At 70.5% G+C, this 54,358-nt stretch carries 58 protein-coding genes and 2 pseudogenes; 29 read left to right on the plus strand and 31 right to left on the minus strand.

What is annotated here, in order from left to right; translation table 11 throughout:
- Positions 1 to 124: 124 nt before the first annotated feature.
- The 3 genes from ACZ4SA_RS30045 to ACZ4SA_RS30055 all read right to left on the minus strand — a co-directional run bounded on the left by ACZ4SA_RS30045 (position 125) and on the right by ACZ4SA_RS30055 (position 2,500).
- Positions 125 to 277 carry a hypothetical protein gene (locus ACZ4SA_RS30045; RefSeq protein WP_468280764.1) on the minus strand — a complete coding sequence of 51 codons (153 nt, stop codon included), beginning with the start codon at positions 275 to 277 and terminating at the stop codon, positions 125 to 127.
- A 1,045-nt stretch (positions 278 to 1,322) separates the two neighbouring features.
- Positions 1,323 to 1,637: a DUF397 domain-containing protein gene (locus tag ACZ4SA_RS30050; RefSeq protein WP_468280766.1), complete on the minus strand. Its 315-nt coding sequence runs from the start codon at positions 1,635 to 1,637 to the stop codon at positions 1,323 to 1,325.
- 11 nt (positions 1,638 to 1,648) lie between these two features.
- Positions 1,649 to 2,500 carry a helix-turn-helix domain-containing protein gene (locus ACZ4SA_RS30055; RefSeq protein ID WP_468280768.1) on the minus strand — a complete coding sequence of 284 codons (852 nt, stop codon included), beginning with the start codon at positions 2,498 to 2,500 and terminating at the stop codon, positions 1,649 to 1,651.
- 202 nt (positions 2,501 to 2,702) lie between these two features.
- Between ACZ4SA_RS30055 and ACZ4SA_RS30060 the strand changes: the two genes are divergently transcribed.
- From ACZ4SA_RS30060 to ACZ4SA_RS30070, 3 genes are all read left to right on the plus strand, one after another.
- A complete protein-coding gene (locus ACZ4SA_RS30060) occupies positions 2,703 to 3,116 on the plus strand; it encodes an ATP-binding protein (protein WP_468280770.1) in 414 nt (137 codons plus the stop codon).
- A gap of 62 nt (positions 3,117 to 3,178) precedes the next feature.
- A complete protein-coding gene (locus ACZ4SA_RS30065) occupies positions 3,179 to 3,733 on the plus strand; it encodes a Uma2 family endonuclease (protein WP_468280772.1) in 555 nt (184 codons plus the stop codon).
- A 246-nt stretch (positions 3,734 to 3,979) separates the two neighbouring features.
- Complete coding sequence (locus tag ACZ4SA_RS30070) at positions 3,980 to 5,608, plus strand: MFS transporter (RefSeq protein ID WP_468280774.1); 1,629 nt, start codon at positions 3,980 to 3,982, stop codon at positions 5,606 to 5,608.
- A 28-nt stretch (positions 5,609 to 5,636) separates the two neighbouring features.
- On the opposite strand, the gene ACZ4SA_RS30075 is transcribed toward ACZ4SA_RS30070, so the two are convergent.
- The 5 genes from ACZ4SA_RS30075 to ACZ4SA_RS30095 form a co-directional block, all read right to left on the minus strand.
- A complete protein-coding gene (locus ACZ4SA_RS30075) occupies positions 5,637 to 7,055 on the minus strand; it encodes a DUF6177 family protein (RefSeq protein ID WP_468280776.1) in 1,419 nt (472 codons plus the stop codon).
- Between the two features lie 63 nt (positions 7,056 to 7,118).
- Positions 7,119 to 8,021 carry a hypothetical protein gene (locus ACZ4SA_RS30080; RefSeq protein ID WP_468280778.1) on the minus strand — a complete coding sequence of 301 codons (903 nt, stop codon included), beginning with the start codon at positions 8,019 to 8,021 and terminating at the stop codon, positions 7,119 to 7,121.
- An 88-nt stretch (positions 8,022 to 8,109) separates the two neighbouring features.
- Positions 8,110 to 8,397: a hypothetical protein gene (locus ACZ4SA_RS30085; protein WP_468280780.1), complete on the minus strand. Its 288-nt coding sequence runs from the start codon at positions 8,395 to 8,397 to the stop codon at positions 8,110 to 8,112.
- Positions 8,398 to 8,410: 13 nt separating this feature from the next.
- A complete protein-coding gene (locus tag ACZ4SA_RS30090; protein WP_468280782.1) occupies positions 8,411 to 10,729 on the minus strand; it encodes a hypothetical protein in 2,319 nt (772 codons plus the stop codon).
- A complete protein-coding gene (locus ACZ4SA_RS30095; protein ID WP_468280784.1) occupies positions 10,726 to 11,151 on the minus strand; it encodes a DUF6507 family protein in 426 nt (141 codons plus the stop codon). The genes ACZ4SA_RS30090 and ACZ4SA_RS30095 overlap by 4 nt, the downstream gene beginning before the upstream one ends.
- Before the next feature lie 248 nt (positions 11,152 to 11,399).
- Between ACZ4SA_RS30095 and ACZ4SA_RS30100 the strand changes: the two genes are divergently transcribed.
- Positions 11,400 to 12,206 carry an SAM-dependent methyltransferase gene (locus ACZ4SA_RS30100; RefSeq protein WP_468280786.1) on the plus strand — a complete coding sequence of 269 codons (807 nt, stop codon included), beginning with the start codon at positions 11,400 to 11,402 and terminating at the stop codon, positions 12,204 to 12,206.
- Positions 12,207 to 12,305: 99 nt separating this feature from the next.
- On the opposite strand, the gene ACZ4SA_RS30105 is transcribed toward ACZ4SA_RS30100, so the two are convergent.
- The gene (locus ACZ4SA_RS30105; protein ID WP_468280875.1) at positions 12,306 to 12,518 is read right to left on the minus strand and encodes a hypothetical protein; all 213 of its coding nucleotides are present in this window, start codon (positions 12,516 to 12,518) and stop codon (positions 12,306 to 12,308) included.
- On the opposite strand from ACZ4SA_RS30105, the gene ACZ4SA_RS30110 reads away from it, so the two are divergent.
- From ACZ4SA_RS30110 to ACZ4SA_RS30130, 5 genes are all read left to right on the plus strand, one after another.
- Complete coding sequence (locus ACZ4SA_RS30110; RefSeq protein ID WP_468280869.1) at positions 12,435 to 13,013, plus strand: ATP-binding protein; 579 nt, start codon at positions 12,435 to 12,437, stop codon at positions 13,011 to 13,013. The two genes, ACZ4SA_RS30105 and ACZ4SA_RS30110, sit on opposite strands and share 84 nt — an antisense overlap.
- A 2-nt stretch (positions 13,014 to 13,015) precedes the next feature.
- Entirely contained in the window at positions 13,016 to 14,038 is a 1,023-nt protein-coding gene (locus ACZ4SA_RS30115) for a C40 family peptidase (RefSeq protein ID WP_468280789.1), read from the plus strand.
- A 245-nt stretch (positions 14,039 to 14,283) separates the two neighbouring features.
- Positions 14,284 to 15,000, plus strand: coding sequence for a phosphatase PAP2 family protein (locus tag ACZ4SA_RS30120; protein WP_468280791.1), 717 nt, complete (start codon positions 14,284 to 14,286; stop codon positions 14,998 to 15,000).
- Positions 15,001 to 15,120: 120 nt separating this feature from the next.
- Positions 15,121 to 15,303: a hypothetical protein gene (locus tag ACZ4SA_RS30125; RefSeq protein ID WP_468280793.1), complete on the plus strand. Its 183-nt coding sequence runs from the start codon at positions 15,121 to 15,123 to the stop codon at positions 15,301 to 15,303.
- 49 nt (positions 15,304 to 15,352) lie between these two features.
- On the plus strand, positions 15,353 to 16,099 hold the full coding sequence (locus ACZ4SA_RS30130; RefSeq protein WP_468280795.1) for an SDR family oxidoreductase: 747 nt from the start codon (positions 15,353 to 15,355) through the stop codon (positions 16,097 to 16,099).
- A gap of 75 nt (positions 16,100 to 16,174) precedes the next feature.
- On the opposite strand, the gene ACZ4SA_RS30135 is transcribed toward ACZ4SA_RS30130, so the two are convergent.
- The gene (locus tag ACZ4SA_RS30135) at positions 16,175 to 17,740 is read right to left on the minus strand and encodes an FAD-binding oxidoreductase (RefSeq protein ID WP_468280797.1); all 1,566 of its coding nucleotides are present in this window, start codon (positions 17,738 to 17,740) and stop codon (positions 16,175 to 16,177) included.
- Positions 17,741 to 18,292: 552 nt separating this feature from the next.
- Here ACZ4SA_RS30135 and ACZ4SA_RS30140 point away from each other — a divergent pair.
- Together ACZ4SA_RS30140 and ACZ4SA_RS30145 are read left to right on the plus strand one after the other, a co-directional pair.
- A complete protein-coding gene (locus ACZ4SA_RS30140; protein ID WP_468280799.1) occupies positions 18,293 to 19,120 on the plus strand; it encodes an SCO4651 family lipoprotein in 828 nt (275 codons plus the stop codon).
- Positions 19,121 to 19,268: 148 nt separating this feature from the next.
- Positions 19,269 to 19,439 (plus strand): hypothetical protein, encoded by a 171-nt coding sequence (locus tag ACZ4SA_RS30145; RefSeq protein ID WP_468280877.1) that lies wholly within the window; start codon positions 19,269 to 19,271, stop codon positions 19,437 to 19,439.
- A gap of 193 nt (positions 19,440 to 19,632) precedes the next feature.
- Here ACZ4SA_RS30145 and ACZ4SA_RS30150 read toward each other — a convergent pair whose 3' ends face one another.
- Complete coding sequence (locus ACZ4SA_RS30150; protein WP_468280801.1) at positions 19,633 to 19,977, minus strand: metal-sensitive transcriptional regulator; 345 nt, start codon at positions 19,975 to 19,977, stop codon at positions 19,633 to 19,635.
- Between the two features lie 192 nt (positions 19,978 to 20,169).
- Here ACZ4SA_RS30150 and ACZ4SA_RS30155 point away from each other — a divergent pair, with 192 nt between their 5' ends.
- Both ACZ4SA_RS30155 and ACZ4SA_RS30160 read left to right on the plus strand, forming a co-directional pair.
- Positions 20,170 to 20,790, plus strand: coding sequence for a DUF47 domain-containing protein (locus ACZ4SA_RS30155; RefSeq protein WP_468280803.1), 621 nt, complete (start codon positions 20,170 to 20,172; stop codon positions 20,788 to 20,790).
- 5 nt (positions 20,791 to 20,795) lie between these two features.
- Positions 20,796 to 21,794, plus strand: a complete 999-nt coding sequence (locus tag ACZ4SA_RS30160) for an inorganic phosphate transporter (RefSeq protein ID WP_468280805.1) — start codon at positions 20,796 to 20,798, stop codon at positions 21,792 to 21,794.
- A gap of 489 nt (positions 21,795 to 22,283) precedes the next feature.
- On the opposite strand, the gene pstB is transcribed toward ACZ4SA_RS30160, so the two are convergent.
- The 11 genes and pseudogenes from pstB to mshD form a co-directional block, all read right to left on the minus strand.
- A complete protein-coding gene (gene pstB / locus ACZ4SA_RS30165; protein ID WP_468280807.1) occupies positions 22,284 to 23,060 on the minus strand; it encodes a phosphate ABC transporter ATP-binding protein PstB in 777 nt (258 codons plus the stop codon).
- Between the two features lie 7 nt (positions 23,061 to 23,067).
- The gene (gene pstA / locus ACZ4SA_RS30170) at positions 23,068 to 24,138 is read right to left on the minus strand and encodes a phosphate ABC transporter permease PstA (protein WP_468280809.1); all 1,071 of its coding nucleotides are present in this window, start codon (positions 24,136 to 24,138) and stop codon (positions 23,068 to 23,070) included.
- Complete coding sequence (gene pstC, locus ACZ4SA_RS30175; protein WP_468280811.1) at positions 24,135 to 25,127, minus strand: phosphate ABC transporter permease subunit PstC; 993 nt, start codon at positions 25,125 to 25,127, stop codon at positions 24,135 to 24,137. The genes pstA and pstC overlap by 4 nt, the downstream gene beginning before the upstream one ends.
- Before the next feature lie 94 nt (positions 25,128 to 25,221).
- A complete protein-coding gene (gene pstS, locus ACZ4SA_RS30180) occupies positions 25,222 to 26,358 on the minus strand; it encodes a phosphate ABC transporter substrate-binding protein PstS (RefSeq protein WP_468280813.1) in 1,137 nt (378 codons plus the stop codon).
- Between the two features lie 232 nt (positions 26,359 to 26,590).
- Positions 26,591 to 27,010 (minus strand): NUDIX hydrolase, encoded by a 420-nt coding sequence (locus ACZ4SA_RS30185; protein WP_468280815.1) that lies wholly within the window; start codon positions 27,008 to 27,010, stop codon positions 26,591 to 26,593.
- Positions 27,007 to 27,996 (minus strand): CHAD domain-containing protein, encoded by a 990-nt coding sequence (locus tag ACZ4SA_RS30190; RefSeq protein WP_468280871.1) that lies wholly within the window; start codon positions 27,994 to 27,996, stop codon positions 27,007 to 27,009. The genes ACZ4SA_RS30185 and ACZ4SA_RS30190 overlap by 4 nt, the downstream gene beginning before the upstream one ends.
- A gap of 249 nt (positions 27,997 to 28,245) precedes the next feature.
- Positions 28,246 to 28,581, minus strand: a pseudogene (locus ACZ4SA_RS30195) (CHAD domain-containing protein); the annotation flags it as partial.
- A complete protein-coding gene (locus ACZ4SA_RS30200) occupies positions 28,568 to 30,799 on the minus strand; it encodes an RNA degradosome polyphosphate kinase (protein WP_468280817.1) in 2,232 nt (743 codons plus the stop codon). The pseudogene ACZ4SA_RS30195 and the gene ACZ4SA_RS30200, both read right to left, overlap by 14 nt.
- 459 nt (positions 30,800 to 31,258) lie before the next feature.
- Positions 31,259 to 31,507 (minus strand): hypothetical protein, encoded by a 249-nt coding sequence (locus tag ACZ4SA_RS30205; protein ID WP_468280819.1) that lies wholly within the window; start codon positions 31,505 to 31,507, stop codon positions 31,259 to 31,261.
- Positions 31,508 to 31,553: 46 nt separating this feature from the next.
- A pseudogene (locus ACZ4SA_RS30210) lies at positions 31,554 to 31,883 on the minus strand (ABC transporter ATP-binding protein); the annotation flags it as partial.
- A gap of 52 nt (positions 31,884 to 31,935) precedes the next feature.
- Positions 31,936 to 32,859, minus strand: a complete 924-nt coding sequence (gene mshD / locus ACZ4SA_RS30215) for a mycothiol synthase (protein WP_468280821.1) — start codon at positions 32,857 to 32,859, stop codon at positions 31,936 to 31,938.
- A 569-nt stretch (positions 32,860 to 33,428) separates the two neighbouring features.
- On the opposite strand from mshD, the gene ACZ4SA_RS30220 reads away from it, so the two are divergent.
- Positions 33,429 to 35,249, plus strand: coding sequence for a bifunctional metallophosphatase/5'-nucleotidase (locus ACZ4SA_RS30220; RefSeq protein WP_468280823.1), 1,821 nt, complete (start codon positions 33,429 to 33,431; stop codon positions 35,247 to 35,249).
- A 108-nt stretch (positions 35,250 to 35,357) separates the two neighbouring features.
- The gene (locus tag ACZ4SA_RS30225; protein ID WP_468280825.1) at positions 35,358 to 36,233 is read left to right on the plus strand and encodes a phosphatidylinositol-specific phospholipase C; all 876 of its coding nucleotides are present in this window, start codon (positions 35,358 to 35,360) and stop codon (positions 36,231 to 36,233) included.
- A gap of 18 nt (positions 36,234 to 36,251) precedes the next feature.
- Here the strand turns inward: ACZ4SA_RS30225 and ACZ4SA_RS30230 are convergent, their stop codons facing one another.
- From ACZ4SA_RS30230 to ACZ4SA_RS30255, 6 genes are all read right to left on the minus strand, one after another.
- On the minus strand, positions 36,252 to 36,683 hold the full coding sequence (locus tag ACZ4SA_RS30230) for a hypothetical protein (protein WP_468280826.1): 432 nt from the start codon (positions 36,681 to 36,683) through the stop codon (positions 36,252 to 36,254).
- A gap of 87 nt (positions 36,684 to 36,770) precedes the next feature.
- Positions 36,771 to 38,174, minus strand: a complete 1,404-nt coding sequence (locus ACZ4SA_RS30235) for a sensor histidine kinase (RefSeq protein ID WP_468280828.1) — start codon at positions 38,172 to 38,174, stop codon at positions 36,771 to 36,773.
- Positions 38,171 to 38,884 carry a response regulator transcription factor gene (locus ACZ4SA_RS30240; protein WP_468280830.1) on the minus strand — a complete coding sequence of 238 codons (714 nt, stop codon included), beginning with the start codon at positions 38,882 to 38,884 and terminating at the stop codon, positions 38,171 to 38,173. Before ACZ4SA_RS30240 ends, ACZ4SA_RS30235 begins: the two co-directional genes overlap by 4 nt.
- Before the next feature lie 20 nt (positions 38,885 to 38,904).
- Positions 38,905 to 39,930 carry a S1C family serine protease gene (locus tag ACZ4SA_RS30245; protein WP_468280832.1) on the minus strand — a complete coding sequence of 342 codons (1,026 nt, stop codon included), beginning with the start codon at positions 39,928 to 39,930 and terminating at the stop codon, positions 38,905 to 38,907.
- A gap of 129 nt (positions 39,931 to 40,059) precedes the next feature.
- The gene (locus ACZ4SA_RS30250; protein WP_468280834.1) at positions 40,060 to 41,085 is read right to left on the minus strand and encodes a LacI family DNA-binding transcriptional regulator; all 1,026 of its coding nucleotides are present in this window, start codon (positions 41,083 to 41,085) and stop codon (positions 40,060 to 40,062) included.
- A 23-nt stretch (positions 41,086 to 41,108) separates the two neighbouring features.
- Positions 41,109 to 41,888, minus strand: a complete 780-nt coding sequence (locus ACZ4SA_RS30255; RefSeq protein WP_468280836.1) for a response regulator transcription factor — start codon at positions 41,886 to 41,888, stop codon at positions 41,109 to 41,111.
- A 258-nt stretch (positions 41,889 to 42,146) separates the two neighbouring features.
- On the opposite strand from ACZ4SA_RS30255, the gene ACZ4SA_RS30260 reads away from it, so the two are divergent.
- From ACZ4SA_RS30260 to ACZ4SA_RS30295, 8 genes are all read left to right on the plus strand, one after another.
- Positions 42,147 to 42,989 carry an alpha/beta hydrolase family protein gene (locus ACZ4SA_RS30260; RefSeq protein WP_468280837.1) on the plus strand — a complete coding sequence of 281 codons (843 nt, stop codon included), beginning with the start codon at positions 42,147 to 42,149 and terminating at the stop codon, positions 42,987 to 42,989.
- 45 nt (positions 42,990 to 43,034) lie between these two features.
- Complete coding sequence (locus ACZ4SA_RS30265) at positions 43,035 to 43,289, plus strand: MoaD/ThiS family protein (protein WP_468280839.1); 255 nt, start codon at positions 43,035 to 43,037, stop codon at positions 43,287 to 43,289.
- Between the two features lie 10 nt (positions 43,290 to 43,299).
- On the plus strand, positions 43,300 to 44,601 hold the full coding sequence (locus ACZ4SA_RS30270; protein WP_468280840.1) for a hypothetical protein: 1,302 nt from the start codon (positions 43,300 to 43,302) through the stop codon (positions 44,599 to 44,601).
- Positions 44,602 to 44,730: 129 nt separating this feature from the next.
- Positions 44,731 to 45,423 carry an LmeA family phospholipid-binding protein gene (locus tag ACZ4SA_RS30275; RefSeq protein WP_468280841.1) on the plus strand — a complete coding sequence of 231 codons (693 nt, stop codon included), beginning with the start codon at positions 44,731 to 44,733 and terminating at the stop codon, positions 45,421 to 45,423.
- A gap of 187 nt (positions 45,424 to 45,610) precedes the next feature.
- Complete coding sequence (locus ACZ4SA_RS30280; RefSeq protein ID WP_468280873.1) at positions 45,611 to 45,694, plus strand: putative leader peptide; 84 nt, start codon at positions 45,611 to 45,613, stop codon at positions 45,692 to 45,694.
- Positions 45,695 to 45,843: 149 nt separating this feature from the next.
- Positions 45,844 to 46,683, plus strand: coding sequence for a sulfurtransferase (locus ACZ4SA_RS30285; protein ID WP_468280842.1), 840 nt, complete (start codon positions 45,844 to 45,846; stop codon positions 46,681 to 46,683).
- Positions 46,684 to 46,714: 31 nt separating this feature from the next.
- On the plus strand, positions 46,715 to 47,002 hold the full coding sequence (locus ACZ4SA_RS30290) for a DUF1416 domain-containing protein (protein WP_356631610.1): 288 nt from the start codon (positions 46,715 to 46,717) through the stop codon (positions 47,000 to 47,002).
- A 103-nt stretch (positions 47,003 to 47,105) separates the two neighbouring features.
- Positions 47,106 to 47,369, plus strand: a complete 264-nt coding sequence (locus ACZ4SA_RS30295; RefSeq protein WP_468280845.1) for a DUF3099 domain-containing protein — start codon at positions 47,106 to 47,108, stop codon at positions 47,367 to 47,369.
- A gap of 28 nt (positions 47,370 to 47,397) precedes the next feature.
- Here ACZ4SA_RS30295 and ACZ4SA_RS30300 read toward each other — a convergent pair whose 3' ends face one another.
- The gene (locus ACZ4SA_RS30300; protein ID WP_468280846.1) at positions 47,398 to 47,760 is read right to left on the minus strand and encodes a DsrE family protein; all 363 of its coding nucleotides are present in this window, start codon (positions 47,758 to 47,760) and stop codon (positions 47,398 to 47,400) included.
- A 467-nt stretch (positions 47,761 to 48,227) separates the two neighbouring features.
- Here ACZ4SA_RS30300 and ACZ4SA_RS30305 point away from each other — a divergent pair, with 467 nt between their 5' ends.
- The 3 genes from ACZ4SA_RS30305 (at position 48,228) to ygfZ (ending at position 50,330) form a co-directional block, all read left to right on the plus strand.
- A complete protein-coding gene (locus ACZ4SA_RS30305; RefSeq protein ID WP_468280848.1) occupies positions 48,228 to 48,800 on the plus strand; it encodes a heme-binding beta-barrel domain-containing protein in 573 nt (190 codons plus the stop codon).
- 111 nt (positions 48,801 to 48,911) lie between these two features.
- Positions 48,912 to 49,349 (plus strand): Fur family transcriptional regulator, encoded by a 438-nt coding sequence (locus ACZ4SA_RS30310; RefSeq protein WP_468280850.1) that lies wholly within the window; start codon positions 48,912 to 48,914, stop codon positions 49,347 to 49,349.
- Positions 49,350 to 49,358: 9 nt separating this feature from the next.
- Positions 49,359 to 50,330, plus strand: a complete 972-nt coding sequence (gene ygfZ / locus ACZ4SA_RS30315) for a CAF17-like 4Fe-4S cluster assembly/insertion protein YgfZ (protein WP_468280852.1) — start codon at positions 49,359 to 49,361, stop codon at positions 50,328 to 50,330.
- Between the two features lie 52 nt (positions 50,331 to 50,382).
- On the opposite strand, the gene dtd is transcribed toward ygfZ, so the two are convergent.
- Positions 50,383 to 50,820, minus strand: a complete 438-nt coding sequence (gene dtd, locus ACZ4SA_RS30320; RefSeq protein WP_468280854.1) for a D-aminoacyl-tRNA deacylase — start codon at positions 50,818 to 50,820, stop codon at positions 50,383 to 50,385.
- A 167-nt stretch (positions 50,821 to 50,987) separates the two neighbouring features.
- Between dtd and ACZ4SA_RS30325 the strand changes: the two genes are divergently transcribed.
- From ACZ4SA_RS30325 to ACZ4SA_RS30335, 3 genes are all read left to right on the plus strand, one after another.
- Entirely contained in the window at positions 50,988 to 51,611 is a 624-nt protein-coding gene (locus tag ACZ4SA_RS30325; protein WP_468280855.1) for an RsiG family protein, read from the plus strand.
- A 44-nt stretch (positions 51,612 to 51,655) separates the two neighbouring features.
- The gene (locus ACZ4SA_RS30330) at positions 51,656 to 52,627 is read left to right on the plus strand and encodes an asparaginase (protein ID WP_468280857.1); all 972 of its coding nucleotides are present in this window, start codon (positions 51,656 to 51,658) and stop codon (positions 52,625 to 52,627) included.
- Between the two features lie 73 nt (positions 52,628 to 52,700).
- Positions 52,701 to 53,945 (plus strand): GNAT family N-acetyltransferase, encoded by a 1,245-nt coding sequence (locus tag ACZ4SA_RS30335; protein ID WP_468280859.1) that lies wholly within the window; start codon positions 52,701 to 52,703, stop codon positions 53,943 to 53,945.
- A 120-nt stretch (positions 53,946 to 54,065) separates the two neighbouring features.
- Here ACZ4SA_RS30335 and ACZ4SA_RS30340 read toward each other — a convergent pair whose 3' ends face one another.
- A complete protein-coding gene (locus tag ACZ4SA_RS30340) occupies positions 54,066 to 54,254 on the minus strand; it encodes a hypothetical protein (RefSeq protein WP_468280861.1) in 189 nt (62 codons plus the stop codon).
- Positions 54,255 to 54,358 lie beyond the last annotated feature (104 nt).

Here is a 54,358-nt window from a genome sequence, read left to right on the forward strand (position 1 = left end):
TGTGTCCGGTCTTCTTTTTTCTTTTTCTCTTTTTTGTTTTTTCCCCCCCCCCCCCCCCCCCCCCCCCCCCCCCCCCCCCCCCCCCCCCCCCGCCGTGGTTCTCCTGCCGTCTCTCCCTGCGGGATCAGCCGCTGACGACCATGTAGCCGAGTAGGCCCAGGGCGAGGGCGAGCAGCGCGATGAACGTCACTGTCGCCAGCATGCCGCCGGAGTCGCTGTCGCGGCGTCCGGTCCGTCCCCCGTTGCGCGCGTCCTGTGTGGCGGGTGTGTCCGTCACGCTCGCAGCGTTCTTCACGTGTTGCTCCCGTGGTGCTGTGTTGCCGGCCCCTGCCGTGGTCACCGGAGGGGATCTGATCGCGGCTTTCTGAGCCGTGTGACACAGAGTAGCGGCTACTGGTCCAGACCAGTTTTCGGGGTCGGGAGGGTCGGTCTCCAGGCTTGACGGGTTGTCTGGATCGGAGTGGGGCCGCCCTCTTGCCCTTGATGGTGCGCGGGCCCGGACCGGGCGTCCAGGGCGCTCGGTCGTTCCTCCCTCGCGTCGCCTGCGGCGATTCCGCTGCGCTCCACCCTTGACCCCCGCCCCGTCCCCGCTTTGAACGCACTTGGGAGGGCGGCCGGGGGAAGGGGGCCCGACGAGGTGGTCTGTCGCGGGCCGCCGTGGGGGCCCGCTGGCCGGTGGGTGGGGGTGCGGTAGTTGCGTGGGGCGGCCCGGCTCGGCTCGGCGGCCGGCGGTGCCTTTTTGGCTGAGTTCATGCCCCGCTGGTCACTGTCGGGATAGGGCCTCGGTGGCCGGGCAGGGGTGTCGGGGCGGTTCGAAGGGTGACCCCGGCGTGCATAGTGGTCATATCGGGCATCATGGAGTGGGGATCTGGAGTTGTGAGCACTTTGGGTCGCATTTGTGTCCGTTTCGCCCGGATATGGGTGTCCTCTGGTGATGACAACTTCCCCCGCGGCTTGATGCTTCGGCGGGGACGGGCAGGGACCAGCGGGGCATGAACCCCAGCCCATCTGTCGCCGCAGTCGCTGAGCCGAGCCGGGCCACCCCAGGCAACTGCTGCGCCTCCACCCACGCCCTGCGGGCCCCCACGGCGGCGCGGAGCGGACGGGCCTGATGGGTGCCCCTTCCCCCGGCCGCCCTCCCAAGTGCGTTTCCAGCGGTGGAAGGTCGGGGGTCAAGGGTGGGCGCAGCCCATCGCGCAGCGACGCGGAGGGAGGAACGACCGGAGCGCCCTTGATGCACGATCTGGAACCGCCATCATCGAGACCAGGAGGGCGGCCCCACGCTGCGCTTGCGGGCTTGGCAGGGGCAGGGAGCGTCGTCGCTAGCGGCCGAAGTGGTCGAACTCGCCGGCTCGTACGCCGAGTACGAAGGCGTCCCACTTCCCACGTGTTGTGGTGACGACGCCGCCGATGCGGACGAGGCCGCCGGTGGTGTGGGTGACGTCTATGCGCGGGCTCGGGGTGCCCGTCTTGAGGGCGTGGGTGAGGGCTGCGAAGGCGGCGGGGGTGGTGTGGAGTATCGCCCCGTCCGGGTCGCTGCTCTCGGTGACTTTGACGCCGGTGGCGTCTGCCGCAACGTTCAGGCAGGCGTCGCCCTCGCCGCAGTACGACGACTTCTGCCAATCGGATTTGAGCACGGCCGGTCCCTTCACAGTTCGTGGGCAATCTTCTGGACGAAGTCCCGGGACGCTGCGGGCGTCAGGGCGACAGCTTCCATCCGGTCGAGCAGGGTCCGGTAGCGGGCGAGCTGCGCTTCTGCGTCGAGCAGCACGGGTCCGTGCGACTGGTCGAGATGGACGGTGTCGAGCTGGGGTACCGGTCCGAGCCCGTAGGCCAGGGACTGCCCCGAACCGGGGAACGCGCCCGTGGTGAACGGGATCACGCGCAGCGTGACGTGTGGCCGTTCGCTCATGTCGAGCAGGTGTCCCAGCTGCCTGCGCGCGACCGGCGGGCCGCCGAACTGCATCCGCAGCGCTGCCTCGTGCACCACGGACGCGTACGGAATCGGGTCCGGCCGGTAGATGAGGTCCTGGCGCTTGATGCGGTGCGACACCCGGTGCTCGATCTCCGGTGGGGTCAGTTCCGGCACCACCTGGCGGAAGACCTCACGTGCGTGGTCGGCGGTCTGGAGCAGCCCAGGGATGTGGGCGGTGTAGGCCGTGCGCAGCCCCATGGCGTGGTGCTCGAACTCTGCGAGGTCCAGCAGGCCTGTCGGGAGGAGGTCTCTGTACTGCTCCCACCACCCTCGGCTCCGCTCGGAGGCCATGGCGGCAAGGGCGTCGATGAACGCCTGGTCCGAGCAGGAATAGGCGCGGGCCATGGCTCGTACGCGGTCGGCGCTGACGCCGAAGCGGGCGGTCTCGACGTTGCTCAACTGGCCGGAGCTGGTGCCAAGTTCCTTGGCCGCTTCGGTGGCGGTCATCCCTGACCGCTCGCGAAGTCGCCGCAGCTCAGTGGCGAGACGGACGCGGCGCGCTGTGGGGGTTGGCCTCGCAGCCATGCGACTCCTTCGGTGTCAGGGGTGGTTTGGTCACCCACACGAGGGATTCAAGCATGGAATTCCTCGAATCGATGCAAAGCTTCTTTGTGAAGCCCTAGCCTCTTTCTCAGGCCACCCGCCCGGAAGCACCCCGCTCGACGGAGCGACCTGGTCACCGGGCCACCACCACAGCCCCAACGCCACCTCCGCCAAGGAGACTTCCATGACCACCGTAGCCGCGCCCTGGACCTATGCCCTCCAACTTCCCCAGGATCCCCGGGCTCCCCGCATCGCCCGCCGTATCCTGCGCGCGGTCCTCGACGCCCATGAACTCGCCACCCTCACCGAAACCGCCGAACTGCTCGCCTCCGAGCTCGTCACCAACGCGTTCCGGCACACCGACGGCCCGTACGGCCTCCGCCTGCGCGCGCCGGAGCGGGGGCGGCTGCGGCTCGGGGTGTGGGACACGCACCCCGACGTCCCGCCGCCCTTCGCGGGCGTGCCGCGCCGTCCCGCGTCGGATGCGGCCGGTGGGCGCGGCCTGTGCCTGGTCGCGTACTGCGCGGACGCGTGGGGCGCGACCGCCTTGCCGCAGGGCGGGAAGCTGCTCTGGGTCGAACTCGGCGGTGCACGTTGACCGCCGGCCGTCGTGGCCTGCTCTCGCGCCTTCTGCCGCGCAGCCCCCGCGAGGTGGCGCGCATGATCTCGCGGGCGACCGACTTACGCGTGGAGATCCTCGCCGGCAGTCTGATGCTCTCCCGTACCGACTGCGTGACGCGTGCGACCGTCGTACGGCAGCTGGTCACCGGCATCGCCCCGTACGCCACCGCCCTCGAGGGCCCCTTGTTGCAGATGCCGATGGACGCCGACGACTTCGTCGTGCCGGACCTCGTGGTCCTCCCGCCCGCCATCTCGTCCGCCCTCTCGTCCGTCCTCCCGGCCGTCCGTGCGGACGACACCGTGTGCACACAGGACGTCGAGCTCGCCGTCGAGGTCGTGCCTCGGCGGGAGAAGGGGCGGGGGCTGGACCACAAGGTGGACTGGTACGCGGTCGCCTGTGTGCGCGGCCTGCTCGTCATTGATCCCCGCGAGGGCACGTGGCGGCTGTGCCGCCGACCGCGCGACGGTCGCTACCGGGACGTGCGCTCAGGCGCCTACGGCGACGTGATCGCCCTTCCCGCCCCGTTGTCGTTCCCGCTCACGACCGCCCGGCTGCCCTGCTACGACCCACCGGGCCGGCCACCGATCGGGTAGGACGGACGGGACAGCCGCTCACGGCGGGATCGACCACAGCTTCAGCGGCGAGGACCGGCGTTGGTGCGCGGTCGGCGGCTCGGCGTACGGACCACCACGTGGTGACAGAGAGCGTGAGCGTCGCCTGCTTCGTCATGGGCGGCCGAAGGCGGACTTCGCGTCCTCCTTTGCTCCGTGCCGGGGGATGTGGCGTCCGGCTGCCTGTTGCGTACGGGTGGGGGCGAGGGGCCGACATAGCGTCAGGCCATGAGCGCAGTCCGAGGCGTCCGCGGGAACGCCCTGTTCCACGTACCGCATCCACCGCACCTTGCCGGCGGGGCCCCGCAGAGCGCGGGTCCCTCCACTGCGCGGCCCGGCGTCGTGATGGCGGTCTCGGGCGCGGCGCTGTTCATGCTGGGTGTCAACACGACGGCGATCAACGCGGCGCTGCGCGCGATGGCCGACGACCTGGGGGCGGGGACGGCCGGGCTGAGCTGGGCCGTTGGGTCCTACATGCTGGCGGTCGCGGCACTGGTCGTGGCGGGTGGCAGGCTCGGCGACATGCTGGGGCAGCGCGTCACGGTCGTGACCGGCAGCATCGTCTTCGCGGTCGGTGCCGTGGTGGTGGCGGCCTGCGGTACCGAGTGGCTGCTGATCGTCGGCCGGGTGCTTCAGGGCGCGGGGGCGGCGGCGCTGATGCCGTCGACGATGGCCGTGCTGCGCCTCGCGTGGCCGCGCGAACGGCAGGGGTTCGCGCTCGGTCTGTGGGGGGCGGTGGCCGGTCTGGCGTTCGCGGTGGGCCCCCTCATCGGCGGGGCGTTCACCGACGGGCTGTCGTGGCGCTGGACGTGGTGGTGCAGTGCGGTGTGGGCGCTGCTGGTGGCCGTGCTCGCGTGGGTGGGGCTGCGGGGGTTGCCGGCCGGCAGGCGGGAGGGTTCGTTCGACGGTGTCGGCATGCTGGTGCTGGCCCTGTCGCTCGTATCCCTGCTGGTGGGGCTGCAGCAGATCCCGGCCTGGGGCTTCTGGTCGGCGGGGACGCTGCTCGCGCTCGCCGTGGCGGTGGCCGGGCTGGTGCTGCTGGTACGGCTCGAACTGCGGCGGGCCTCACCGCTGCTGCATCTGCCACTGCTGCGGAAGCCGCCGTTGGTCGCCGCGTGTCTGGGCACGGTGGTGAACACGCTCTTCCTCATCGGCTTTCTGTACTTCTTCAACCTCTACGCACAGTCCGCCGCCACCCTCGACTACACGGCGGTCACCGCGAGCCTGGCCCTGCTGCCTTACGGGTTCTGCGTATTCGCCTTCTCGATGGGCATCGGCCCGATCTGCGACCACGTGGGCTACCGGTGGCCGGTGGCCGCAGGTGTCGCGCTGACGGGCGGCGGCGCGCTGTGGCTGTCGGCGGTCGGTGCCGACAGCGGATACGGCGCGATCTGGCCCGGCTCCCTGGTGCTGGGGGCGGGCGTGGGCATCACGCTCTCCGCGCCGTCGGCTGCTGGACTGCGGCCGCTGGGGGAGGAGGTTGCCGGTGAGGCGTCGGGCATCATCAACGTGGTCCGGTATGTGACGGCGGCGTTGGTGGTCTCGGTCGGCACGCTGATCTTCCTCGCCGCCGGTTCCGGCCGGCTGAACGCGGCAGTGGAGCGCGTGGGCCTGCGGCACCTCGATGCCACGGAGGTCGACAGCCTGCTGACGGGGGCGTCGCTGCCGGAGGAGCAACGACTCGGCGCCGCAGGCATGGAGGCGGTGCACCGGGGCACGGCGGACGCGCTGACGACCGGATTCTCCTCGGTGATGTTCTGGCTGGGGCTGGTGGCGGTGGCCGCCGTACCGGTGTGGCTGCTGACACTGCGGTCGTCGCCGGGGGACAGCGATGCTCCGGGCTCCGGGGAGCGCTGACCACGGTCGGCGCGCTCAATCGGCGCGCTCAAGACATCGGTCGGCTGCTCAGGTGCTGGTCGAGTCGCTGGAGGTGGTGCCAGGCGGTGGGGTCGGTCCCGTTGCCGAGGGCGTAGTGCAGTGCGGGGTGGGAAGCGGGGCCGAGGCGTGTGGGGCGCGGCTGGTCGACTGCTTCGGCGTGGGTGCGGCCGATGGCGCGTATGGCGTGGGGGCCGAGGGTGAAGGAGACCGGTACTGGGGGTTGTTCGTGGTGGGGCGGGGTGGTCACGTCGGCGCGGGCGGGGCGCAGGTGGGCCAGCATCGAGGTGAGGTTGTGGCGGGTGGCGAGGGTCTCGGCGAGTTCGGGGAGAGCGTTGAGGGGCGGCGGCTGGTCCGGGGTGTGGCCGGTGACGAGGGTGATGTGTTCCTCGACTCCGGCGGGGGTGCGCGTGACGCGGCAGGTGGCGATCGCCGGTCTGTCGGCGGAGCCGACGGCGACCAGCCAGGTGGGGGCACCCTTCTGGGCGCGGGTGCGGGCCAGTTCGGAGATCTGTCTGGGTGACCACGGGAGGTTGACGGGTTCGGCGGTCGCCCAGCCGGCGGGCGGGGCGCCGGTGAGCGTCTGCCAGGCGGCTTCTATGGCGCCGCCGAGGAGTAGGCCGTCGGTGACGGGATGGGTCGTACGTATGGAGAGGTGGAGCTGGTGTTCGCCGGTGGTGCTGTGGTGGGGGTGGAAGGCGTCGGCGATGGGGGTGTTCCCGCCGGTTGCGGGGGCGGGGGCGAAGCGGCCTTCGTACCAGTGGAGTACGGCGCCGGTGAGACCGTCGTAGTACCCGCACCCGGGGTCCTGGACCACCCAGCGGGCGGAGACGTTGGTCAGCAGGGTGCGCACGGGGAAGGTTAGGCGGCTGGTGGACGGGGTGACGATCTGCAGTTCGCGGCCCGTGGGGATGCTGGTCCGCAGAAGGTCGGTGAGCCAGGTGGTCGCGGCGACGGCCGGCCGGTCCTGGAGGACCACGGCGGCGTGGCGGGTGAGTACGTCGACGGCGAGGGCATCGTCGCCCAGGCCGGGGTTGTCGTGCGCGGCCGGTGGGATGGGGACGACGTCGGTGTGCGCGGCGTCGGCCGGCCAGGTGCTGCCGCCGAGCAGCGCGGTCAGCCGCCCGGCGGTCGACCCGGCGAGCCGCCGGGCCTCCACCACGTCCGAGGCGGCCCGCACTTCCGTCCACCACACCGGCTCCTCGGCCCTTGCTTCCGCCCCGAGCAACCGGCGCACCTCGCCCGGCACTTGGACGAGGACAGGTACCTCGACCGTCGCCACGTGCCGCCCGCCTGGCGTGCGCAGGTGGACGACGGCCCCGCCCGCGCTGTTGTCCATCCGCAGCTCGGGCCCGCCGGCGTAGAGACCGGCGAGCATGCTGCGGGCATCCGGCATGGCCGGGGTGAGAGCGATGACGTCGTAGGTCATGTACTGCTTTCTGGTGGGTAGGGCTGTGCGCGAGGTTTCAGTACCGCCCCGGAAGGACCGAACTCACTTCCTGACCCACGGCAGAACGAGAGGCTGCCGGTGCCACCACCAGCCGTATTCCTTCGTATTGGCGAAATTCTCAGACAGCGCTGCCTTGCTCACCCATTCGTCATCCCGATGACTGTGCTTCTTGAACTCTTCGTCGAGTTGGTTCACCGCCTTGCGTAGGAGGTCGGCCGCAGGCTTGGAAAGCTTTGCTGGCAGTCGCTCGAGATTGTCCCGCGCCCGCAGGGCTTCGCAGTACAACTCTGCCGGATAGCGTCCGGTCGGCCGCCAGCCCGACTCCATGACCCGCACCATCCGCTCCCATTCTGTAAGGTAAACCCGGGAGTGGTATAAAGAGGTTCCGGGTTCATCGATAAATGCGGGATCACCCTGTGCCTGTCGGAGGGTGTCCATAGCGAGGGAGAAATTCGTGGTGGTGGGCGTAGCAACGTGCCGCTCGCGAATGATCTCCGGCAACTGCATGACGCGAAGATGGGGAAGTTGAGGAACGGCATCTTCAACGGCGTCGATGGAGTATGCAGGGCGCTCGTCATCCGATGCCATGAGACGGGCACGGGTCACCAAACCAGCCGGAGTCACCAGCCAGTACGCGCTGGGGGGCCGCTCTGCGGCCGGGTAGAGGATGACGGTCTGTGCCGCTGCAGCGAAATCCCTGGCGAAGTCTGCTTCGCCCGGCTGATCGGGCACGGCTTCCTGAGCGAAGATGTCCAGAGCCAGCGAGGCGTCACCGGGAACGAACGAGTAGTCACACAGGATCAACGCATCCCAGTTGCGGGCATCCTGATCGCCGTCCACGTCAGCAACGTCGACGGCGCTCGGTGCCACACGAAGGCATGACGCCAGAGCGTCGCGCATTCGGGACGGCTGCAGCCGATCGACGGTGAAGGAGTTGTAGGTCATTGATAAGTCCCGTTGTAGACGTCCAGCGCCTTCTGGACGGATCTCGGGTTGTTGACGAACCTGGGATTCCCAATCCTGTTGTGCAGGGTCACTCTGGCGGCATGGGTTGCTCTATCCCATCCTCGAACAAGTAGGCATAGAGGTTCTGCAGATAGATCCGCAATGTGGCCGCATCAGGGAACTCGATGTTCGTGAGGCGCTCATACTCGGCCACCCCGAAGGAGCTATCGGAAAGGATTTCCGTGAACCCCTGACGCACTGCTTTGACATATGACTCGCTAAACCCCATCAAAGTCGGTCGCAGGTATCCGCTTGTATCGTAAGCCTGCTCAATGTCTAGGTAGGTGTTAAGGAACCCCTTAAAGCGATCGTCCATTCATCCGTCTTTTCTATGGGTGGCGTCCGGGTGCTGGGTTGGCGAACATTGTATGGAGTTTCCACTCGCCGTTGTGCAGCCGGTACACCGGCTTGATCGATCCGCCTTCGAAGTCGACGGGCCTGAACTCGGACATGTTCGCAGGATCTCGATAGTATCCACTGAAGCGCTCATGCCCTTCGGGGCCGAGGATCTGCTCAATCGGTGTTTCAACGGCGGCGTCGCCGGTACGAGCCATCTCCGCGCGGAAGTAGGCATCTGCCTTCACCATGTCCTCCGCGACGTCAAAGCGGGTGGCGTAAGGGCCGACTCGATGCACGCCACCCGTCACGCCGTCAACTGTCGTTCCTGTGATTGGGTCGATGTTGTTCTCAGACTTCAGTAGCCCTGGGTAACTGGAGTTGGGGCCGTAGAGCTTAGGTGCGCCATTGTTGTCGTGGAGCACACTGCCCAGCCGATCCCGCAGGGCCTCATCATCTGGGTGGAGGTGGCGCCCAGGCGCGTGCCCTTCACCGCCTTGGCGGTCATCCAGCTCCTTGATTCGGGCATCGACCAATTGCGAGTCCATGGGATTCTCGGGGCCGCTGTTGCCAGAGTCTGGAGTGGGGTCACCAGAGCCTTCGTTGCCGTGAGGAGAAGCATTGTCTACAGGTGAGCCGGAATTTCCTTCTGGAGCGGCATGAGTATCATCGGTCGTCGGTGCTTCAGTATCGCCAGAAGCGGCTCCGCCGCCTCCATGAGGGGTCCCGTTGCCAGCGTTGTTCGTCGGCCCATGGCCCGCGCTTCCGCCACTGTGACTGACGGACCCACCACCAGGTACAGCGGTCCCCGAGCCGGCTGCTTGTCCGGCACCACTGTTGCCCCGCGGGTAGCCGTGCCCCCCTGGCGGCAAATTGTTTGCCCCTCCCCCACCGTCAGCAGAATCGTGCGGCACGTTGTGGCTGGCCTGCGGCGGCAGGTTCTCGCCTGCTTGCGCAGTGCCATCTGATGCCCGCGCTCCCGCCCCGACCAGCTGGCGGTCGTCGGGCCGGGGCTCGATCGAAGGTGTCCGGTCGGCGGCTGCCGCTTCCGATGGTGCCGGGGTGGTGTCGGGGACGCCATTGTTGGCGGGGATGAACGTGCCGTCTTCGATGCGGAGTTGAGCGCCGTTCGGGTATTCGATGACGCTGTAGGCGGCGTCCGAGGTCGCCGCGGCGTCGGTGGCGGCGCGGACGCCGGCGGTGAGGTCGGCGATCTTGGGGAGGGTGCGGGCGGCGGTGCCGGCGGTTTTGGCGGCTGCGCCGATGGGGTCGAGGACTTCGCCGATTTTGGCCGCGGTGCCCGCGATGCGGGAGGCCGTGCCGGCCTTGCCAATGGCGGAGCCTGCCTTGGAGGCTGCGCCGAGTGGTCCGGCGCCCAGGGTGAGGCCGTTGAAGATGACCGTGCCCGCCGCCTTGCCGGGGTTGGTGTCCCAGTCGTCCCAGCCGACGAACGCCTTGGCGAAGTCCTTCGCGTACGGCTTGCTGTCGTCCATGAGCTTCTTCTGGAACGGGGAAATGTCCTTCCGGTCCCCGTGCGGGTCCAGAAGGTAGCCTTCCGCGCCGACGATCACCCGCAGCAGTCCTTCGCGTGCGGCGCCGCCGTCCTCGCCGGGGCTGAAGAGATCGATCAGTCCCTTAACCGAGCCGACGGCGTTGTCGACGATGCTGATCCCCGCCTGCTCCAGGTGGTAGTCGATCCCGAAGGGCAGGTTCTCGCGATGCTCCGGGCTGCCCCACGGCAGCGAGTCGGCCTTGGCCAGCTGATCGGCGCTGAACCCGTAGGGATTCTGCAGCCCCCGGCTGCCGTCGTTGATCTGCCACCGGGTGCCGCCGTCCACCAGCGCAGTGATCTTGTCCGCGCAGCCGACTTCGGCCGCCTGGAACGCCGCCACCGCCGTGTTCACCCCGTCCCAGATCCCCTGGTGCTCGTCCACCTTGGCCTGGTCCTTGCGCCAGTTGCGCAGCGGCCCGTCCTGGTCCGCGACCGACTCCACGAACCGTGTCGCCTGAAAGCGCAGCAGGTCGAGCTGCTTGACGATCTCGACGACCTCGAGCGCGTACGTCTCCAGCGCCCCGGCCACCGTCTCCAACCGGTCGGCGAAGCGGCCCGAGCCCTCCTGCACGGCCTGCGTCGTCGAGAACAGCTCTCCCGCCTCCGGAGCCCGGTACGAGGCGGCCAGATGCTGGAAGCGGCTGTGCACGTCACCGCCACCGTCCCGGATCGCTTCGGCCGCCTGCCGCAGCGCGATGATCTCCCGCCCCAGCCCCGGAAGGTCTCCGGTGAAGACCGGTATCTTCTCGGGGCTGATCACTGCTGAGCCGCCCGGTCGCGTGCAGCCTGCAGCAGAGCAGTGACGTCAGGCACGAGCATCGCCTGCCGCTGCGCGTTCCACGCCTGCTCGAGGTTCCCGGCGATGTATGCGTTGGTCGCCTCCACGGCACCGTTCGCCGAATTGCTCGCGCGCAGCGGGAGGAACGCCACGTCCGCCTCGGTGCCCTCTGCGAACTGCCCCAGCGCTACCGCCACCAGCCCGCCGGCCCGGCCCCCGCCCGTGGCAGCGGCGCCGCCGACAGCCAGCGTGCCCGCAGACTCCATCGCCCCCTGCACACATGCCCCGTACAGCTTGATCCCGGCGCTCATGCCGTCAGCAGCCTCCCGCACCTGCGAGATCACCGACTGCACACCCCCAGGCGAAATGTCCCACCCCGTCACAGCCAACCCCCGTGAATCCATTGTCGGATACGCCCGGTGCCGGCATCAGGCGTGGTCCGCGCCGCCGACAGCGGATCTTCATCTCTAGCAGGCGGACAATCGTACGAGCAACACGCTTCCGGCCGATGGTGCCTACCGTCCACGCCGGGCGGTGGAACGCGAAGTTGTCCGTACGATCAGCGCCGGCACCAGCGGAGCCGCGGCGGGTCGGCCGGCGAGGCGTGGCTGAACTCTGTTGCCCTGCAGGGGAGTTGGCTACGGTTCGAGCTGTGACTGACCACGCGCAGATCCACAGTCGGATCGACACCACCCGCCCGCACACCGCCCGTATCTGGAACTACTGGACCGGCGGCAAGGACAACTACCCGGTCGATCAGGAGGCAGGCGACCAGATCCGTGCGCTGCACCCCGGCATCGGTGACTATGCGCTGGCGGACCGGCGTTTCCTCGGCCGGGCCGTGCGGCATCTGGCGGCCGAGGCGGGTATCCGGCAGTTCCTCGACATCGGAACCGGGCTGCCGAGCGCCGACAACACCCACGAGGTGGCGCAGCGCGTCCGGCCCGACGCCCGCATCGTGTACGTGGACAACGACCCGCTCGTCCTCGTCCATGCGCGGGCGCTGCTCACCGGCACGCCCGAGGGCCGGACCGACTATCTGGACGCGGACCTGCGGGACACCGACGCGATCCTGGCGCAGGCGGCGCAGACGCTCGACTTCTCCGAGCCGGTCGCGCTGATGCTCCTGGGCGTCGTCATCTTCGTCGAGGACGACGAGGAGTCGTACGGCGTGGTGCGGCGGCTCATGGACGCGTTGCCCGCCGGCAGCCACCTGGTGCTGTCCCACACGATCACCAGCCCGTCGATGCCGGACGTGGACGAGGCGGTGGCGTTCTGGAACGAAAACGGCACCCCCCGTCTGACCCAGCGCACGCCGGACCAGGTGGAGCGCTACTTCGACGGCCTGGAACTCCTGCCGCCGGGCGTGGTCTCGTGCAACCGGTGGCGCCCGGACGCGTCCGATCCGTCGGCGCCGGACGAGGTCGCGATGTACGGCGGCGTAGGCCGCAAGCCGTAGGCGCGAGGGGCGCGACGGCGGCGCGGGGGCGCCGGGGCGGTGGGGGGGTACGGCGCGGAAGTACCCGCTCGGCGGAGCGATTCGGTCACCGGGCACGTATCACACCGCAACCGCACCTTTGGCAAGGAGACTTCCATGGCCACCGTGTCCCCGCCGCCCTGGACCTACGCCCTCCAACTCCCGCACGACCCCCGCGCCCCGGGCGTAGCGCGGCACACCCTGCGCGCGGTGCTGCACGCCCACCGCCTCGGTGCGCTCGTCGAGACCGCGGAGCTGCTCGCGGGCGAACTCGTCACCAACGCGCTCCAGCACGCGGGGGGCACCTGCGGTCTGCGGCTCCGCGAGCCACTGCCCGGGCGGTTGCGGATCGGGGTGTGGGACGCGAACCCCGACATCCCGCCTCCCTTCAAAGGCGATCCGACAGCACCGCCCGATGTGGACGCCGAGCACGGCAGAGGCCTGCGCATCGTGGAGATGTGCGCGGACAGCTGGGGGGGCGACCACCCTCCATCAGGGGGCCAAGCTTCTGTGGGTGGAGCTGGTCGAGGGGGACTGATCGCAGTGCGCGGCCAACGTGCCGGGACCCCGTTCGGCCGTCCGTTCGGCGCTGGAGTCGTAGCCGGCCGGGCGTGCCCGCACTCGGCGTACACGTCGACGAACAAGGTTCGTGTTCCGGCGAGTACGCCGCCGGGTAGTCCACCGAGCAGCGAAGCGGCTTGCGGCGCTGCCGCTCATTCCGACCTGTGCGGGCAGGTGCTGCACCTAAACTTGTCCCGGGTGGACTACCGGGCGCTGAAGGGCGGTTGACGGTGCGTAAGGCGTGGGTCGTCGCGGGGGCGTCCATCGGGGTCTGCCTGTGCTTCGTCGCGCTGCTCGTCGTCGGTACGTACTCGGCGGCGGCCGGGCTTCTCGGAGGAAACGGCAAGAACGGTGCCGTGGACCTCGCCAAGGGGGCCGTGCCCGCGCGGTACCAGACGTTGGTGCAGAAGTGGGGGAATCTCTGCCCGGCCATCAACCCGGCGCTGCTCGCGGCCCAGCTGTACCAGGAGAGCGGCTGGAACCCGAGAGCGCAGAGCCACGCCGCGGCGCAGGGCATCGCGCAGTTCATTCCGGGCACCTGGGCGACGCACGGAATCGACGGGGACAAGGACGGCGACCGCGACGTGTGGGACCCGGCGGACGCGATTCCGTCGGCGGCCTCGTACGACTGCGAACTGGCTGGATATGTTCGCAAGGCGCCGGGCGACCCGACCGACAACATGCTCGCCGCGTACAACGCCGGTGCGTACGCGGTCATCAAGCACGGGGGCGTTCCTCCGTACCGCGAGACCCGGAACTACGTGAAGGTCATCCGGACCCTGGAGAAGAGTTTCGCCCGGCCGGTCGGGCGGGTGGAGCCGTCGAGGCAGGCGGCCGGGGCCATCTACTTCGCCCAGCGGAAACTCGGTACCAAATACCTGTGGGGCGGGAATGGAACGCCCGAGCAGGGCGGGCGTTTCGACTGCTCGGGGCTGACGCAGGCGGCCTACCGCACCGTGGGGATCGAGCTTCCGCGCGTCGCGAACGACCAGTACAACGCGGGGCCGCACCCCTCGCGCGACGAGTTGCTGCCGGGCGATCTGGTGTTCTTCTCCGACGACTTGACCAACTCGCGGGCGATCCGGCACGTCGGACTGTACGTCGGAGGCGGATACATGATCAACGCTCCGTACACCGGCGCGGTGATCCGGTTCGACAAGATCGACACTCCGGACTACTTCGGCGCGACCCGCGTGACCGAGGACGGTGCGCGGGCCCTGCCGACGGACTTGCCCAAGGCTCCGGACGCTTGAGCGGAAGACGATCGAGTGGCCGGAATGCGACGGTACCGGCAGGGCTCTGAGCTGCAATGACGTGTCACTCTTCGATAACGTGATCGTGATCGTTCGGTGGAGAGTGGAACGCAACCACCGATGACGTCGTTCCCTGGGCAGGGAAGGCCGCACTGACCATGCAGCACACACCGTACTGACCACGGGGGTTGGCAGGGCGGCGCACAGGCACGTGCGTCCTGGTACAAGGCAAGGGGCCGCAGCAGATGGCTGGACTCGCAACGGACGGGGCGAACCCGGATGTCAGCCTGCTCTACGACATCAACGGCCTCGCCAAGGACGCGCCCACGTGGCTCGATCGCACGATGGAGTTCGTCGGCGAGTACGGAATCATGCTCGCCATGGTGCTGGTGGTGCTCTGGTGCTGGTGGAGCGTGCGCCGGCGCGGCACCGCGGAGGACTCGGTCTCGGCCGTCGCCGGGCTGATCTGGGCTCCGCTCGCCGCCGGAATCGCGCTGCTGATCAACATCCCCATCCGCGGTTTCGTCGAACGGCCGCGGCCGTTCCTCGACCACCAGGGCCTCGAGGTCCTCGTCGCCGGCAAGACCGACTACTCGTTCGTCAGCGACCACGCGACGATGGCGATGGCGATCGCCGCGGGGCTCTTCGTCGCCCACCGTGGATTCGGCCTCGCCGCGCTCGGCCTCGCCGTCGCGGAGGGCTTCTGCCGGGTCTACATGGGCGTGCACTATCCGACCGACGTCATCGGCGGCTTCGCGCTCGGCACGGCGGTGGCGCTGCTGCTCGCCCCGCTCGCCCTCGCGCTGCTCACCCCCCTGGTGTCGGCGATCGCGGCCTCGCGCCGCCTCGGGTGGCTCGTGCGGTCGAAGCGGGCCGCGGCAGCCGGTGCGCTGCAGCCGGAGACGCTGGACATCCCGGAGCCGACGGCCGAGGACCACGGCGAGAATGGCCTCGCCGCCTGAGCGCACCACAGGCGGCGTACCACCCGGCAGATGCCGGTTGCCGGAGGCTTCCGCGCCTCTGACAGGCTGGGCGGGTGACGTCAGGGACCGCCGAGGGAGTTCACCGCCCACCGCCCCAGGATGTTCGGTCCGGCCTACCGGTTGCCCGGCTCCGCCGGGGAGGCGGAGGACGCGGTGCAGGACGCGTATCTGCGCTGGAACGGCGCCGATCGTGCGGCGATCGAGCACCCCGGCGCCCGGCTCGCCAAGTCGTCCACGAGGGCCTGCCACACCTCTGGGTGTTCGTCGGTTCTCGGCGGATGACGTGCGTTCCACCGGGGAGCGCACGCCCACCGAAGGGATGAGATCTGCGATGACCACGATCCTGGTGACCGGCGGCACCGGAACGCTCGGCCGGCCCGTCGCCGAGCGGCTGCGGGCGGACGGGGCCGAGGTGCGGGTGCTGAGCCGGCACTCCCAGCAGTACGCCGTGGACCTGCGCGAGGGCACCGGGCTGGGCGCGGCCGTCGACGGCGTGGACACCGTCGTGCACTGCGCGAGCTCGCCGCGCGGCGGCGACGAGCAGGCGGCACGCCATCTGATCGAGGCGGCCCGCGGGGCAGGTGTGCGGCACCTGGTGTACATCTCGATCGTCGGCGTCGACCGGGTGCCGCTCGGCTACTACCGGACCAAGCGTGCTGTCGAGGGACTGATCGAGGAATCGGGACTCGGCTGGACCGTGCTGCGCACGACACAGTTCCACGACCTGGTGCTGCAGCTCCTGCAGGGCTCGGCGAAGCTGCCGGTCATGCTGCTCCCCGCGGCGGTCTCCGACCAGCCGATCGAGGTGGCGGAGGTCGCCGCACGGCTGGCCGAGCTCGCGACCGGGGCGCCCGCAGGGAGGGTGCCGGACATGGGCGGCCCCGAGGTCCGTACGTTTCCGGAGCTGGCCCGGGCCTATCTGCGCGCGAGCGGACGGCGCCGTCCCCTGCTGAACGTGCGCCTGGCCGGCAGGGCCTACCAGGGTTTCCGCGCGGGCGGGCACCTGACGCCGGAGCGGGCCCTGGGCAAGGTGACGTTCGAGCAGTTCCTGGCGGGGCGTTTCCCTGCGGCAGGCTGACGTACGTGCGGAACGTGCTGTCCACGAAAGGGAGTTGATCGGGCTCCAGTCGGAAGCTCCGCGCGGGTCACAGCATTAGATCGCCTGCGGGTAGTCGAACAGGCGGTCCGGGTCGTACTGCCGCTTCAGGCGGGTGAGCCGGTCGAGGGCCGGGCCGTAGTAGGCGCGGCGCCAGTCGGCCAGATTCGGGTCCGCGTAGTTCTGGTACGCCGCCCCCGACGCGTACCGGCGCATCGCCGCGTGGCTCTCCTTCAGCCAGCGCTGCTGGGCGGTGCCGCCGGTGCGCGGTTGCCAGGCGGCGATGTACTGGGCCAGCATCCGTGAGCGCCGGTGCACGAACGACGTCGCCAGCGGATCCACCCGGTTCACCGCGCCGCCGAGCGCGGTGAGCGCGATCGAACCGGCGCCGCCGCCCGCGGTCGCGGGGATACGGGTGAAGGCCTCTGCCGCCGCGATCAGCGCGGCCCGCCCGCCCGCCGGGAGGTCGCGGTCGAAGAAGTCCGAGGCCGACGCGTACGTCTCGCGGGACAGGGCGCCCTGCCGGTCGCGGCCCGGGGTCGTGCCCGGCAGACGGCACTGGGCGTCGGTCAGCGACAGGCAGTTCGCGTAGCCGAGCATCGCGTCCCGGTAGCTGCGGGGCCGCAGCGCGACCGACGACGCCGGTGAACCGGCCGCGTCCACGAGCCGGTCGACCGCGTTCCGCAGGTCGCTCTCCGCGCCGAGAGTGAAGGCGGACACCGAGAGGGTGGGCCGGGAGCCGCCGGGTCCGGCGGCGAGATGCAGCGAGGACCAGATCTCGTCCGGTTGCTCCGGTCCCCAGCGCTGCCATGCGGCGAGCACCGACTCCGCTTTCGTCCAGGGCCAGTTGAGGAAGGCGGTGACGGTGTCGGGCGTGGGGTGTGTACGGAACCGGAGCCGGGTCACGACACCGAAGTTGCCGTTGCCCGCGCCGCGTAGCGCCCAGAAGAGGTCCTTGTTCTCGTCCGCGCTCGCGGTGAGCCGCCGGCCGTCGGCGGTGACGATCGTCGCCTCGGTGAGGCTGTCGCACGTCAGGCCGTAGGCGCGGGAGGTGACGCCGTGGCCGCCGCCGAGGGTCAGGCCGGAGATGCCGACCGTGGGGCAGGAACCGGCGGGGACGGTGCGCCCGTGCCGGGCGAGGGTCTGGTAGACGTCGACGAGTCTGGCGCCTGCGCCGGTCGAACCGTCGGCTTCGACCCGGTCCAGGGAGGACACGTCGATGACGAGGCGTCCGTTGCCCGAGGACCAGCCGCCGTAGGAGTGGCCGCCGTTGCGGATGGACACCGGGGTGCGGTGCGCCTTCGCGTAGGCGAGGCACTCCTTCACGTCGTCCTCGCCGGCCACGTAGGCGACGGCGGCGGGCTTCAGGGAGTCGAAGCGCGTGTTGTACAGCTGCCGCGCGCTCGCGTACGCGGCGTCTCCCGGCCGGATCAGCTGCCCGTCGAGACCGCGGGCGAGGGCGGCCCAGTCGGGAGCGGAGGACGGGGCGGCGGAGGGGCGGGGCGGGGTGGGCGCGGTGGCGGTGCCGCTGGGCGCGGCTGCTTTCTCGCCCTTGCCCGTACAGCCCGTTGCGGCAGTCGCGGTGAGGGCGACAGCGGTGGTGAGCAGCGCACGCCGGTCCATGGAACCTCCTGGGAAACGAGACGGCTCCCTGGTCACGCAGGTTCCCACGCCGGTGCACTCAGGCGCACCGGTACGGGCGGATCACGTCCCTGCGGACAGCCGGACCGGGTCGGACGGGTGGCCCGTTACGGGTCGGACGCGTGGTCCGTTACCAGGTCGGATCGGTCCGGGACCGGCCGGTTCAGGGTGCACGGCGCGGCCGGGGACGGGCGGAGTGGGGCGGTCAGGCCGTGGGGACGTGGGAGCGGGCATCGGCACGGGCCCGGTCCCGTGACCGTCGCGCCGGGCCCGCCCATCCGCAGGTGCAGCGGGCGAGGGCGAATGCGCCGCGTTCGACGGTCGTGGTCACGTGCGGTGCCGGAGGGTCGGCGGAGGGGTCCTGGGGCACGGCTCCACCGTACTGCTGCCGGAAGGGCCGGAAAGCCCGGCCCCGGCGTGACGACGTGACGAGGCCGTCGTTATGCGAATGGGTGTCCCCAGGCTTCCTCCGGCTCGAGGGGAAGGGCGTGGGACTCGTACAAGCAGCGGTCCGGCGTAGGGGGTTGGCAGGCGATGGTGGTGCAACAGCACATGCGCAGGGGCGGGGCGTTCGCCGTCGCGGCAGCCGTGGCCGTGGTGACGGCCACCGGATGCCTCCGCGGCGGCGCCGCCGCGGAGGAAGGCAAGGGCGGGGCCGGCTCGGCCGACGAGGTGCGCAGGGCCGCGGACACCCTCACGGGAGCCGGGAGTTCCAAGGCGCGTACGTCCCTGGAGATGGCCAGCGGCGGGACCCGGGTCACCATTCGCGGCGAGGGCGGGTACGACTTCGAGCGCGGCATGGGCCGGCTTCGGGTGCTCCTTCCGCCGGACGCCGCCGGTGAGGACGAGCACAAGCCGATCACCGAGCTGCTGACGCCGGGCGCCCTGTACATGAAGAACCGGGGCGCGGGCGTGCCCGCGGACAAGTGGGTCAGGGTCGACACGACCACCCTGGACGACGGGAATCTGGTCACGGGTGGCGCGACCGACCCGCTCGCCGCCGCGGCGCTGCTGCGCGGCGCGGACCGGGTGACCTACGTCGGCGACGTCGAGCTCGCCGGCCAGAAGGTACGGCACTTCCGGGGCACCACCGACATCGGGCGGGCCGCGCGGGTCGCGGAACCGCATGCCAGGGCGTCGCTGACCGCGGCGGCGAAAGGGTTCGTCAAGGGCGCGGTGCCGTTCGACGCCTACCTCGACGACGAGGGCAGGCTGCGCAAGGTGAAACACCGTTTCACCTTTGCCAACGAGGGCGGCACGGTCGACGTCACCTCGACCACGGTCCTCTTCGACTTCGGGTCGCGGGTCGTCGTACGGCTTCCGGACAAGCGGGACATCTACACAGGCAAGGTCGAGGCCTGACGGCGTGCACACGGCGGCCCCGGCCGGGGAGGCCAAGGGGATCCGAGCCGGGAGAGTCAGGGCCGAAATGGTCCGGACGTGCCATGCGCGGCGCGTGCACCGCTCCCTACGCTAGGAAACCGACACCGGCCGGAAGAGGTGAATGCGCGTGGCTCCGCCCAGTACGACGACCGTCCAGGACGACCACGTGGCCCTCGCCGAGATCGAGCTGTGCGGCGAGCTGATGATCGCCGCGTCCGCCGCGCGTGAGGAGCGCCTCAGCGCGGACCGTATCGACGAGGTGCTGATGGTGGCGGCTGAGCGCAGCTGCCACCAGTGACCGGGGATCGTCCGGGACCGAAAAGATCAAGCCACACGCCGCGTCCGCCGAGGCGCGGCGTGAGAGCGGATCGGCGCATTCGGCGAGGCATGCGCAGGCCGGGTCGGACGCTGCCCGGTTCGCTCGGAGCAGACCCGGGACCGGCTCGGCTCTGCGGGGCCGGCTCGTGAGCGGACCCGGGACCGGCCCGGCGTCAGGTGCGGAGCAGGCGCGCGATTGCCTTCGTCGCTTCTTCCACCTTGGCGTCGACCTCGTCGCCGCCCTTCACCGCGGCATCCGCGACGCAGTGCCGCAGGTGCTCCTCCAGCAGCTGGAGCGCGAACGACTGCAGGGCCTTGGTGGACGCCGAGACCTGCGTGAGTATGTCGATGCAGTACACGTCCTCGTCGACCATCCGCTGCAGCCCGCGGATCTGGCCCTCGATCCGCCGCAGCCGCTTGAGGTGCTCGTCCTTCTGCTTGTGGTACCCGTGCACGCCGCTGTCGTGGTCGGTCTCGTGGTCCGTGACCGGGGGGCCGGCCGCCTCGGTGGTCGTCATCGCGTCCTCCCGTTGTCCAGAAAGGGGCGTATACCCCTCGTGGGTATATGTTAACGAATCGTTCGGAATCCGACGGGGGCCCGTGCTGATCGCCTTGCGCGATGGGCGACACTGGGATACTGCCGGTTAGCCGTGGCCGGATGATGCACCTAGCATCAGCCTGACCGAATCCAAGCACCCCGAGGACCCCACGTGCGATTTCGTCTGACCCCCAGGGAGACGAGCTTCTACGACATGTTCTCCGCATCCGCGGACAACATCGTCACGGGCTCGAAGCTCCTGATGGAACTGCTCGGAGCGGAGTCCTCCGCCAGGGCCGAGATCGCGGAACGGATGCGGGCAGCCGAGCACGCCGGGGACGACGCTACCCACGCGATCTTCCACCAGCTGAACTCCTCGTTCATCACGCCTTTCGACCGCGAGGACATCTACAACCTCGCATCGTCGCTCGACGACATCATGGACTTCATGGAGGAGGCCGTCGACCTGGTCGTCCTCTACCAGATCGAGGAACTGCCCAAGGGTGTCGAGCAGCAGATCGAGGTCCTCGCGAGGGCGGCCGAGCTGACCGCGGAGGCCATGCCGCACCTGCGGACGATGGAAAACCTCACCGAGTACTGGATCGAGGTCAACCGGCTGGAGAACCAGGCGGACCAGATCCACCGCAAGCTTCTCGCCCACCTCTTCAACGGCAAGTACGACGCCATCGAGGTCCTCAAGCTCAAGCAGATCGTCGATGTGCTCGAGGAGGCCGCGGACGCGTTCGAGCACGTCGCGAACACGGTGGAGACCATCGCGGTCAAGGAGTCCTGAACCTCGTGGACACCTTTGCCCTGATCGTGACCATCGGGGTCGCGCTCTTCTTCACGTACACCAACGGCTTCCACGACTCCGCCAACGCGATCGCGACATCCGTCTCCACCCGGGCACTGACGCCGCGCGTGGCGCTGGCGATGGCCGCGGTGATGAACCTCGCGGGCGCCTTCCTCGGACAGGGCGTCGCCAAGACCGTCAGTGAAGGACTCATCGAGACGCCCGTCGGGGCGCGCGGAATGGGCATCCTCTTCGCCGCGCTGGTCGGAGCGATCGTCTGGAACCTGATCACCTGGTACTTCGGCCTGCCGTCGTCCTCGTCGCACGCGCTGTTCGGCGGCATGGTCGGCGCGGCGCTGGCCGGCGGGACCGAGGTGATCTGGACCGGTGTGCTCGAGAAGATCGTCATCCCGATGTTCGTCTCGCCCGTGGTCGGCATGGTGGTCGGCTATCTGGTGATGGTCGCGATCATGTGGATGTTCCGCAAGGCGAACCCGCACAAGGCGAAGCGCGGCTTCCGTATAGCGCAGACCGTCTCGGCGGCGGGCATGGCGCTCGGTCACGGTCTCCAGGACGCGCAGAAGACGATGGGCATCGTGGTGATGGCCCTGGTCATCGCCGATGTCGAGAACGCCGGCGACCCGATCCCGACGTGGGTCAAGATCGCGTGTGCGGTGATGCTGTCGCTGGGCACGTACGCGGGCGGCTGGCGCATCATGCGGACGCTGGGGCGCAAGATCATCGAGCTGGATCCGCCGCAGGGGTTCGCGGCGGAGACGACGGGCGCGTCGATCATGTTCGGCTCGGCGTTCCTCTTCCACGCGCCGATCTCGACGACGCATGTGATCACGTCGGCGATCATGGGTGTCGGCGCGACGAAGCGTGTGAACGCGGTGCGCTGGGGTGTCGCGAAGAACATCATCCTGGGGTGGTTCATCACGATGCCGGCGGCGGCGATGGTGGCGGCGGCCGGCTATGGCGTCGTGTACTTGATCTTCGGCTGACGGCTGACGGCTGACGGCTGGCGGGCGGCGCCTGCGGCGGGCGGTTTTCCCCACCCCGCCCCTTCCCGGAACCGGGGCAAGCCCCCTACTCCGTGTCGGGCCCGCGCGGTGTCCGTCGGTTCCCTGTGGCCTTGCGGCCGTTGAGGGGAGGCGTCTCCCCCGCTGTCCGCCGGGGTACCCGCCCCGGACGGGCCGGACCATCGCTGCCGGTGGCGACCCGAGCCACGCTGGGCGCGCCTCCTACGGCCGTCGGCACCGGCACGTCCCGCCTCGCCGGCGGGGCGGGCGAGTTCCGGCCTTGCCGGCGACTGAGGCGCAGAGTTCGGGGCGGGGCCCCGACGAGGGGGCATGCTGCAGCCTCGCCGGCGATCGAGGCGCAGGGGCGCGGGGGCGGGGGCCCGCACCGGGGGAACGGGTGGGCCCGCCCCCGGGAGAGGGGCGGGCCCGTCGTCTTGCGGGTGGCACCGCCATGCAGCACCCGCAGACGGATTATCCGAAGCGCCCCGAGATGTAGTCCTCGGTCGCCTGGACGGACGGGTTGGCGAAGATCCGCTCGGTGTCGTCGATCTCGATCAGCTTGCCGGGCTGGCCGACCGCCGAGAGGTTGAAGAAGGCCGTGCGGTCGGAGACGCGCGCCGCCTGCTGCATGTTGTGCGTCACGATGACGATCGTGAAGCGCTCCTTCAGCTCGCCGATCAGGTCCTCGATCGCCAGCGTCGAGATCGGGTCGAGCGCCGAGCAGGGCTCGTCCATCAGCAGCACGTCCGGCTCGACCGCGATCGCGCGGGCGATGCACAGACGCTGCTGCTGTCCGCCGGACAGGCCGGAGCCGGGCTTGTTCAGCCGGTCCTTGACCTCGTTCCAGAGGTTCGCGCCCTTCAGGGAGCGCTCGACGATCTCCGCCAGCTGGTTCTTCTTGTACGAGCCGTTCAGGCGCAGGCCCGCCGCCACGTTGTCGAAGATCGACATGGTGGGGAAGGGGTTCGGCCGCTGGAAGACCATGCCGACCGTGCGGCGCACGGCGACGGGGTCGACGTTCGAGGCGTACAGGTTCTCGTCGTCCAGGAGGACCTTGCCCTCGACGCGGCCGCCGGGGGTCACCTCGTGCATGCGGTTCAGCGTCCGCAGGAAGGTGGACTTGCCGCAGCCGGACGGGCCGATGAAGGCGGTCACGGAGCGGGGCTCCACGGTCATGGAGATGTCGTCGATCGCCTTGTGGGAGCCGTAGTAGGCCGTCAGGCCCGATACATCGATTCGCTTGGCCATGGTGGTTCTACTTTCCGGTCTTCGGGGCCTTCCAGCGGGCGATGCCGCGGGCCACCAGGTTGAGGATCATGACGAAGGCGATCAGGACCAGGGCGGCGCCCCAGGCGCGCGCGATCGAGGCGTCCGTGCCGACGGCGTACTGCTCGTACACGTACAGCGGCAGCGAGGACTGGGCGCCTTCGAAGGGGTTCGGGTTGATCAGCTTCGTGCCGAAAACGAGGAGCAGTACCGGAGCGGTCTCACCGGTGACACGCGCGACGGCGAGCATCACGCCGGTGGTGATACCACCGATCGCGGTGGGCAGAACCACCTTGAGGATGGTCCGCCACTTGGGTACGCCCAGGGCCAGCGAGGCCTCGCGCAGCTCGTTCGGGACCAGCTTCAGCATTTCCTCGGTGGAGCGGACGACCACCGGCATCATCAGGATGGCGAGGGCCATGCCGCCGGCGAAACCGGAGGGCCCGAAGCCCAGCATCAGGTTCCACGTGGCGAGGACGAACAGTCCCGCGACGATCGACGGGATGCCGGTCATGACGTCGACGAAGAAGGTGACGGCCCTGGCCAGTGTTCCGCGTCCGTACTCGACGAGGTAGATCGCGGTGAGCAGGCCGATGGGGGCCGCGATGACCGCGGCGATGAGGACCTGCTCGATCGTGCCGAGCAGGGCGTGGTAGATACCGCCGCCGGGCTGGGTGTCGAGGACGCCGTTCATGGAGTGGCCGATGAAGTAGCCGTCGACCACCTCCATGCCCTTGGTGATCGTGACCCAGCCCAGGGAGAACAGCGGCACGACGGCCAGGACGAAGCACACCCAGACGACGCTGGTGGCGACGCGGTCCTTGGCCTGGCGGGAGTTCTCGACCTTCGTGGTGATCACGTAGGTGGCGAGCACGAAGATCAGTGCGGCGATGATGCCCCACTGGACGCGGCTCTGCCAGCCGGCAGCCAGGCCGATGGCGCAGCCCGCGGCGATCGAGCCGACGGCGATGGCGGCCGGGGCCCAGCGCGGGAGGCGGGCGTGGGAGAGGGGGCCGGAGCGCACGGGGGTCGTCGGACGGTCCTTGACGAGCTGGCTCATGCGTTGGCCCCCGAGTACTCCTTGCGGCGGGCGATGATCGCGCGGGCCGCTCCGTTGACCAGCAGAGTGATCACGAACAGGACGAGACCGGAGGCGATCAGCGCGTCACGGCCGAATTCGTCCGCCTCGTTGAACTTCGCGGCGATGTTCTGCGCGAACGTGCCGCCGCCCGGGTCCAGCAGGTGCCCGGAGATGATGAAGCTCGGCGAGAGGACGACGGCGACGGCCATCGTCTCGCCCAGCGCACGCCCGAGGCCCAGCATCGAGGCGCTGATGATGCCGGAGCGGCCGAAGGGCAGCACCGACATGCGGATGACCTCCCAGCGGGTGGCGCCGAGCGCCAGGGCGGCCTCTTCGTGCATCTTCGGCACCTGGAGGAAGACCTCGCGGGTGACGTTGGTGATGATCGGCAGGATCATGATCGCGAGCAGGATGCCCACGGTGAACAGGTTGCGGGCGACGCCTTCGCTGGTCTTGTCGAAGATGTACGTCCAGCCGAGGTACTCGTTGAGCCAGCTGTTCAGGCCGTTGAGGTAGGGGACCAGGAAGATGGCGCCCCAGAGGCCGTAGATGATGCTGGGCACGGCGGCGAGCAGGTCGACGACGTAGGCGAGCGGGGCGGCGATCTTCCGCGGCGCGTAGTGCGAGATGAACAGCGCGATGCCGACCGCGACCGGGACGGCGATGACCATCGCGATGACCGAGCTCACGACCGTGCCGAAGGCGAGTACGGCGATGCCGAAGACCGGCGGGCTGCCGGCGGGGTTCCACTCGGAGGTGGTGAGGAAGTTCGCCCCGTCCTTCGAGATGGCGATGCTGGCGCGGTACGCGAGGAATCCCGCGATCGCGGCCATGATTACCAGAAGGGCTATGCCCGATCCCCGGGACAGGCCCAGGAAGATGCGGTCACCGGGGCGGGGTTTGCCGCGGGTGGCGCGCTCGTCGTGCGGCGCGCGGGGCGGTGGGGATGCGGTGGTTGTGGTATCCATCGGGGTCTCCGGTCTGCGGAGCCATCGGGCTCCAGGCGGCGGTGCACCGGATGCCGGGGCCGGTCCGCGGTGGCGGACCGGCCCCGGCCGGACATCAGGACAGGGTGGGGACGATTTCGCGGACCTTGGCCGCGATCTCGGCGGGCAGCGGCGCGTAGTCGGCATCGGCGAGGACCTTCTGGCCCTCCTCGCTGACGGCGTAGTTGAGGAACGCCTTCAGGGTCGGCAGGGTCTCCGCCTTGTTGCCCTTGTCGCAGGCGATCTCGTACGTCACGAGGATGATCGGGTAGGCGCCCTCGGCCTTGGTCTTGTAGTCGAGGGACAGGGCCAGGTCCTTGCCGGTGCCCTTGATCTTGGCGGCGGCGATGGCCTTGGAGGCGTTCTCGGTGGTCGCCTCGACCGGGGCGGCTGCGCCGGTGTCGAGCTTGACGGAGGGGATCGACTGCGAGGTCGCGTACGACAGCTCGAAGTAGCCGATGGAGCCCTGGGTCTGCTTCACCTGGGCGGCGACACCGGAGGAGCCGTTGGCGGCCTGGCCACCGGGGGCCAGCCACGACTTCGACTTGGGGTCGTGCTTCCAGTCGGCCGGGGCGGCCTCGCTCAGGTACTTGTGCAGGTTCTGCGTGGTGCCCGACTCGTCGGAGCGGTGGAACGCCTGGATGGCCGAGTCCGGCAGCTTCGCGTCCGGGTTGAGCTTGGCGATGGCCGGGTCGTTCCACTTCTTGATCTCCGAGTCGAAGATCTTCGCGAGGGTGGCGGCGTCGAGGACGAGGTTGTCCACGCCCTCCAGGTTGTAGCCGATCGCGACGGGGCCGCCGACCATCGGGAGGTTGATCCCCTGGCCGCTCTTGCAGATCTTCTTCGACTCCTCGACCTCTTCCGGCTTCAGCGCGGAGTCGGAGCCGGCGAACGCGACCTGGCCCTGGTTGAACTTGGTGATACCGCCACCGGAGCCGATGGCCTGGTAGTTGACCTCGACACCGGAACAGGCGGCCTGGAAGTTCTTCACCCACAGGTCCATGGCGTTCTTCTGCGCGGTCGAGCCGGCCGCGAGGATCTGGCCCTTGGCGTCGTCGCACTTGATGTTCGACGCGGCGTTGGTCTTGTCGCCGCTGTCAGGGCCGGTGGCCGCGTTGTCGTCCGAGCCACACGCCGTGAGGACCAGGGCGCCGGACAGGGCGAGGGCACCGAGCGCGGTGGCGCGAAGCCCGTTCTTGCGCTGAAGCTTCACTTTCGGGTGTTCCTTCCAGTGGCCGCCCGAGTTGGCGGCGTGCGTCGGGGTGGGGGGACCGACTCTGTGCCGGTCACCGCGTAAGGCCGAAATTAGGCAGATCAGATGAAGCGGCCGACGGGAGAGAGTGAACGCAAGGTGAACCGTGCCCGGCGACGCGGTGCTCGCCCGGACGTTCACCCCTTCGGCGTATCGGGGCTGCTGGAGAGGCATACGGCACGCTTCCGGAAGCTCACGCTGTGTGCAGCGCCTGCAGGAGCGCGTCGACGAGCGCACGGTCCCGCGGGTGGGTGAGCCGGTTGCGGGCGGCGGCGGGCGGCAGCCACACGATGTGGTCGACCTCCGCGCCTGCGGCGAAGGAACCCGAGGTCGCCTCCGCTGCCCAGTAGGTGACCTCCTTGGGCCGGCCGTTCGCGAGGTAGCGGGCCGTGGGGAGGCGGGCGCCGGGCACGCAGCGATGGCCGGTCTCCTCCCGGACCTCCCGCATTGCGGCGCCCAGGGCGTCCTCGCCCCGCTTCAGCTTGCCTTTCGGGTGCGACCAGTCGTCGTACTTGGGCCGGTGGACGAGACAGATCTCGATGCCGTCGTCCCCGTACGGGGAGCGGCGCCAGAGCACGCATCCCGCGGCGAGCACGGTGTCGCCGCCGTTCATGGCGCCGTGACCGCCGTCGTGGCGTGCCGCCACTCCTGCTGGAAGGCGAACCTGGCCGCCTCGACCTCGTGCCGCTGGTCGGCGTGCAGCACACCGAGGGCGTACGCGGTGGCCGGCGCGATCCGCGGGGTACGGGCCGCGGTGGCGGCCGCGGTGGCCGCCTCCGCGGCGTCACGATGCCGGTCGAGAACCTGGCCCGCGTGGAGAAGGACCGAGCTGCTGCCCGGGCGGAGCACCTCCAGTGCGTAGCAGTGCAGACGCAGGAGCCTGCGGACCTCGTGCCAGGGCGCGTCCTGTGCCTCACCGGCGGCCGCGGTGGCGAGCCCGTTGACCAGGGCCTCCGCGTTGTACGGATGGGCGGCCCGGCCCAGGGGCAGCCCGGCGACCGCCTCCAGCAGCCGCCGTTCGGCGGCCTCGGCGGGCAGCGCCAGCGTCTCCTCTGCGGGGCCGGCGGCGGCCGGGCCCAGCGGGAGGTCGGAGGCCAGTAAAGCGACGGCGTCGGCGACGGCGTGGAAACGGGAGGAGCCGAGTGCCTGGAGCGCGGCGGAGTGCGCGCGCGTCCGGGCCAGCGTGAGCTGCCGCTCCAGCAACGCCCCGGCCCGTGCGGCCCCGACGGCGAGCGCGCCGCCGCCTGTGGGCGTGCCGCTCCTGCCGCCCGTGCGGGCGGGCTCACGCTTGGTGCTGGTGCTGGTGCTGGTGCTGGTGCTGGTGCTGGTGCTGGTGCTGTCGGTGCTCGTGGGGTCGTCGGTGCTCGTGGGGCCGTCGGGGGTGCCGAGTGCCGGGGCGTCGTGCCTGGTCCGACCCCGATCCGCGATTCCGCGCCTGCTTGCGCCGGGGCTCTCGCCGCCTGGGGCGTCGGGCCGGGCACGGTTGCCCGGGGCGGGGCCGTCGATGACGGCGCTGACGCGGCCGGCGTTGGCCTCCCCGTCTGTGGCGCCGAGCGCCGACGCGTCCTCCGTGGCGCTCGGCGCGGCCGGGTAGCGCAGGGTGCCGCGTTCGCCAGGGCCGTTCCCCTCGCCGGCCGTGGCGGCGGGTGCCGGTGCGCTGTCCGCGGTGCTCGACCCGGTCGAGGTGTGCGCGGCCCCTTCCGGAGCAGCGGATCCCGTGGTGCTCGACACGGTTGCCGCCGATCCCGTGCCGGAGCCGGTCGTCCCGAGGGGGTCCGCCGACCGCGCGGAGCCGTTCAGCGGCAGGCTGTCGCCACGGGCGGACGGCAGCGGCGCGGCGCCCGACAGGCGGGACAGGGCGTCCAGCAGCCGGGAGAGGCAGGACGTGTACGCATGCTCCTGGGCCAGGGTCGTCGACAGCCATGCCAGTTCCGTGCGCAGGCCGTCCGCCCAGGCCGGGTCCAGCAGCGGGCGGAACGTGTGCAGCGTCCCGCTGATGCGGCGGGACGCGGCCCGCAGCGCGCGGGCCGACTCCGCCACCGCCGCCGTCTCCGCGCCGCTCTCGCCGTGCCGGCGCAGGCTGCGCAGGAAGTCGCCCGCCTGCGCGTGCAGATAGTGGGCCACCGCCTCGCCCGCAGTGCCCGCGAGAGCGGTGTCCGGCCGGGAAAGTTCAGGGCTGTGCACGCCGGCGCCTCCGGGCGTCTATGAGCATCTCCTGTACGTTCCGCAGCGGCTGGCCGTCGGAGTCCGTGGCATGCCGGGTCCAGGCGCCGTCCGGGCCGAGGCGCCAGGAGGACGTGGTGTCGGACATGCCGGTCTCCAGCAGCCTGGTGAGGGCCGCGCGGTGGGCCGGGTCGGTGACCCGTACCAGTGCCTCGATCCGGCGATCGAGGTTTCTGTGCATCATGTCGGCGCTGCCGAACCACACTTCGGGCTCGCCGCCGTTGCCGAAGGCGAAGATCCGGGAGTGCTCCAGGAAGCGGCCGAGGATCGAGCGGACGCGTATGTTCTCCGAGAGGCCGGCCACGCCGGGGCGCAGCGCGCAGATGCCGCGCACCCAGATGTCCACGGGCACGCCCGCCGTCGCGGCCCGGTAGCAGGCGTCGATGACCGCCTCGTCCACCATCGAGTTGACCTTGAAGCGGACGTAGGCGGGGCGTCCGGCCCGGTGGTGGGTGATCTCCTTGTTGATCCGGGAGATCAGCCCGTCGCGCAGCGACTTGGGCGCGACCAGCAGCCGCCGGTAGGTCTCGCGGCGGGAGTAGCCGGACAGCCGGTTGAACAGGTCGGACAGGTCCGCGCCGACCTGCGGGTCCGCGGTGAGCAGCCCGAGGTCCTCGTAGAGCCGGGCGGTCTTGGGGTGGTAGTTGCCCGTCCCGACGTGCGAGTAGCGCCGCAGCGTCTCGCCTTCCTGGCGGACGACCAGCGACAGCTTGCAGTGGGTCTTGAGGCCGACGAGCCCGTAGACGACGTGGCAGCCGGCCTCCTCCAGCTTGCGCGCCCACTTGATGTTGGCCTGCTCGTCGAAGCGGGCCTTGATCTCGACGAGGACGAGGACCTGCTTGCCCGACTCGGCGGCGTCGATCAGCGCGTCGACTATCGGGGAGTCGCCCGAGGTCCGGTACAGCGTCTGCTTGATCGCGAGGACGTCGGGGTCGCCGGCGGCCTGCTCGAGGAAGGCCTGGACGGACGTCGAGAAGGAGTCGTACGGGTGGTGCAGCAGCACGTCCCGTTCGCGCAGCGCCATGAAGATGTCGGGCGCGGACGCCGACTCGACCTCGGCCAGGTCACGGTGGGTGCCCGCGACGAACTTGCGGTACCGCAGCTCCGGCCGGTCCAGTGCCGAGATGCCGAACAGCCCGGTCAGGTCCAGCGGCCCGGGCAGCGGGTAGACCTCGGCGTCGGACACCTTCAGCTCGCGCACCAGCAGGTCGAGGACGTACGGGTCGATCGACTCCTCGACCTCCAGGCGTACCGGCGGGCCGAACCGGCGCCGCATGAGCTCCTTCTCCAGCGCCTGGAGCAGGTTCTCCGCGTCGTCCTCCTCGACCTCCAGGTCCTCGTTCCTGGTCACCCGGAACATGTGGTGCGCCAGCACCTCCATGCCCGGGAACAGCTCCTCGAGGTGTGCCGCGATCACGTCCTCCAACGGCACGTACCGCTGCGGCGAGGCCTCGAGGAAACGGGAGAGCAGCGGGGGGACCTTGACCCGGGCGAAGTGGCGGTGACCGCTGACAGGGTTGCGGACGACGACCGCGAGGTTGAGCGAGAGCCCCGAGATGTACGGGAAGGGGTGCGCGGGGTCCACGGCCAGCGGGGTCAGCACCGGGAAGATCTGCTGCCGGAAGAGCGTGAAGAGGCGGGCCTGCTCCTTCTCGGTGAGCTCGGGCCAGCGAATGAGGTGTATGCCCTCGTCGGCCAGGGCCGGGGCGACGTCCTGCTGGAAGCAGGCGGCGTGCCGGGCCATGAGCTCACGCGAACGGGTCCAGATCAGGTCGAGGACCTCGCGGGGCTGCAGACCGGAAGCCGAACGGGTGGCGACACCCGTCGCGATCCGGCGCTTGAGGCCGGCCACCCGGACCATGAAGAACTCGTCCAGGTTGGACGCGAAGATCGCGAGGAAGTTGGCGCGCTCGAGCAGCGGTGTGGCAGGGTCCTCCGCGAGCTCGAGGACCCGCTCGTTGAACGCGAGCCAGCTGCGCTCCCGGTCGAGGAACCGCCCCTGCGGGAGCTCGGTGCCCAGTACCGCCTCGAGGTCCTCCTCGTAGGAGTCGAGATCCGAGTCGATGTCGGGTTCGAGGTCGGAGACCGTGGCTGCGACGGTGTGCGGCCGGTGCGCGGCTATGGAAGCGACGGACGGCTGGGGGTGCTGGACCGGTACCTCGGCGGGCTGCTGGCTCATGAGCCCATTGTTCCGCGCGGACGGCGTCACCGGCGCGTCGGAAAGGGCGCGAGTGAGAGGTTTTCTCCCGTTGGGGGAGGCGGGCACAACGGGCTGCATTGAGTGAGGGTCGCAAGGGCGTCTGAATGCCCGGTAACAAGGACATGACGTGAGGGAAAGCGTGGCACGGCCCCCGGGGGTCGTTCCCGGGGGCCGTTCGTTCGTCCGGCCCCGGTCAGGAGGCGCGTCGGTCCGGTCAGGCGGCCCGGTCAGGCTTGACGGCGGCGGAAGATCCGGAAGGCCGTGTATGCAACGGAGGCGGTGAGCGCCAGGACGATGCCGGTCTCGACGAGCTGGAGCGGCCACAGGTGCGAGGAGGGATGGTACTCCCACCGCCTGCCGACGATTCGTGCTCGGTGTAGCAGGCCGCGTACTGCGGCGTAAAGCACACGCTGTCGCAGAGCCGCTCTCCCGACGCGGTCAGCGGGCCGCTGTCCAGGATGAACTCACCGGGTGCGAACTGCATGCTGTCCGGGTCGTCACTGATGGCGGGGCGGGCGCCCACAGGCGCTCCCACAGGGCGATCATGACAGCCATGACGGCCCCGGTCGCCAGACCCGCGACGGACATCGCGACCATGGCGCGGCGTACCAGCAGGCCGGTGAGTGCGCCGACGGCGACCGCGAGCAGGCAGTGGGCGGCCAGTGTCGGCCCGAGGGCGAAGAACACCTGCCGCTCCTGCCGGCCCAGCCTGTGGTCACCGACCGCTGGCCCCCCGTACCAGCGCGGTCGGCTGACGGCTCGTCGTGCGCGATTCGACGACGGTGTGGTCGGGCAGGCCTGCGATCGGCCCGGTGAGGAGGGTGTGGGCTGCGAGCAGGTCGTCCGTCTCTCCGGCGAGGCGTACACGGCCGTCGTCGACAAGGAGCACGTAGTCGCAGGTGGTCTCCAGCTCGGACAGGATGTGCGAGGAGATCACGATGGTGGTGCCGTGGTCGGCGGCCTGTGTCATCAGCGCGGCCATCAGCCGGGGCCGGGCGTGGGGGCACCTCCCATGCCCGGAGGGCCATGGGGGAGGGGCGAGATCGGCCATCGGCTCGTCCAGGGGGGCGGTGTCAACGGACGCCGCCCCCTGGCCTGTTGACCGGTCCGATCTGTCAGGTCTCCGTGCGGTACATCAGATCCACCTCGTGCGTGACGAAGCCCATCTGCTCGTACACCCGCAGCGCCGCCGGGTTGTCGGCGTCGACGTAGAGCATCGCGGTCGGCAGCCCCTGCGAGGCCAGGTAACGCAGGCCGGTCGCGGTGAGGGCCTTGCCGAGGCCGCCGCCCTGGGCGTCGGGACGGATCCCGAGGACGTACACCTCGCCGAGCTGCTCCTCCGCGTGCACCTTCGTCCAGTGGAAGCCGATGATCTCCCCGCCCCGTTCCGCCAGGAAGAAGCCCTTCGGGTCGAACCACGGCTCGGCCTTGCGGTCGTCCAGGTCCCGCTGGGCCAGCGAGCCCTGTTCGGGGTGGTGCGCGAAGGCGGCGGCGTTCACCGCGAGCCATGCGGCGTCGTCCCGGCCGGGAACGAAGGTGCGTACGGTGACTCCGGCCGGGTAGATGGGCTCGGCGATGCTCGTGAAGCTCAAGGGCCGCCGCAGCTGGCGCAGTTCGCGGAAGAGCGTCAGGCCGAGGACCTGGGCCATGTGCCGGGCGGCGGACTTGCCCCCGTGCGCCCACATGCGCAGCCGCTTGCCCGACGCGTCCAGCAGCGTCGTGCCCAGCGCCCGCCCGTGGCCCCGCCCGCGGTGGCTCGGGTGCACGACCAGTTCGGCCGCGGGGGCCTCCACGGGGTCGGTGTCCTCGAGCTGCGCGTAGCCGACGAGCTGGTCGCCGACCGTGAGCAGGAAGTGCCGCACGCCTTCCCGCCGTGCACCGCGCAACTGCAGCCGCCCCTGCTCGGAGACGGCCTGCATCCCGTCGGACCGTGCAGCCTCCGCGAGTACGCCGAGCACGGCCTCTGCCTGCTCGGGGGTCAGCTCGTCGAGGGACTGGATCTGCCGGCCGGGCTCCGGAATCACTGCGTCGATCGTCATGCTTCGAGGGTACGGCGGAGCCGCCACGGCTCACCGGTCCTGCGGCGCGGCGCCGAGTACGTCGTCGGCGATCAGGGTCAGGTACCTCGGCGCTGGGCATCAGGGCCCGGACCTGGTCGGGCAGTCCGGCGTAGGTGCCGGCGGCCATCGGTGCGTTGTGTCCCCGCAAAGGCGAACTCGACGAACACCCGGTTCCGGCTCTCCGCGATGAGATGCCGGGGGTGGTGCCGTCGCCCTCCTTGTCCCTGAGGAGGTCGTCGGCGACGGACACGTGGAAGCCCGGCTGCCCGAAGTGCCCGGGGTGGGCTGTGCGGGCCGTGACCTCGTCGTTCACGGCGCACGCACTTGCGGCGGCCACCTGTGCGGTGACGCTTCTGCGTATATGTGTCCGCCATACGGGTGATGGGCGGCATATCGCCCGTTGACGGAAGACGGCAACCAGGTCGTAACCCACATCCCCCTGTCGCGCTACGCGCGTTGACTCTAGGCTGCGGCAGCGGGAGGCACTCGGCGGATGCAGTCCGGGCGGCCTCCACCCTCACACCACGCTGGAACTGACAAGGGGACAGATGTCAGCGACACCTCACAACCATCGCGCGGCCCGGCGGAGCCGTCGCGTTCTCGCAGCCGCCGCCGGGCTCGCGACCGTCGGCGCGCTCGTCGCCGCGCTGCCAGCCGGAGCCGCCTCCGGCGACCGGCACGGTCACGGCCACCACAAGCCGCGCACCGTCGATGTGCAGCTGCTCTCCTTCAACGACCTGCACGGCAACCTGGAGCCGCCGGCCGGCTCGGCCGGCAACGTCTCCGAGATCCAGCCCGACGGCACGGTCAAGTCGATCCCGGCCGGTGGCGTCGAGTACCTGGCGACCTCGCTGCGCGAGGCGCGCAAGGGCAACCGGTACTCGGTCACCGCAGCGGCCGGCGACATGGTGGGCGCGAGCCCGCTGGTGTCCGGGCTGTTCCACGACGAGCCGACGATCGAGGCGCTGAACAAGCTGGACCTCGACGTGACGGGCGTGGGCAACCACGAGTTCGACGAGGGCGCGGCCGAACTGGCCCGTCTGCAGAACGGCGGCTGCCACCCGACCGACGGCTGCTCCGAGGAGGGCAAGGAGTTCGAAGGCGCGGACTTCCCCTACCTCGCGGCCAATGTCACCAAGGAGTCGACGGGCAAGCCGATCCTGAAGCCGTACACCGTCTGGAAGAAGAACGGCGTCAAGATCGGCTTCATCGGTGTGACCCTCGAGGGCACGCCCGACATCGTCAGCGCGGGCGGCATCAAGGGCCTCAAGTTCCACGACGAGGTCGAGACGATCAACAAGTACGCCCGTGAGCTCGACCGCAAGGGCGTGAAGTCGATCGTCGCGCTGATCCACGAGGGCGGTTCGCCGGCGTCGACGTCGTACAACTACGACTGCGACTCGCCGGGTGCGGGCGACGGTATCTCCGGCCCCATCGCCGCCATCGCCAAGGGCATCACGCCGAAGGTCGACGCGCTCGTCACCGGCCACACCCACCAGGCGTACGTGTGCACCATCCCGGACCCGTCCGGCAAGCCGCGCATGGTGACCTCCGCGTCCTCGTACGGCAAGCTCTACACGGACACCACGCTCACCTACGACCGCCGCACCAAGGACATCGTGCGTACGGCGGTCAGGTCGGCCAACCACGTCGTCAGCCGTGACCAGCCCAAGGCGCAGGACATGACCGACCTGATCACGCGCTGGAACGAGCTGGCCGAGCCGATCGCGAACCGTCCGCAGGGCTTCATCTCCGCGGACATCAACGGCCGTGGCGCCACCACCCCGGAGAAGCCGCTCGGCGACCTCATCGCGGACGCGCAGCTCGCGGGCCTCGCTCCGGCCGACAAGGGCGGTGCGCAGCTGGCGCTGATGAACCCGGGCGGCATTCGCTCGGACCTGGTCTTCAAGGCATCGGGCAGCGAGGGCGACGGTGTGGTGACGTACGGCGAGGCCTACACGGTCCAGCCGTTCACCAACATGATGAACGTCGTCGACCTGACCGGCGCTCAGCTGATCACCGCGCTCCAGCAGCAGGTCAGCGGTGCGAACGAGGCGTCGCCGAAGATCCTTCAGGTGTCCGAGGGCTTCACCTACACCCTGGACCTGACGAAGACCGGTGCCGAGCGGATCGTCGTGGACTCGGTGAAGCTGAACGGTGAGGCGATCGACCCGTCGAAGAGCTATCGGGTCGCGATGAACGAGTTCCTGGCGGGCGGCGGTGACAGCTTCTCGGTCCTGAAGGAGCACACCAACAAGCTGGTCGGCGCCTCCGACCTGGACGTCTTCAACGCCTACCTGGCGGCGAACTCCTCGGCCACCGCGCCGATCACGCCTCCGGCGGCCGACCGGATCACGGTCGTCCAGTAGGTACGTGAAACGGTGGGGCGGCGGGCCGACGGCCTGCCGCCCCACCGGCGTTACCGGCGGGTACCGACGTCTGGTGAACTTGACGCGGACGCGACATACTCCGCTGCCATGGACCGACGGAGATTCCTCACGGGTGCCGCGGCTCTGACCGCGACCGCTCTCATCGGCGCCCCCCACGCCACCGCCGCACCGCGCCGCACCCCCCTGTCCGCACAGGACTGGATGGCCGGTGCCGCCGACTCCACCCCCCTGCAACGGCTGACGATTCCCGGCGCCCACGACTCGGGCGCCCGCTTCGGCGGACCGTGGAGCGAGTGCCAGAACACGACCATCGCCCAGCAGCTCGCCAGTGGGATCCGCTTCCTCGACATACGGTGCCGGGTCACCGGCGGCTCGTTCGCCATCCACCACGGCCCGTCCTACCAGAACATGATGTTCGGCGATGTCCTCGTCGCCTGCTGGGAGTTCCTCGCCGCGCACCCCTCGGAGACCGTGCTCATGCGGGTCAAGCAGGAGTACTCGCAGGACGGCGACGCCACCTTCCGCGCGATCTTCGACGACTACCTCGACAACCGCGGCTGGCGGCCGCTGTTCCGGATCGGCGACGGCATCCCCGCGCTGGGCGAGGCGCGCGGCCGGGTCGTGCTCCTCGGCGACAACGGCGGTCTGCCCGGCGTCCGTTACGCGGACGGGGAGCTGTTCGACATCCAGGACGACTGGAACGCCATGCCGAACCCCAAGTACTCGAAGATCGAGGCGCACTTCCGCAAGGCCGTCCAGCAGCCGGGCAAGCTGTTCATCAACTACGTCAGCACGTCGGCGTATCTGCCGCCCCGCTGGAACTCCGACAACCTCAACCCGCGCGTCCACTCCTTCATCGACGGTTCCGAGGCGAGCGGCTGGCGCGGGCTGGGCATCGTCGCGATGGACTATCCCAACACCCGCGCCGGCCTCGTCGACTCGCTCGTCCGCCACAACGGCTGAGCGGGCTCCGGAGCCGGCCTACAGGTCGTCGCAGATCCCGCGTGCGGTGGCCATGTCCTTCTTCGCCCGCGCGTCGAACTCGAAGACCTGCATATGGCGGTCGGCCGCCCGGCGCAGGGCGTCCGCGAGCGGCTTGTGCGCCGGGTCGCCCGCGGCCGCCGCGGCGGACAGCGTCACGGCTCCGTTCCAGCGGTTCAGTGCCACCATCCCCTCGTCGCCCTTGGCCGCGTACTTCGACTCGTCGAAGCCGGCCAGGGCGTCGCACGCCCCGCGGGCGTCGTCCGCGGGGCCCGTCGCCGACGTGCCGCCGCTCAGCGCCCAGGCCGCGCCCACGCCCCCGCCGCCGATCAACAGCCCGACGGCCAGCGCGGCCACCAGGAGACCGGTGCGGCGCGGCGGCACAGACGGCGGCGGCGTGAACGGGGCGGCGTACGGCGGCTGTGGTTGCATGGCCTCGACCGTACCGGGGCGGCCACCGGGCGACAGGAGCGGGTCACGGCTGGGGAGTTGCCGCGCCGCAGCCGGGTGTTCGGGGTGTCAGGAGCTGCTCACCGGCGGGGGGGTCGCCGCGCCCGGCAGCCGGATCGCCGCGCGGGTGCCGCCGCCCGGCGCCGGAGCCAGCACGATGCTGCCGCCGGCCTGCTGGACCGTACGGGCCACGATCGACAGCCCGAGACCCGAGCCCGGCAGCGACCGGGCGGAGGGCGAACGCCAGAACCGCTCGAAGACGTGCGGCAGCTCCTCCGCCGGGATGCCGGGCCCGTGGTCCCTGATGGTCAGCTCGCCGTTCCGCAGGCCCACCTCGATCCGGCCGCCCGGCGGGGAGAACTTGACCGCGTTGTCCAGGACGTTGACCAGCGCCCGCTCGAGCGCGGCCTCGTCGCCCCGCACGTACCAGGGCGCGAGATCCGTGGCGAACTCCAGCTCGGGCCCGCGCAGCCGGGCCCGGTCGAGCGCGCTCTGCACGATCTCGTGCAGCGCCACCACCTGCACCCGTGTGCCCGCGGCGGCGTCCGGACGGGACAGTTCCTGCAGATCGCCGATGAGTGCGGCCAGCTCCGTCATCTGCGCCTTCACGGAGGCGAGCAGTGCCCTGCGGTCGTCCGGCGGGATCGCCCGGCCGGTCTCCTCGCTCCGGTCGAGCAGCTCGATGTTCGTGCGCAGCGAGGTCAGCGGCGTGCGCAGCTCGTGACCCGCGTCGGCGATCAGCTGCTGCTGGAGGTCGCGCGAGGACGCCAGCGCGGCGGTCATCGCGTTGAACGAGCGCGACAGCCGGGCGATCTCGTCCTCGCCGTCGACGGGGATGCGTACGCTCAGGTCCTCGGTGCGGGCCACGTGCTCGACCGCGCCGGTCAGTTCGTCGACCGGCCGCAGACCGGCCCGGGCTACCCAGGCCCCCGCCGCGCCCGCACCGAGCACACCGGCGCCGGCGACCAGGGCGAGCACCAGCGTCAGATCGCCGAGGGTGTCGTCGACCTCGCTGAGGGGGCGGGCGACGATCACCGCACCCGCATAGCCCTCGATCGGATATGTGAAGACGCGGTACTCGTCGCCGTCGGAGGCGGTCGCGTTGTGGAAGGAGGACTCCGACCGGCCGTCGGCGACCTCGAGGTCGGCCTCCGTGACCTCGACCGACTCCTCGCCGAGGACGACGCAGCTGTTCCCCTCGCGGTCCAGCAACTGGATGGTCGACTTGAAAGGGTTCGTGTCCGGCCCGACCGGCTTGGCCCTGCGGCACTGGCCGGAGGGGTCGACGAAGACGAGCGCCTGCCGCGGTGTCATCCGGTTGGTGCTCAGGGCGTTGTCCAGCGAGTCGACCAGCGCGCCGCGCACCACCAGCCAGCACACGCTCGCCGCCGCCGCGACGGCGATCGCCACCGCCGTCGCCACCAGCAGTGCCAGCCGGGAGCGCAGGGGCAGGGCGCGGAACCTGTTCGTCACTCCGCGCCGCCGGTGCGCAGCGCGTACCCGACGCCGCGGACCGTGTGGACCAGACGCGGCTCGCCGGCCGCCTCCGTCTTGCGCCGCAGGTACATGACGTACACGTCGAGGGAGTTGGAGCTCGGCTCGAAGTCGAACCCCCAGACGGACTTGAGGATCTGCTCCCGGGTGAGCACCTGCCGCGGATGCGCCAGGAACAGCTCCAGCAGCGTGAACTCGGTACGGGTCAGCTCGACGCGGCGGGTGCCGCGGGTGACCTCGCGGGTCGCCAGATCCATCCGCAGGTCGGCGAAGGACAGGACGTCGTCGGCGGCATCCACGCCGGCGCCGGTCGCGTACGAGCTGCGCCGCAGCAGCGCGCGGATCCGGGCGAACAGCTCGTCCAGCTCGAACGGCTTCACCAGGTAGTCGTCCGCGCCCGCGTCGAGCCCGGTGACCCGGTCGCCGACGGTGTCGCGCGCCGTCAGCATCAGGATCGGCACCCTGGAACCGGCGGCCCGCAGCCGGCGGGCGGCGGTCAGGCCGTCCATCCGGGGCATCTGGATGTCGAGCACGATCAGGTCGGGCGTGTACGCCTCCGCCCGGGCGAGGGCGTCGACACCGTCGACTGCGACCTCGGTGCCGTATCCCTCGAACGCGAGGGAACGCTGGAGCGCCTCGCGCACGGCGGGCTCGTCGTCGACGATCAGGATGCGCTCGCCTTCAGTCATGGACCCAGCCTCGCACGCGATCAGTCGCCGTCGCCCGAGCGCAGGCCGTCCAGGTCGGCCTTCACGGTGTCGACGGGGATCGCGAAGCCGAGGCCGACGCTGCCCGCGGTGGAGCCGGTCGCCGAACTGGGTGAGTACATGGCCGAGTTGATGCCGATGATCTCGCCGTTCATGTTGATCAGCGCGCCGCCGGAGTTGCCCGGGTTGAGGGAGGCGTCGGTCTGGATGGCCTTGTAGGTGGTGGTCGAGTCGCCGGTGTCGCCGTTGAACTGCTCCCCGCCGAACTCGAAGGGCCAGTTCTCCCGGCGATCCGGCTGCTGCCGGCGGCCCTCGTCCCTGGCCACGGTGACGTCCCTGTCCAAGGCGGACACGATGCCGCTGGTCACCGTGCCGGTCAGGCCCTCCGGGGAACCGATCGCGACGACCTCGTCGCCGACCTTGACGTCGCTCGAGTCACCGAGCGCGGCGGCCTTCAGTCCGGACGCGCCCTTGAGCTTGATGAGGGCGAGATCCTTGTCGGGGTCGGTGCCGAGGACATCCGCCTCGTAGGCCTTCCCGTCGCTGAGCCGGACCTTGATCACCGAAGCGCCGGAGATGACGTGGTTGTTGGTGACGATCTCGCCGTCCGAGGTGATGATCACGCCGGAACCGGTGGACCGGCCGGCGCCGGACGTGGCGCTGATCTCGACGATGCTCGGCGACACGGCCTGCGCGACGCCGGCGACGGTGCCCTTGCTGCTCTGCGAGACGTTGGTGCCGGCGACCGAGCCGGAGCCGCCGCTGCCCGCGTCGCCGGTGAGCTCCCCGACGAGCGCGGAGGCGCCGCCCCCGATGGCCGCGGCGACGATGGCGACGGCGGCGATCAGCGCGACGGGCCGCTTGGCCCTCGCCTTCGGCTGGGGGACGGGGTGGTGGGCCGCGGGCGGCGGGTAGCCGCCGCCCGCCGACGGGGTGCCGTACGGCTGCCGGGTGTACCGGTGCTGGTACTGGGGGTGCTGGTGGCGATCGTCGGTGTCGTAGCCGCTGCGTCGGTAGTGGTCCGTCATGGGGACGACTGTCGGCGACGCAGATGAGAGCAGTCTGAGGCGGCGCTGAGAAGCCCGACAGAACGGTGTATGCCCCATATAAGCGCGGGCGTCCTGGGGCTCGGCCCCCGGAGTCGCGCGCCGCCCCCGCTACCCTCCGCAGCCGCACGAGCGGCGGACCACGAGCCCCGAGGGGAACAGCTTCACCCGCTCACGGCGCGACCCCGCCACCCGCAGACCGTCGTCGAGGACCAGATCCACCGCCGCCCTGGCCATCGCCGGACGGTCCGAGGAGATCGTTGTCAGCGGCGGGTCCGTCAGTGCCGCTTCCTTCACGTCGTCGAAGCCCGCCACCGCCAGCTCGCCCGGCACGTCTATCCGCAGCTCCCGCGCCGCCCGCAGCACACCGAAAGCCTGGTCGTCCGTGGAGCAGAAGATCGCCGGCGGCCGGTCCGGCCCGGCGAGCAGCTTCAGGGCGACCTGGTACGCGTCGTAGCGGTTGTACGGCGCCTCGAAGAGACGGCCCTCGGTCGACCGGCCGGATTCGAGCATCGCCCGGCGCCAGCCCTCGACGTGGTCCGCCACCGGGTCGCCGACCGCGGGGGTCGACTCGACGCCGCCGAGGCAGGCGACGTACTCGTGCCCGTGCTCCAGCAGGTGCCGCGTGGCGAGCTGCGCGCCGCCGATGTCGTCGGTGACGACGGCGACGTCGTCGATCGCCTCGGGGCGCTCGTGGAGCAGGACGACCCGTGCGTCCCACGCCTCGATCTCCGCCGCGGCCCGCTCGCTGGGCCCCTGGCTGACCAGGATCAGCCCGGAGACCCGCATTCCGAGGAAGGCCCGCAGATAGTGGACCTCGCGCTCGTTGCGGTAGTCGGAATTGCCGACGAGGACCATTTTCCCGCGCTCGGCCGCGGCCTGTTCGACCGCGTGTGCCATTTCCGCGAAGAACGGCTGCCGGGCGTCCGGAACGATCATGCCTATGAGGTCGGTGCGCCGGGACGCCATCGCCTGGGCAACCCGGTCGGGCCGGTACCCCAGCTCCTTGATGGCTGCGAGTACCCGCTCGCGCGTGGCCGGGGCGACCGGCCGGGGTCCGTTGTTGATGACGTAGCTGACGACCGCGGTCGAAGTCCCCGCCAGTCTTGCCACATCGTCCCGCGTCACCTTGGCCACGCGCGAAGTCTACGCGGGGTGACCTACCTCTGGGCAGGGCGTACGGCCTCTTCCTCCACCTCGGAGGTGTCCTCCGTACGGGCCACGGCATCGGAGGCCTTCGCCTTGGCCTCCTCGGCCGCGCGTTCGACCTTCTCCGGAGCGACGAAGCGGTAGCCGACGTTCCGTACGGTTCCGATGAGCGACTCGTGCTCGGGGCCGAGCTTGGCGCGCAGCCGCCGTACGTGGACGTCGACCGTGCGGGTGCCGCCGAAGTAGTCGTAGCCCCAGACCTCTTGCAGCAGCTGGGCCCGGGTGAAGACCCGGCCGGGATGCTGTGCGAGGTACTTGAGCAGCTCGAACTCCTTGAAGGTCAGGTCCAGGACCCTGCCCTTCAGCTTGGCGCTGTACGTCGCCTCGTCCACCGACAGGTCGCCGTTGCGGATCTCCATCGGGGAGTCGTCGACGGTGATCTGCTGGCGGCCCGTCGCGAGCCGCAGCCGTGCCTCGACCTCGGCCGGTCCGGCCGTGTCGAGCAGCACGTCGTCGACGCCCCAGTCCGCGGTCACGGCCGCGAGGCCGCCCTCGGTGACCACCAGGATCAGCGGGCAGCCGGGGCCCGTGGACCGCAGCAGCTGGCACAGCGACCGCACCTGCGGCAGATCGCGGCGGCCGTCGACGAGGATCACGTCGGCACCGGGGGTGTCGACCAGGGCCGGACCCTCGGCAGGGGCCACCCGTACGTTGTGCAGAAGCAGGCCGAGGGCGGGAAGTACCTCCGTCGACGGCTGGAGCGCATTGGTCAGCAGCAGCAGTGAGCTCATCGCGTCCCACCTGCCCTGATCGTCCTGCGTTCGTCGTTCTCGGTGTTCTCGGTGTTCTCGGTTCGCTCGTCGGTTCGCTCGTCCATGACGTCGGTTCCTCCTCGGTCCCTGCGAGGACGTGCACTGCTTCGTACAACAGCTCTCTCGCGCCTCGAGAGCCTTGTGAGTAATTGTTCACCAGTCCGTAACACCGGCCGGAAAACACAAAAGGACCCGGGGGCTGCATTGCCCGGATCCTCTGCCAGCAGAATAGCCCACATGAGATCTGTGGGAGAGGGCCGATTTCACACTGTGGACGTATCGAGGATCACGCCCCTTCCCCGGCACGCCACTCTCATGGCATCGGACGGCGTCCGGATCGAGGCGCTTTTCGAGCCGTGCGCGGCCGGTCCGGCCGACACCGCGATCGTCGTCGCGCACGGTTTCACCGGCTCTCTCGACCGGCCCGCCGTGCGCCGTGCCGCGCGGACGTTCGCGCAGTACGCGGGCGTGGTGACGTTCTCGTTCCGCGGGCACGGCGGCTCCGGAGGGCGCTCGACCGTCGGCGACCGCGAGGTGCTGGACCTGGCCGCCGCCGTGGAGTGGGCCCGCTCTCTCGGGCACACGAAGGTGATGACCGTCGGCTTCTCGATGGGAGGCTCCGTGGTGCTGCGACACGCGGCTCTGTACGGGCAGCGGATGCATGAGGGGCGTACGGAGGCACGTATGGAGGCACGCACGGACGCAGTGGTCGCCGTGAGCGCCCCCGCCCGCTGGTACTACCGCGGGACGGCGCCGATGCGGCGGCTGCACTGGGTCGTCACCCGGCCGACGGGCCGGCTCGTCGGCCGCTACGGATTCCGTACCCGTATCCACCACCAGGAGTGGGACCCGGTCCCACTCTCCCCGGTGGAGTCGGTGCCGCTGGTCGCGCCGGCGCCTCTGCTGATCGTCCACGGCGACCGCGACCCCTACTTCCCGCTCGACCACCCCCGAATGCTGGCCGCGGCGGCTCCCGAGGGAACGGCGGAGCTGTGGCTGGAGCCGGGCATGGGACACGCGGAGAATGCCGCGGACGAGGCGCTGCTCCGGCGCCTGGGGGACTGGCTCACCGGCAGATAGCCCATCATGGTGAGCGGCGCGCACATGAACGAAAGGAGTGCCGCTATGGCAGCGGGAACCATCCGCTTCTGGGCCGCGGCCAAGGCGGCGGCCCAGGTCGCGGAGGAGCCGTACACCGCGGAGACGCTCGCGGAGGCGCTCGACGCGGTGCGCGAGCGGCACCCGGGGGAGCTGACCCGGGTACTGCAGCGGTGTTCGTTCCTGGTCGACGGTGACCCCGTCGGCACCCGCGCACATGAGACCGTACGGCTTGCCGAGGGCGGCACGGTCGAGGTGCTCCCGCCGTTCGCAGGAGGGTGAACCGCACAGCATGAGCAGCGATCAGCAGTATCCGTACAGGCAGCAGCCGTACCCGCCTCACGAGGACCCGTACGGGCAGCAGCAGGCGGTCCAGGGCGCCGGTGAGACGCAGACCTGGCAGGGCGAGACCTGGGACACGCAGTACCAGCCGGTCGTGCGGCCCGCCCAGCCCGCGCCGGAAGGGGCGACGGCCTACGGTCAGATCGCCCAGCCCCCGCCCGAAGGGGCGACGGCCTACGGTCAGATCGCCCAGGCCGCGGCCGACACCGCGTACATCCCTGTGACCCCGGCCGGCGGCCGGCCACTGCCGCCGGAGGCTCCCGCGCCCGGCCCCCCGTACGGCCACGCACAGGCGTACGCCCCGGGCACAGCGCCCGCGGCGGGCCATGCGCCGGGTCATGCGCACGCGGCGTACGGCCACTCCGGCGAGCAGGGGCACACGGCTTACGCGGCGCACGCGGCTTACGAACCGGCGGCCGCGCAGGCGGCCACCGCGCCGGAACCGGCGGCCCACGCCACCGGGTACAGCACGCCCAGCGTCGGCGGCAACGCCCGGATCACCGACGCGCAGCGCGCGCGGGCGGAGGGCCGTTCGCCGATCATCGCGCCCGGGATGCAGTCCGCCGGACTGACCGCGGTGCTGGCACTGCTGCTCGCCGGCGGAGCGGCACTCGGCCCGTACGCGCTGCTCGTACCGCTCGTGCTGCTCCAGGCCGTCACGGCGGCCGGCTGGTTCAGGCTCAACGGCATGTGGCCGGCCCGGCAGGGCATCGCGCTCGCCTTCCTCGGCGGCGTGGCCGCCGACGCCGCGCTCCTCGCCTCCGGGGAGGGGAACGCGGCCGCCGCGATCGTCGGCACGCTCGGTGTGTGGGTGCTGCTCACGCTCGTCCTCCAGCTCCGCAGCCACGCGGGCCCCGAGGAGAGGATGTACGGGCTGATGGCGACCGTCGCCTCCGCGGCTCTGGCGATCCTCGCGACCGGCCATCTCGCCGCGGCGGGCGACGCCGTGGTCGTCGGCTCGGTCGCGGTGGCCGTGGCCACGCTCGCCCGTGCGCTGCCACCGTCGGGGCCGTCGTCCGTCGTCCTGTCCCTGCTGGCCGCGGCCGGTGGCGGTATCGCGGCGGGCGGGCTCACCGACCTGGGCGCCGAGGGCGCGCTGCTCGGCCTCGCGGCGGGCGGTTGCGCGCTGATCGGCCTGCGGGTCGCCTCGTACGACTACCCCTCCCGCTTCGTCCACATGACCGCGGGTGTGGCGCTGCCCCTGACGGCGGCGGCTCCTGCCGTCTACCTGATCGGCCGCGCGCTGGCATAGCCCCACCGTCTCGCGGGCAGGCGCGGAACCATCACAGGCCGCCGGACGTCGATCAATGCGCAGGCGTCGTCCGGACGGATTCGGGCTCAACGGGCGTCCGTGCCAGACAGGGTGGGGGACACCGAACACATGCGTGCACTGCGAATACTGACCGTCGTCGTCGTGATCCTGGGCGCCCTGTTCGTCGCCGTGGACCGGCTCGCGGTCAACATGGCCGAGTCGGAGGCGGCAGAGCGCATCAAGGTCCAGGAGGGGACGGCCGATTCGACGGACGTCTCCATCAAGGGCTTCCCGTTCCTGACCCAGGCGATGGACAAGAAGTTCGACGAGGTCACGATCAGCCTCACCGGCATCGAGACGAGGGCGGCGGGCCGGCCGGTGCGGATCGAGGAGATGACCGCCGACCTGTCCGACGTCCGCGTGGGCGAGGGGTATTCGAGTGCCACGGCCGCCCGCGCCGAGGGCACTGCCCGTATCTCGTACGCGGACCTCACCGCGGCGGCCGACGACGGTGTCAGCGTCGCGTACGGCCAGAACGGCAAGGTGAAGGTCACCGGGTCCGTGACGCTGCCGGTGTTCGGCAAGATCACGCGCAGCGTCGTCTCGACCGTGAGCATTGTCGACGGCGACACGATCCGGGTGCGGGCCGACAAGGTGCCCGGCGAGGGCATCCCGGGGCTCGAGGGCGAGGTCCGCAAGAAGACCGACTTCGACCGCAGGCTCGGCGGGCTCCCGGAGGGGCTCGAGCTGGAGAAGGTCGAGGCCGGGCCCGACGGTGTCGTGATCACGGTGACCGGCAAGGACGTCCGGCTGGCAGGCTGATCCGGGGCGTCGTGGCCGAATGGTGAGACGGCTGTGTCCGCTGGGCAGAAGGAGTCGTGACCCAGGTCACTCCAGGGTCCATGCCGAGGCGGTGTGCCCTTCTCGAGGTTTCACATAGTGGACGATCGCGTCTCACCATACGACACGCCGGTGACACGGCGGCCGACTCGTCCCTACGATCGGTGCCATGAAGCAGCGACAGGCGGATCTCACGAAGCGGCGGGCAGTAGACCTGTGCCGCGTCGCCGCCATGCTCTGTCGCACCATCTGAGCGGGAGCCCTGCCCCGTATCCCCCTGGCCCTTCGACCTCTTGTCAGGGCCGCCCCGTGCTGACCGACGCGACTTCCGCGTACCCGCACACCTCTCGCGCACAACCCCTCGCGCACCACCGCCGCACACTGCCCCGGAGGAGAACCACCATGAGCCGCAGCGACGTCCTGGTAGACGCCGACTGGGTCGAGGCCCACCTCGACGACCCGAAGGTCGTCATCGTCGAGGTCGACGAGGACACCTCGGCCTACGACAAGAACCACATCACGAACGCGATCCGCATCGACTGGACCAAGGACCTCCAGGACCCGGTCCGCCGTGACTTCATCGACCAGGAGGGTTTCGAGAAGCTCCTGTCGGCGAAGGGAATCGCGAACGACTCCACCGTCGTCCTCTACGGCGGCAACAACAACTGGTTCGCCTCCTACGCCTTCTGGTACTTCAAGCTCTACGGCCACAGCGACGTCCGCCTGCTCGACGGCGGCCGCAAGAAGTGGGAGCTCGATTCCCGCGACCTGGTCGCCGAGGTGCCGGTCCGTGAGGCGACCGAGTACAAGGCCAAGCCGCAGGACAAGTCCATCCGCGCCTTCCGTGACGACGTCGTCGCCGCGATCGGCAACCAGAACCTGGTCGACGTGCGTTCGCCCGACGAGTTCAGCGGCAAGCTGCTCGCCCCGGCGCACCTCCCGCAGGAGCAGTCGCAGCGCCCCGGCCATGTGCCCAGCGCCCGCAACATCCCGTGGTCGAAGAACGCCAACGACGACGGCACGTTCAAGTCCGACGAGGAGCTCAAGGCCCTCTACGAGGACGAGCAGGTCGACCTGTCGAAGGACACCATCGCCTACTGCCGCATCGGTGAGCGCTCCGCGCTGACGTGGTTCGTGCTGCACCAGCTCCTCGGCCAGGAGAACGTCAAGAACTACGACGGCTCGTGGACCGAGTACGGCTCCCTCGTCGGCGTGCCGATCGAGCTCGGCGCCAACAAGTAACCCACCCCGACCTTCTGCAAGGAGAAACAGCATGTGTGGAGCGCAGGTCGGTGGCCCCGACGCCTCGACGATCAAGCCCGGTGAGACCACCATCCAGGGTCAGGTGACCCGTGACGGCGAGCCGGTGACGGGCTACGTCCGTCTGCTGGACTCGACCGGAGAGTTCACCGCCGAGGTCCCGACCTCGGCGACCGGACAGTTCCGCTTCTACGCGGCCGAGGGCACGTGGACCCTGCGTGCGCTCGTCCCCGGAGCCACGGCGGACCGCACGGTCGTCGCACAGACGGGTGGCCTCTCCGAGGTCGCCATCGCCGTCTGATTCATTGACAGGCCGAAGGGCCGCACCTCCTGGGGGTTGGACGCTTACCGGGAACGAGGTGCGGCCCTTCGGTCGTGTCCGGGCGCGGTCGTACGCTGGAGACATGTACGCGCGACGGCGCCGCAACTACTTCCTGATGATGGGCGGATGCCTCGTCCTCTTCGTGTCCGCCTGGGCCGTGGTGCGGCTCTGGTCGGTCCCGGTGGCCGTGGGCATGTGCGTGGTCGCCATGGTCATTCCCCCGGTCGCGGCGATGGTCGCGAACCGGCGCGGCCCGGACGACCGCTGGTGGGACGACCCCAGCGGCGACCCGAAGTCCGACGAGTGGTGGGACGAGCTCGACGGCAAGCGCCGACCGCGTCAGTAGGCGGGGCCGGCAGCAGGGGTGTGCCGCGTCAGTAGACGAGCGCCTGCACGTCCTCCGGCATGATCTCGCTGACGAACACCTGTGCGCCCGCGATCCGTACCCCCTCGAGGGTGTCCTTCTCCGTGATGTCGCGACGTGCCGCGCACTGCGTGCACAGGGTGATGAGCCCGTTCGCCTGGATGGTCTCGATCAGCTCGGGCAGCGGCGCCGCGTGCGGCAGCTCGAACTCGGCCGCCCGCCCGGGCAGCGCGAACCACGCGGACTCGCCGGTCAGCCAGAGCGAGACCTGCACACCACTGGCCGCGGCGACGGCCGCGACCGTGAAGGCCTGGGAGCAGCGCTCGGGCGCGTCGGCACCGGCAGTCACCTTGATCACGAGCTTCTTCGCCATATGCCGAACTGTAATGCGCGGTCCTGCAACCCGGATCACCCGCTGTGGGGCAGCTGTGTGCGCGGATGGGGAATTCGCGCCTCAGGTCTTGCGGGGGGACCCCTTTGGAAAGTCAGGACAGGCCGGACAGCCCCGGACAGGCGGGACGGCGACACGCTCGCCCTGGTCGTGCAGAGCCGCAAGGGCGAGGCGGCCCAGGTCCCGTTCCGTCGGACGGTGATCCTGCAGAACCAGCTGCTGGGCTGACGCGGACCTCACAGAACGGGCCGGACCCGGGCCCACTAAGCTGGGGTCCGGCCCGCTATTGCCTTCACGCTCATTCGAGGAGCACCCCGTGATCGTTTTCTTCGAAGCCCTGCTGGTTCTGGTCTGCGTCGGCGTCCTCGCCTTCGCCGGTCTGACCGTGAAGAAGCTGTACCAGGGCCAGCGATAGTCCCCCGTATCACTACAGATCGACAGAGCTGCTCATGATCGAGATCCCGTCCGACCTGAATCCGGACCTCGTCCCCCTCGCGTTCCTCCTCGGCACGTGGGAGGGCGCGGGCGTTTCCGACTTCCCCGGCGCCGAGAAGTGCAACTTCGGCCAGTCCGTGACCTTCAGCCACGACGGCCGGGACTTCGTCGAGTACGTCTCGCACTCCTGGGTGCTCGACGCCGAGGGCAACAAGGTCAAGCCGCTGGAGAGCGAGAGCGGCTACTGGCGCATCGACAAGGACCGCAAGGTCGAGGTCGTCATGGTCCGCGACCAGGGCATCGTCGAGGTCTGGTACGGCGAGCTCGCCGACCAGAAGCCCCAGATCGACCTGGTCACCGACGCCGTCGCGCGCACCGCGGCCTCCGGCCCGTACACCGGCGGCAAGCGTCTCTACGGCTACGTCAAGAGCGACCTGATGTGGGTGGGCGAGAAGGCCACGCCCGATGTGCCGCTCCGGCCGTACATGTCGGCGCACCTGAAGAAGGTCGTCACCGCGGAGCAGGTCGAGTCCTGGGCCAAGGATCTGGGTGACCTGCCGGACGACGGGATCGCCTTCTTCAAGTAGGCCGTCTCTTTCGAGCAGGCCCCCTCCTTCACGCAGGCGTCTCCGGATGGTCCGGCGGGGCCGGGGGGACGGTCCAGCAGGGCCCGGGGCGCGGCTGCCTACACTGGGGGCGTGGTGAGCACCGACTGGAAGAGTGATCTGCGGCAGCGCGGTTACCGGCTGACACCGCAGCGCCAGCTTGTCCTCGAAGCCGTCGACACCCTCGAGCACGCCACCCCGGACGACATCCTCGTCGAGGTGCGCAAGACCGCGTCGGGGGTGAACATCTCCACCGTCTACCGGACGCTGGAGCTGCTCGAGGAGCTGGGACTCGTCTCCCATGCCCATCTCGGGCACGGCGCCCCGACCTATCATCTGGCCGACCGGCACCACCACCTCCACCTGGTGTGCCGGGACTGCACGGACGTGATCGAGGCGGACGTCACCGTCGCCGCCGACTTCACCGCGAAGCTGCGCGACACCTTCGGCTTCGAGACCGACATGAAGCACTTCGCGATCTTCGGCCGTTGCCGGGACTGCACAGTGAAGGCAGCGGAAGCCGAGTCGTAGGCTGGGGCCATGTCACCGACCAGTCCTCTGTTGTCCCTGCCCGGCGCGGTCCCCGCCGAGGGGCGTGACGAAGGGGTCGCCGCGCACTACGGCGACCTGTTCCGCGAGCAGCGCGCCCTCGCCGACGGCAAGGGATTCGTCGATCTCTCCAACCGCGGCGTCGTCACCGTGACCGGCGAGGAACGGCTGAGCTGGCTGCATCTGCTGCTCACCCAGCATGTGAGCGACCTCCCCGCCGGCCAGGCCACGGAGGCGCTGATCCTCACCGCCCACGGCCACATCGAGCACGCCCTGTATCTCGTCGACGACGGCGAGACGGTCTGGGCGCACGTCGAGCCGGGCACGCGCGAGGCGCTGATCGGCTACCTCGAGTCGATGAAGTTCTTCTACAAGGCCGAAGTCGCCGACCGCACCGACGAGTTCGCGGTCGTCCACCTGCCCGCCGGGTCCATCGCGGAGGTGCCGGAGGGCGTCGTCGTACGGGAGACGGCGCACGGCCGGGACCTGTTCCTGCCGCGTGCCGACCTCGAGTCGTACGCGGCCAAGGCCGGTCCGGCCGCGGGAATCCTCGCGTACGAGGCGCTGCGGGTGGAGAACCGCCGTCCGCGGCTGGGCTTCGAGACCGACCACCGCACCATCCCGCACGAGCTGGGCTGGATCGGCAGCGCGGTCCACCTCCAGAAGGGCTGCTACCGCGGCCAGGAGACCGTCGCCCGTGTCCACAACCTGGGGAAGCCGCCGCGCCGTCTCGTCTTCCTCCATCTGGACGGCAGCGAGGTGCACCTGCCACCGCCCGGCACCCCGGTGCGGCTCGCGTCCGACGGGGACGAGGGCCGCCAGCTGGGCTTCGTCACGACGTCCGCCCGCCACTACGAGCTGGGCCCGATCGCGCTCGCGCTGGTGAAGCGCAATGTGCCGGTGGACGCCGAGCTGCTGGCCGGCTCCACACCGGCCGCGCAGGAGACGGTCGTCGAGGCGTAGCGAGCCCGGAGGCCGGTCCCCCGGGCTCGAGGTCCTGGTCCCGCTTTTGTGCTCAGACCTCGATCAGCACGGTGAACGGGCCGTTGTTCGTGAGCGAGACCTTCATCCGCGCTCCGAAGCGTCCCGTCTCCACCTGCGCGCCGAGCACCCGCAGTTGCGCCACCACCTCGTCGACGAGCGGCTCGGCCACCGGGCCGGGCGCCGCCGCGTTCCAGGTGGGGCGGCGGCCCTTGCGGGCGTCTCCGTAGAGGGTGAACTGCGAGATCACCAGCAGCGGCGCGCCCACGTCCGAGCAGGACTTCTCGTCCTCGAGCATACGAACCGACCATAGCTTTCTGGCCAGTTGGGCCGCCTTCTCCTTGGTGTCCTCGTGGGTCACCCCCACCAGCACACACAGCCCCTCGCCGACGATCTCGCCGACGGTCTCCGGTCCCGAATCACCGGGCACCACGACGCTTGCACCGTCCACCCTCTGCACCACTGCACGCATACAGGCCAACCTATCGGGGCCGTCCGCACCGCCATTCAGGGCCGAACGGGTGCAGAGCGCCTGCGACGGGACGTATCGGAGTGGCACCATGCACCAAGGCGGTGCAACCCCTCGGCCCTCCGGGCCTGGGGAGGCCCATGCACCGGTCGAGGGGACGGACTACGCAGATGAGCACTTCTGGCGCCGGGCAGTCGCTCGGTCCCGTACCGATCCGGCAGCAGCGGCCCGTTCCGGCGAACCGGCCACCGCGGCAGCGCAGCGGCGCGGAGCTGCCGGAGCACCCGGAGCACGACCTCGGCGCACTGTGTCTGCCCGAGCTGCGCACGCTGCGCCGTGACTCCCAGCGCGACGAGGCAGACCTCAGCTACGTGCGGCGGCTGGTCCAGGGCCGCATCGACATCCTCCGCGCCGAGCTGGCCCGCCGTACGGCCCCCGGCACGCCGGCCGCGGGCCGGCTGCCCGTCGACCGGCAGCTCGTCGACCGGCTGTCGGAGATCCTCGCCGACGCACCCTCCCGGCGGGGCTCCTCCGCCCGCCACGTCACGCTCGCCACGCCACGCGGCGAGGAGTACCGGCGGCTCGCCTCCGACATGCTCGACGAGGTGGAGCTGTCCGACCTCGACGCCCGTACGGACGACGAGCTCCACGCGGCGATGGGACGGCTGCTCGGCTACGAGCAGCAGGTCTCGCACCGCCGCCGGCTGCTCCAGCGGACCGCCGACGATTGCAGCGCCGAGATCGCCCGCAGGTACCGTGAAGGCGAAGCGCAAGTAGACGACCTGCTCACCTGAAGAGATTCTTCCGGGCGCGGGTCCCCTGCCCCAGAAGGCCGCCGATGTCCTCCTCGTCCTCGTCGAGCACCCCCGCCATATCCCCGGTTCTCGCGGAGGTCGTCCGCTCCGGTTTCGTGGAGGGCCGCCACCGGGGTTCGCTCGTCGTCCTGGCGGCGGACGGCAGTGTGCAGCTGGCGCTCGGCGACCCGTCCCGGCCCGTGTTCCCGCGCTCCTCCAACAAGCCGATGCAGGCCGCGGCCGTGCTGCGGGCCGGGCTCGACCTGGGCGGGCAGCGCCTCGCGCTCGCCGGGGCCAGCCACTCCGGTGAGAGCTTCCACCTCGATCTCGTGCGCAAGATGCTCGCCGAGCACAGCCTCTCCGCACACGAGCTGCAGACCCCGCCCGATCTGCCGCTGGACCTGGCCGAGGCGGAGACGTACCTGGCGTCGGGGCACGTACGCGACAAGGTCGCCATGAACTGCTCGGGCAAGCACGCCGCGATGCTCGCCGCCTGCGCCGTCAACGGCTGGGACCGTACGAGCTACCTCGACCCGGCGCATCCGCTGCAGCAGCTGGTCCACACGGTGGTCGAGGAGGCGGCCGGTGAAGCGGTGACGGCCGTCGGCACGGACGGCTGCGGCGCGCCGCTCATGGCGGTCAGCCTGACCGGCCTGGCCCGCGCCTTCCGGCACTTCGTGCTCGCCGCCCCCGGCTCTGCGGAGCGCCGCGTCGCCGACGCGATGCGCACGCATCCCGAGTACGTCGCCGGTACGCGCCGCGCCGACACGTGGCTGATGCGCGGGGTGCCCGGCGCGCTGTCCAAGATGGGCGCGGAGGCGGTGCAGGCGGTGGCGCTCGCGGACGGCAGGGCGCTTGCCTTCAAGGTCGAGGACGGGGCGACGCGGGCGCTGGGGCCGGTGCTGGCTCGGACGCTGCGGCTGATGGGCGTCGACTCGCCCGAGCTCGACCGGATCGGGAGCATGCCGCTGCTCGGCGGGGGCGTCGAGGTGGGATCGGTCCGGGCGGCGTTCTGACGTGCCCCGGCGCCGACGGGCGGTGCGGGAAATCGGGGTGCGGGGCCCGGACGGGCGCGCCTAGCGTGTCGGCATGACCGTCGAAACGCGCCTGATCACCGAGTCCGAGTATCCCGACTGGCTGCGGGCACTGGCCACCGGTTTCCTCCGGCCGCCGGTGGTCACGGACGACGAGGCCGCCGAGCGCCGGGCCGGCACGGACCTCGGCCGGGTCAGGGGCGCGTTCGACGAGGGCCGGTGCGTGGCGACGTTCCGCTCCTTCGCGCAGCAGCTCACCACGGTGGGCGGTGCCCGGCTCGCCGCGAGCGCGGTCTCGAACGTCACCGTCTCCCCGACCCACCGCCGTCGCGGCCTGCTCAGCCGGATGATGAACACCGAGCTGTCCGAGGCCAAGGAGCGCGGCGAGACGGTCTCGACGCTGATCGCCGCCGAGTACCCGATCTACGGCCGGTACGGCTACGGCCCGGCCACCACGACCACCGAGTGGTCCGTCGACGTCCCCCGTGCCGGTCTCGACCCGCGCTGGTCGGGCCCGGACGACGGCGGCCGGATCGACCTGGTCGACGGCACGGACGTCCGCAAGCTCGGGCCGGAACTCCACGCGCGGCTCGCGGCCGCGCAGCACGGCCTGGTCGACCGGGACGAGCGCTGGTGGCACCAGGCAACGGGCCTGACGCGGCTCGCCCCGCACTCGTGGACGGAGCCGTTCCACGCGGTTCGCCGCTCGGCGGACGGCTCCGTCGAGGGGCTGCTGACATACGCCGCGGACGACAACTGGGGAGACGCCAAGCAACCCCTCAACACGGCCACCGTGCGTGATCTGATCACCCTCACCCCGGCCGCCGAGCGCGCGCTGTGGCGTTTCGTCTGCTCGATCGACTGGATCACCACGGTCCGCTCCGGCTACCGCGCCCCCGACGACCTGCTGCCCCACCTCCTCCCCGACCCGCGCGCGGCGCGCGTCGTCACGCACGCGGACTTCCTGTGGCTGCGCCTCCTTGACGTGCCGCGTGCGCTGGAGGCCCGCACGTACCCGGCATCGGCCACGCTGGTCCTCGACGTCCCCGACGGGGCCGGCCTGTCCGGCGGCCGCTTCCGCCTGGACGCCTCCCCGGACGGCACGACCTGCACGGTGACCACCGAGTCCCCAGACCTCACCCTGGCCATCGGTGAGCTGGCCACGCTCTACCTGGGCGACGAGTCCCCGACGCGCCTGGCGGCCCTCGGCCGCCTCGACGAACACCGCCCGGGAGCGGTGGAAACGGCGACCGGGCTGTTCCGCCCGGGGCGGCGGCCTTGGTGTCCGGACGTGTTCTGAGGGCGCCCGGGACGGGGCCTTCGCGGCGAGGCGCCGGACGAGTTCTCAGGGGCGCCCGGGACGGGACCTGTGTGGTCCTGTATCCCGGGCGTGGTCCGACAGTGTCGGGACAAATGCAGGTCACTGGCCCGGCTGCGTCAGCAGCAGCACGAGGATGATGGAGCCGATAGCGGTGCAGGTGGCGCTTTTGGCCTTCACCCCGATGGTCAGCATGGCCAGACCCACCACGCCCATGGCGCCGAACTGCCATTGGACGAGCTGCTCGAAGCCGAGGGCGAAGGTTGCGAGTACAAGGGCGAGCAAGGGCATGGGGGTCCCCTCCTTCAAACGGCGGGGAGCGCCCCCTGCCCGCACGCCGTTGTACCCGGCCAGGGCGCCCCGTGGAAGTTCGCTCGAGCAGTCAAGTGTCGGAC

The organism is Streptomyces sp. NPDC027962 (assembly GCF_055566095.1).

Bases quoted from the DNA above. Each gene is read 5' to 3' on its own strand.
- ACZ4SA_RS30060 (WP_468280770.1), top strand. From the start codon at position 2,703: ATGACCACCGTAGCCGCGCCCTGGACCTATGCCCTCCAACTTCCCCAG.
- ACZ4SA_RS30065 (WP_468280772.1), top strand. From the start codon at position 3,179: ATGATCTCGCGGGCGACCGACTTACGCGTGGAGATCCTCGCCGGCAGT.
- ACZ4SA_RS30070 (WP_468280774.1), top strand. From the start codon at position 3,980: ATGAGCGCAGTCCGAGGCGTCCGCGGGAACGCCCTGTTCCACGTACCG.
- dtd (WP_468280854.1), bottom strand. From the start codon at position 50,820: ATGCGTGCAGTGGTGCAGAGGGTGGACGGTGCAAGCGTCGTGGTGCCC.
- ACZ4SA_RS30075 (WP_468280776.1), bottom strand. From the start codon at position 7,055: ATGACCTACGACGTCATCGCTCTCACCCCGGCCATGCCGGATGCCCGC.
- ACZ4SA_RS30245 (WP_468280832.1), bottom strand. From the start codon at position 39,930: ATGACGGACCACTACCGACGCAGCGGCTACGACACCGACGATCGCCAC.
- ACZ4SA_RS30200 (WP_468280817.1), bottom strand. From the start codon at position 30,799: ATGAGCCAGCAGCCCGCCGAGGTACCGGTCCAGCACCCCCAGCCGTCC.
- pstB (WP_468280807.1), bottom strand. From the start codon at position 23,060: ATGGCCAAGCGAATCGATGTATCGGGCCTGACGGCCTACTACGGCTCC.
- ACZ4SA_RS30335 (WP_468280859.1), top strand. From the start codon at position 52,701: ATGACCGTCGAAACGCGCCTGATCACCGAGTCCGAGTATCCCGACTGG.
- ACZ4SA_RS30305 (WP_468280848.1), top strand. From the start codon at position 48,228: ATGATCGAGATCCCGTCCGACCTGAATCCGGACCTCGTCCCCCTCGCG.
- ACZ4SA_RS30290 (WP_356631610.1), top strand. From the start codon at position 46,715: ATGTGTGGAGCGCAGGTCGGTGGCCCCGACGCCTCGACGATCAAGCCC.
- ACZ4SA_RS30185 (WP_468280815.1), bottom strand. From the start codon at position 27,010: ATGAACGGCGGCGACACCGTGCTCGCCGCGGGATGCGTGCTCTGGCGC.
- pstA (WP_468280809.1), bottom strand. From the start codon at position 24,138: ATGAGCCAGCTCGTCAAGGACCGTCCGACGACCCCCGTGCGCTCCGGC.
- ACZ4SA_RS30085 (WP_468280780.1), bottom strand. From the start codon at position 8,397: ATGGACGATCGCTTTAAGGGGTTCCTTAACACCTACCTAGACATTGAG.
- ACZ4SA_RS30300 (WP_468280846.1), bottom strand. From the start codon at position 47,760: ATGGCGAAGAAGCTCGTGATCAAGGTGACTGCCGGTGCCGACGCGCCC.
- ACZ4SA_RS30255 (WP_468280836.1), bottom strand. From the start codon at position 41,888: ATGAGCTCACTGCTGCTGCTGACCAATGCGCTCCAGCCGTCGACGGAG.
- ACZ4SA_RS30330 (WP_468280857.1), top strand. From the start codon at position 51,656: ATGTCCTCCTCGTCCTCGTCGAGCACCCCCGCCATATCCCCGGTTCTC.
- ACZ4SA_RS30280 (WP_468280873.1), top strand. From the start codon at position 45,611: ATGAAGCAGCGACAGGCGGATCTCACGAAGCGGCGGGCAGTAGACCTG.
- ACZ4SA_RS30095 (WP_468280784.1), bottom strand. From the start codon at position 11,151: ATGGATTCACGGGGGTTGGCTGTGACGGGGTGGGACATTTCGCCTGGG.
- ACZ4SA_RS30340 (WP_468280861.1), bottom strand. From the start codon at position 54,254: ATGCCCTTGCTCGCCCTTGTACTCGCAACCTTCGCCCTCGGCTTCGAG.
- ACZ4SA_RS30125 (WP_468280793.1), top strand. From the start codon at position 15,121: ATGTTCGGTCCGGCCTACCGGTTGCCCGGCTCCGCCGGGGAGGCGGAG.
- pstC (WP_468280811.1), bottom strand. From the start codon at position 25,127: ATGGATACCACAACCACCGCATCCCCACCGCCCCGCGCGCCGCACGAC.
- ACZ4SA_RS30275 (WP_468280841.1), top strand. From the start codon at position 44,731: ATGCGTGCACTGCGAATACTGACCGTCGTCGTCGTGATCCTGGGCGCC.
- ACZ4SA_RS30220 (WP_468280823.1), top strand. From the start codon at position 33,429: ATGTCAGCGACACCTCACAACCATCGCGCGGCCCGGCGGAGCCGTCGC.
- ACZ4SA_RS30150 (WP_468280801.1), bottom strand. From the start codon at position 19,977: ATGACGACCACCGAGGCGGCCGGCCCCCCGGTCACGGACCACGAGACC.
- ACZ4SA_RS30225 (WP_468280825.1), top strand. From the start codon at position 35,358: ATGGACCGACGGAGATTCCTCACGGGTGCCGCGGCTCTGACCGCGACC.
- ygfZ (WP_468280852.1), top strand. From the start codon at position 49,359: ATGTCACCGACCAGTCCTCTGTTGTCCCTGCCCGGCGCGGTCCCCGCC.
- ACZ4SA_RS30270 (WP_468280840.1), top strand. From the start codon at position 43,300: ATGAGCAGCGATCAGCAGTATCCGTACAGGCAGCAGCCGTACCCGCCT.
- ACZ4SA_RS30240 (WP_468280830.1), bottom strand. From the start codon at position 38,884: ATGACTGAAGGCGAGCGCATCCTGATCGTCGACGACGAGCCCGCCGTG.
- mshD (WP_468280821.1), bottom strand. From the start codon at position 32,859: ATGACGATCGACGCAGTGATTCCGGAGCCCGGCCGGCAGATCCAGTCC.
- ACZ4SA_RS30285 (WP_468280842.1), top strand. From the start codon at position 45,844: ATGAGCCGCAGCGACGTCCTGGTAGACGCCGACTGGGTCGAGGCCCAC.
- ACZ4SA_RS30080 (WP_468280778.1), bottom strand. From the start codon at position 8,021: ATGACCTACAACTCCTTCACCGTCGATCGGCTGCAGCCGTCCCGAATG.
- ACZ4SA_RS30120 (WP_468280791.1), top strand. From the start codon at position 14,284: ATGGCTGGACTCGCAACGGACGGGGCGAACCCGGATGTCAGCCTGCTC.
- ACZ4SA_RS30055 (WP_468280768.1), bottom strand. From the start codon at position 2,500: ATGGCTGCGAGGCCAACCCCCACAGCGCGCCGCGTCCGTCTCGCCACT.
- ACZ4SA_RS30230 (WP_468280826.1), bottom strand. From the start codon at position 36,683: ATGCAACCACAGCCGCCGTACGCCGCCCCGTTCACGCCGCCGCCGTCT.
- ACZ4SA_RS30130 (WP_468280795.1), top strand. From the start codon at position 15,353: ATGACCACGATCCTGGTGACCGGCGGCACCGGAACGCTCGGCCGGCCC.
- ACZ4SA_RS30260 (WP_468280837.1), top strand. From the start codon at position 42,147: ATGAGATCTGTGGGAGAGGGCCGATTTCACACTGTGGACGTATCGAGG.
- ACZ4SA_RS30135 (WP_468280797.1), bottom strand. From the start codon at position 17,740: ATGGACCGGCGTGCGCTGCTCACCACCGCTGTCGCCCTCACCGCGACT.
- ACZ4SA_RS30265 (WP_468280839.1), top strand. From the start codon at position 43,035: ATGGCAGCGGGAACCATCCGCTTCTGGGCCGCGGCCAAGGCGGCGGCC.
- ACZ4SA_RS30325 (WP_468280855.1), top strand. From the start codon at position 50,988: ATGAGCACTTCTGGCGCCGGGCAGTCGCTCGGTCCCGTACCGATCCGG.
- ACZ4SA_RS30140 (WP_468280799.1), top strand. From the start codon at position 18,293: ATGGTGGTGCAACAGCACATGCGCAGGGGCGGGGCGTTCGCCGTCGCG.
- ACZ4SA_RS30295 (WP_468280845.1), top strand. From the start codon at position 47,106: ATGTACGCGCGACGGCGCCGCAACTACTTCCTGATGATGGGCGGATGC.